54 protein-coding genes, 2 tRNA genes and 1 riboswitch (2 of these 57 cut by a window edge) are annotated in these 57,454 nt (G+C 33.7%); of the genes, 29 read left to right on the top strand and 27 right to left on the bottom strand.

Features of this window, described 5'->3' with window-relative positions:
• The 4 genes in view from AC1Q5Z_RS12805 to AC1Q5Z_RS12790 are tightly spaced (at most 34 nt apart) and all read right to left on the bottom strand, a layout consistent with a single transcriptional unit that may run on beyond the window.
• Positions 1 to 57, bottom strand: the start of a protein-coding gene (locus tag AC1Q5Z_RS12805; RefSeq protein WP_198854500.1) for a DUF3341 domain-containing protein. It extends 468 nt beyond the left edge of the window; only the first 57 of its 525 coding nucleotides appear in the window; the start codon lies at positions 55 to 57; its stop codon lies beyond the left edge, outside the window.
• A complete protein-coding gene (nrfD, locus tag AC1Q5Z_RS12800; protein WP_008466839.1) occupies positions 50 to 1,453 on the bottom strand; it encodes an NrfD/PsrC family molybdoenzyme membrane anchor subunit in 1,404 nt (467 codons plus the stop codon). The genes AC1Q5Z_RS12805 and nrfD overlap by 8 nt, the downstream gene beginning before the upstream one ends.
• Before the next feature lie 34 nt (positions 1,454 to 1,487).
• Positions 1,488 to 4,538, bottom strand: coding sequence for a TAT-variant-translocated molybdopterin oxidoreductase (locus AC1Q5Z_RS12795; protein WP_492445116.1), 3,051 nt, complete (start codon positions 4,536 to 4,538; stop codon positions 1,488 to 1,490).
• A 32-nt stretch (positions 4,539 to 4,570) separates the two neighbouring features.
• A complete protein-coding gene (locus tag AC1Q5Z_RS12790) occupies positions 4,571 to 5,905 on the bottom strand; it encodes a c-type cytochrome (RefSeq protein ID WP_345157257.1) in 1,335 nt (444 codons plus the stop codon).
• Positions 5,906 to 6,125: 220 nt separating this feature from the next.
• On the opposite strand from AC1Q5Z_RS12790, the gene AC1Q5Z_RS12785 reads away from it, so the two are divergent.
• Positions 6,126 to 6,515 (top strand): SPOR domain-containing protein, encoded by a 390-nt coding sequence (locus tag AC1Q5Z_RS12785; RefSeq protein ID WP_492445114.1) that lies wholly within the window; start codon positions 6,126 to 6,128, stop codon positions 6,513 to 6,515.
• A gap of 144 nt (positions 6,516 to 6,659) precedes the next feature.
• On the opposite strand, the gene AC1Q5Z_RS12780 is transcribed toward AC1Q5Z_RS12785, so the two are convergent.
• From AC1Q5Z_RS12780 to rimP, 4 genes are all read right to left on the bottom strand, one after another.
• Positions 6,660 to 7,169, bottom strand: coding sequence for a DUF4920 domain-containing protein (locus tag AC1Q5Z_RS12780; RefSeq protein ID WP_492445112.1), 510 nt, complete (start codon positions 7,167 to 7,169; stop codon positions 6,660 to 6,662).
• Between the two features lie 150 nt (positions 7,170 to 7,319).
• Positions 7,320 to 10,199 carry a translation initiation factor IF-2 gene (gene infB, locus AC1Q5Z_RS12775; protein WP_492445111.1) on the bottom strand — a complete coding sequence of 960 codons (2,880 nt, stop codon included), beginning with the start codon at positions 10,197 to 10,199 and terminating at the stop codon, positions 7,320 to 7,322.
• A 61-nt stretch (positions 10,200 to 10,260) separates the two neighbouring features.
• Positions 10,261 to 11,514: a transcription termination factor NusA gene (nusA, locus tag AC1Q5Z_RS12770; RefSeq protein WP_125722262.1), complete on the bottom strand. Its 1,254-nt coding sequence runs from the start codon at positions 11,512 to 11,514 to the stop codon at positions 10,261 to 10,263.
• A 19-nt stretch (positions 11,515 to 11,533) separates the two neighbouring features.
• Positions 11,534 to 11,998, bottom strand: coding sequence for a ribosome assembly cofactor RimP (rimP, locus tag AC1Q5Z_RS12765; RefSeq protein WP_198854506.1), 465 nt, complete (start codon positions 11,996 to 11,998; stop codon positions 11,534 to 11,536).
• Positions 11,999 to 12,172: 174 nt separating this feature from the next.
• Here rimP and AC1Q5Z_RS12760 point away from each other — a divergent pair, with 174 nt between their 5' ends.
• The 3 genes from AC1Q5Z_RS12760 to AC1Q5Z_RS12750 all read left to right on the top strand — a co-directional run bounded on the left by AC1Q5Z_RS12760 (position 12,173) and on the right by AC1Q5Z_RS12750 (position 15,459).
• Positions 12,173 to 12,997: a universal stress protein gene (locus tag AC1Q5Z_RS12760; protein ID WP_198854507.1), complete on the top strand. Its 825-nt coding sequence runs from the start codon at positions 12,173 to 12,175 to the stop codon at positions 12,995 to 12,997.
• A 170-nt stretch (positions 12,998 to 13,167) separates the two neighbouring features.
• A complete protein-coding gene (locus tag AC1Q5Z_RS12755) occupies positions 13,168 to 14,589 on the top strand; it encodes an aldehyde dehydrogenase family protein (protein WP_492445108.1) in 1,422 nt (473 codons plus the stop codon).
• A gap of 63 nt (positions 14,590 to 14,652) precedes the next feature.
• The gene (locus AC1Q5Z_RS12750; protein WP_198854509.1) at positions 14,653 to 15,459 is read left to right on the top strand and encodes a helix-turn-helix domain-containing protein; all 807 of its coding nucleotides are present in this window, start codon (positions 14,653 to 14,655) and stop codon (positions 15,457 to 15,459) included.
• A gap of 97 nt (positions 15,460 to 15,556) precedes the next feature.
• Here AC1Q5Z_RS12750 and AC1Q5Z_RS12745 read toward each other — a convergent pair.
• Positions 15,557 to 15,627 (bottom strand) — tRNA-Gln (locus AC1Q5Z_RS12745).
• A 108-nt stretch (positions 15,628 to 15,735) separates the two neighbouring features.
• Positions 15,736 to 15,806 (bottom strand) — tRNA-Gln (locus AC1Q5Z_RS12740).
• Positions 15,807 to 16,051: 245 nt separating this feature from the next.
• Between AC1Q5Z_RS12740 and AC1Q5Z_RS12735 the strand changes: the two genes are divergently transcribed.
• Together AC1Q5Z_RS12735 and AC1Q5Z_RS12730 are read left to right on the top strand one after the other, a co-directional pair.
• Positions 16,052 to 19,333, top strand: a complete 3,282-nt coding sequence (locus AC1Q5Z_RS12735) for a glycosyltransferase family 117 protein (RefSeq protein WP_492445107.1) — start codon at positions 16,052 to 16,054, stop codon at positions 19,331 to 19,333.
• Positions 19,334 to 19,433: 100 nt separating this feature from the next.
• Positions 19,434 to 20,075, top strand: a complete 642-nt coding sequence (locus AC1Q5Z_RS12730) for a polysaccharide deacetylase family protein (protein WP_198854511.1) — start codon at positions 19,434 to 19,436, stop codon at positions 20,073 to 20,075.
• Between the two features lie 24 nt (positions 20,076 to 20,099).
• On the opposite strand, the gene AC1Q5Z_RS12725 is transcribed toward AC1Q5Z_RS12730, so the two are convergent.
• The 6 genes from AC1Q5Z_RS12725 to AC1Q5Z_RS12700 all read right to left on the bottom strand — a co-directional run bounded on the left by AC1Q5Z_RS12725 (position 20,100) and on the right by AC1Q5Z_RS12700 (position 24,573).
• Positions 20,100 to 20,402 carry a thioredoxin family protein gene (locus tag AC1Q5Z_RS12725; protein WP_008466807.1) on the bottom strand — a complete coding sequence of 101 codons (303 nt, stop codon included), beginning with the start codon at positions 20,400 to 20,402 and terminating at the stop codon, positions 20,100 to 20,102.
• A 73-nt stretch (positions 20,403 to 20,475) separates the two neighbouring features.
• On the bottom strand, positions 20,476 to 21,711 hold the full coding sequence (locus AC1Q5Z_RS12720) for a metallophosphoesterase (protein ID WP_198854512.1): 1,236 nt from the start codon (positions 21,709 to 21,711) through the stop codon (positions 20,476 to 20,478).
• A 161-nt stretch (positions 21,712 to 21,872) separates the two neighbouring features.
• Complete coding sequence (locus AC1Q5Z_RS12715) at positions 21,873 to 22,058, bottom strand: hypothetical protein (RefSeq protein WP_198854513.1); 186 nt, start codon at positions 22,056 to 22,058, stop codon at positions 21,873 to 21,875.
• A gap of 104 nt (positions 22,059 to 22,162) precedes the next feature.
• Positions 22,163 to 23,491, bottom strand: a complete 1,329-nt coding sequence (locus AC1Q5Z_RS12710) for a sensor histidine kinase (RefSeq protein ID WP_286969682.1) — start codon at positions 23,489 to 23,491, stop codon at positions 22,163 to 22,165.
• Between the two features lie 10 nt (positions 23,492 to 23,501).
• Positions 23,502 to 24,176 (bottom strand): response regulator transcription factor, encoded by a 675-nt coding sequence (locus AC1Q5Z_RS12705; protein ID WP_286969681.1) that lies wholly within the window; start codon positions 24,174 to 24,176, stop codon positions 23,502 to 23,504.
• Positions 24,177 to 24,363: 187 nt separating this feature from the next.
• Entirely contained in the window at positions 24,364 to 24,573 is a 210-nt protein-coding gene (locus tag AC1Q5Z_RS12700) for a hypothetical protein (RefSeq protein ID WP_343589648.1), read from the bottom strand.
• Positions 24,574 to 24,886: 313 nt separating this feature from the next.
• On the opposite strand from AC1Q5Z_RS12700, the gene polA reads away from it, so the two are divergent.
• Positions 24,887 to 27,727, top strand: a complete 2,841-nt coding sequence (gene polA / locus AC1Q5Z_RS12695) for a DNA polymerase I (protein ID WP_286969677.1) — start codon at positions 24,887 to 24,889, stop codon at positions 27,725 to 27,727.
• Positions 27,728 to 27,809: 82 nt separating this feature from the next.
• On the opposite strand, the gene AC1Q5Z_RS12690 is transcribed toward polA, so the two are convergent.
• Positions 27,810 to 28,886 carry a hypothetical protein gene (locus AC1Q5Z_RS12690; protein WP_343589644.1) on the bottom strand — a complete coding sequence of 359 codons (1,077 nt, stop codon included), beginning with the start codon at positions 28,884 to 28,886 and terminating at the stop codon, positions 27,810 to 27,812.
• 73 nt (positions 28,887 to 28,959) lie between these two features.
• Entirely contained in the window at positions 28,960 to 30,813 is a 1,854-nt protein-coding gene (locus AC1Q5Z_RS12685) for an alpha-amylase family glycosyl hydrolase (RefSeq protein ID WP_492445103.1), read from the bottom strand.
• 208 nt (positions 30,814 to 31,021) lie between these two features.
• On the opposite strand from AC1Q5Z_RS12685, the gene AC1Q5Z_RS12680 reads away from it, so the two are divergent.
• The 3 genes from AC1Q5Z_RS12680 to AC1Q5Z_RS12670 all read left to right on the top strand — a co-directional run bounded on the left by AC1Q5Z_RS12680 (position 31,022) and on the right by AC1Q5Z_RS12670 (position 34,002).
• Positions 31,022 to 32,092 carry a sensor histidine kinase gene (locus AC1Q5Z_RS12680; RefSeq protein ID WP_286969671.1) on the top strand — a complete coding sequence of 357 codons (1,071 nt, stop codon included), beginning with the start codon at positions 31,022 to 31,024 and terminating at the stop codon, positions 32,090 to 32,092.
• Positions 32,079 to 32,807, top strand: coding sequence for a LytR/AlgR family response regulator transcription factor (locus tag AC1Q5Z_RS12675; protein WP_343589639.1), 729 nt, complete (start codon positions 32,079 to 32,081; stop codon positions 32,805 to 32,807). Before AC1Q5Z_RS12680 ends, AC1Q5Z_RS12675 begins: the two co-directional genes overlap by 14 nt.
• A gap of 82 nt (positions 32,808 to 32,889) precedes the next feature.
• On the top strand, positions 32,890 to 34,002 hold the full coding sequence (locus AC1Q5Z_RS12670; RefSeq protein WP_343589637.1) for a hypothetical protein: 1,113 nt from the start codon (positions 32,890 to 32,892) through the stop codon (positions 34,000 to 34,002).
• A gap of 37 nt (positions 34,003 to 34,039) precedes the next feature.
• Here AC1Q5Z_RS12670 and AC1Q5Z_RS12665 read toward each other — a convergent pair whose 3' ends face one another.
• Entirely contained in the window at positions 34,040 to 35,065 is a 1,026-nt protein-coding gene (locus tag AC1Q5Z_RS12665) for a LacI family DNA-binding transcriptional regulator (RefSeq protein ID WP_198854522.1), read from the bottom strand.
• Positions 35,066 to 35,273: 208 nt separating this feature from the next.
• On the opposite strand from AC1Q5Z_RS12665, the gene AC1Q5Z_RS12660 reads away from it, so the two are divergent.
• The 6 genes from AC1Q5Z_RS12660 to tsf all read left to right on the top strand — a co-directional run bounded on the left by AC1Q5Z_RS12660 (position 35,274) and on the right by tsf (position 39,942).
• On the top strand, positions 35,274 to 36,020 hold the full coding sequence (locus AC1Q5Z_RS12660) for a ferritin-like domain-containing protein (protein WP_343589635.1): 747 nt from the start codon (positions 35,274 to 35,276) through the stop codon (positions 36,018 to 36,020).
• 25 nt (positions 36,021 to 36,045) lie between these two features.
• Positions 36,046 to 36,858, top strand: coding sequence for a ferritin-like domain-containing protein (locus AC1Q5Z_RS12655; protein ID WP_286969666.1), 813 nt, complete (start codon positions 36,046 to 36,048; stop codon positions 36,856 to 36,858).
• 192 nt (positions 36,859 to 37,050) lie between these two features.
• Positions 37,051 to 37,506, top strand: a complete 456-nt coding sequence (gene rplM, locus AC1Q5Z_RS12650; RefSeq protein WP_095927953.1) for a 50S ribosomal protein L13 — start codon at positions 37,051 to 37,053, stop codon at positions 37,504 to 37,506.
• Positions 37,506 to 37,892: a 30S ribosomal protein S9 gene (gene rpsI, locus AC1Q5Z_RS12645; protein ID WP_035645327.1), complete on the top strand. Its 387-nt coding sequence runs from the start codon at positions 37,506 to 37,508 to the stop codon at positions 37,890 to 37,892. Before rplM ends, rpsI begins: the two co-directional genes overlap by 1 nt.
• A gap of 176 nt (positions 37,893 to 38,068) precedes the next feature.
• Positions 38,069 to 38,836 carry a 30S ribosomal protein S2 gene (gene rpsB / locus AC1Q5Z_RS12640; protein ID WP_111367996.1) on the top strand — a complete coding sequence of 256 codons (768 nt, stop codon included), beginning with the start codon at positions 38,069 to 38,071 and terminating at the stop codon, positions 38,834 to 38,836.
• Positions 38,837 to 38,979: 143 nt separating this feature from the next.
• Positions 38,980 to 39,942: a translation elongation factor Ts gene (gene tsf / locus AC1Q5Z_RS12635; protein ID WP_111426206.1), complete on the top strand. Its 963-nt coding sequence runs from the start codon at positions 38,980 to 38,982 to the stop codon at positions 39,940 to 39,942.
• 64 nt (positions 39,943 to 40,006) lie between these two features.
• Here the strand turns inward: tsf and AC1Q5Z_RS12630 are convergent, their stop codons facing one another.
• A complete protein-coding gene (locus tag AC1Q5Z_RS12630; protein WP_492445100.1) occupies positions 40,007 to 42,070 on the bottom strand; it encodes a M3 family metallopeptidase in 2,064 nt (687 codons plus the stop codon).
• A gap of 169 nt (positions 42,071 to 42,239) precedes the next feature.
• Between AC1Q5Z_RS12630 and AC1Q5Z_RS12625 the strand changes: the two genes are divergently transcribed.
• The 11 genes from AC1Q5Z_RS12625 (at position 42,240) to AC1Q5Z_RS12575 (ending at position 51,410) form a co-directional block, all read left to right on the top strand.
• On the top strand, positions 42,240 to 42,902 hold the full coding sequence (locus AC1Q5Z_RS12625) for a queuosine precursor transporter (RefSeq protein WP_198854529.1): 663 nt from the start codon (positions 42,240 to 42,242) through the stop codon (positions 42,900 to 42,902).
• A gap of 16 nt (positions 42,903 to 42,918) precedes the next feature.
• Positions 42,919 to 43,599: a hypothetical protein gene (locus AC1Q5Z_RS12620; RefSeq protein ID WP_492445098.1), complete on the top strand. Its 681-nt coding sequence runs from the start codon at positions 42,919 to 42,921 to the stop codon at positions 43,597 to 43,599.
• A 32-nt stretch (positions 43,600 to 43,631) separates the two neighbouring features.
• On the top strand, positions 43,632 to 44,192 hold the full coding sequence (locus AC1Q5Z_RS12615) for a DNA-3-methyladenine glycosylase I (RefSeq protein WP_286969657.1): 561 nt from the start codon (positions 43,632 to 43,634) through the stop codon (positions 44,190 to 44,192).
• Positions 44,193 to 44,279: 87 nt separating this feature from the next.
• A riboswitch (TPP riboswitch) is annotated at positions 44,280 to 44,377 on the top strand.
• 66 nt (positions 44,378 to 44,443) lie between these two features.
• Positions 44,444 to 44,650 carry a sulfur carrier protein ThiS gene (thiS, locus tag AC1Q5Z_RS12610; protein ID WP_111426250.1) on the top strand — a complete coding sequence of 69 codons (207 nt, stop codon included), beginning with the start codon at positions 44,444 to 44,446 and terminating at the stop codon, positions 44,648 to 44,650.
• A 145-nt stretch (positions 44,651 to 44,795) separates the two neighbouring features.
• Positions 44,796 to 46,616 carry a phosphomethylpyrimidine synthase ThiC gene (gene thiC, locus AC1Q5Z_RS12605; RefSeq protein WP_343588720.1) on the top strand — a complete coding sequence of 607 codons (1,821 nt, stop codon included), beginning with the start codon at positions 44,796 to 44,798 and terminating at the stop codon, positions 46,614 to 46,616.
• A 31-nt stretch (positions 46,617 to 46,647) separates the two neighbouring features.
• Positions 46,648 to 47,259, top strand: a complete 612-nt coding sequence (locus AC1Q5Z_RS12600) for a thiamine phosphate synthase (protein WP_492445095.1) — start codon at positions 46,648 to 46,650, stop codon at positions 47,257 to 47,259.
• On the top strand, positions 47,217 to 47,957 hold the full coding sequence (locus tag AC1Q5Z_RS12595; protein ID WP_488754955.1) for a hydroxymethylpyrimidine/phosphomethylpyrimidine kinase: 741 nt from the start codon (positions 47,217 to 47,219) through the stop codon (positions 47,955 to 47,957). Before AC1Q5Z_RS12600 ends, AC1Q5Z_RS12595 begins: the two co-directional genes overlap by 43 nt.
• Positions 47,950 to 48,588, top strand: a complete 639-nt coding sequence (locus tag AC1Q5Z_RS12590) for a thiamine phosphate synthase (RefSeq protein ID WP_343588723.1) — start codon at positions 47,950 to 47,952, stop codon at positions 48,586 to 48,588. Before AC1Q5Z_RS12595 ends, AC1Q5Z_RS12590 begins: the two co-directional genes overlap by 8 nt.
• Positions 48,569 to 49,345, top strand: a complete 777-nt coding sequence (locus AC1Q5Z_RS12585; RefSeq protein ID WP_492445094.1) for a thiazole synthase — start codon at positions 48,569 to 48,571, stop codon at positions 49,343 to 49,345. Before AC1Q5Z_RS12590 ends, AC1Q5Z_RS12585 begins: the two co-directional genes overlap by 20 nt.
• A 147-nt stretch (positions 49,346 to 49,492) precedes the next feature.
• Complete coding sequence (gene thiH, locus AC1Q5Z_RS12580; protein WP_492445092.1) at positions 49,493 to 50,644, top strand: 2-iminoacetate synthase ThiH; 1,152 nt, start codon at positions 49,493 to 49,495, stop codon at positions 50,642 to 50,644.
• A 55-nt stretch (positions 50,645 to 50,699) separates the two neighbouring features.
• Positions 50,700 to 51,410, top strand: a complete 711-nt coding sequence (locus AC1Q5Z_RS12575; RefSeq protein WP_343588725.1) for a HesA/MoeB/ThiF family protein — start codon at positions 50,700 to 50,702, stop codon at positions 51,408 to 51,410.
• On the opposite strand, the gene AC1Q5Z_RS12570 is transcribed toward AC1Q5Z_RS12575, so the two are convergent.
• The 4 genes from AC1Q5Z_RS12570 to AC1Q5Z_RS12555 form a co-directional block, all read right to left on the bottom strand.
• The gene (locus AC1Q5Z_RS12570) at positions 51,407 to 52,201 is read right to left on the bottom strand and encodes an MOSC domain-containing protein (RefSeq protein ID WP_492445090.1); all 795 of its coding nucleotides are present in this window, start codon (positions 52,199 to 52,201) and stop codon (positions 51,407 to 51,409) included. The genes AC1Q5Z_RS12575 and AC1Q5Z_RS12570 overlap by 4 nt on opposite strands.
• A 2-nt stretch (positions 52,202 to 52,203) precedes the next feature.
• Positions 52,204 to 52,842, bottom strand: a complete 639-nt coding sequence (aat, locus tag AC1Q5Z_RS12565; protein WP_343588726.1) for a leucyl/phenylalanyl-tRNA--protein transferase — start codon at positions 52,840 to 52,842, stop codon at positions 52,204 to 52,206.
• A 121-nt stretch (positions 52,843 to 52,963) separates the two neighbouring features.
• Positions 52,964 to 53,335 (bottom strand): DUF3127 domain-containing protein, encoded by a 372-nt coding sequence (locus tag AC1Q5Z_RS12560; protein ID WP_095927972.1) that lies wholly within the window; start codon positions 53,333 to 53,335, stop codon positions 52,964 to 52,966.
• A 32-nt stretch (positions 53,336 to 53,367) separates the two neighbouring features.
• Positions 53,368 to 54,243 carry a flavin reductase family protein gene (locus AC1Q5Z_RS12555; RefSeq protein ID WP_492445087.1) on the bottom strand — a complete coding sequence of 292 codons (876 nt, stop codon included), beginning with the start codon at positions 54,241 to 54,243 and terminating at the stop codon, positions 53,368 to 53,370.
• Between the two features lie 160 nt (positions 54,244 to 54,403).
• On the opposite strand from AC1Q5Z_RS12555, the gene AC1Q5Z_RS12550 reads away from it, so the two are divergent.
• On the top strand, positions 54,404 to 55,555 hold the full coding sequence (locus tag AC1Q5Z_RS12550) for a sensor histidine kinase (protein WP_198854542.1): 1,152 nt from the start codon (positions 54,404 to 54,406) through the stop codon (positions 55,553 to 55,555).
• Positions 55,556 to 55,606: 51 nt separating this feature from the next.
• On the opposite strand, the gene AC1Q5Z_RS12545 is transcribed toward AC1Q5Z_RS12550, so the two are convergent.
• On the bottom strand, positions 55,607 to 55,996 hold the full coding sequence (locus tag AC1Q5Z_RS12545) for an HIT family protein (protein ID WP_343588728.1): 390 nt from the start codon (positions 55,994 to 55,996) through the stop codon (positions 55,607 to 55,609).
• Between the two features lie 62 nt (positions 55,997 to 56,058).
• On the bottom strand, positions 56,059 to 56,535 hold the full coding sequence (gene greA, locus AC1Q5Z_RS12540; RefSeq protein WP_111288069.1) for a transcription elongation factor GreA: 477 nt from the start codon (positions 56,533 to 56,535) through the stop codon (positions 56,059 to 56,061).
• A 157-nt stretch (positions 56,536 to 56,692) separates the two neighbouring features.
• Between greA and AC1Q5Z_RS12535 the strand changes: the two genes are divergently transcribed.
• The gene (locus AC1Q5Z_RS12535) at positions 56,693 to 57,109 is read left to right on the top strand and encodes a Rieske (2Fe-2S) protein (protein ID WP_343588729.1); all 417 of its coding nucleotides are present in this window, start codon (positions 56,693 to 56,695) and stop codon (positions 57,107 to 57,109) included.
• 51 nt (positions 57,110 to 57,160) lie between these two features.
• Here AC1Q5Z_RS12535 and AC1Q5Z_RS12530 read toward each other — a convergent pair whose 3' ends face one another.
• On the bottom strand, positions 57,161 to 57,454 hold the 3' portion of the coding sequence (locus AC1Q5Z_RS12530; RefSeq protein WP_198854545.1) for a TonB-dependent receptor. 1,899 nt of this gene lie beyond the right edge of the window; 294 of the gene's 2,193 nt are visible here — the last part of the coding sequence; its start codon lies beyond the right edge, outside the window — the gene reads right to left on this strand; it ends in the stop codon at positions 57,161 to 57,163.

Raw genomic sequence — 57,454 nt, 5'->3', positions numbered from 1 at the left:
TGCATTCATCAAAACGTCATCGTCATTATAAATGGCGTATATAACTTTATTACTCATGATGTGAATCTTTACTGTTTGCTCTTTCTCTAATATAATTATCTCCTGTTCCTTTCAAAATTGTTTTAACCTCTGCCTGAGCAATTACAGGGAATGTTCTAGAGTATAATAAAAACAATACAAAGAAGAAACCAATTGTTCCAATGAAAATTCCAATATCAACAAATGTTGGTGAGAACATTGTCCAAGAAGATGGAAGGTAATCTCTATGTAAAGAAGTAACAATAATTACAAATCTTTCAAACCACATACCGATGTTTACAACAATCGAGATGATGAATGAGAACATGATACTTGTTCTTAATTTTTTAAACCACATGAATTGAGGAGAGAACACGTTACATGTCATCATTGACCAATATGCCCACCAGTAAGGTCCAGTAGCTCTGTTTAAGAATGCATATTGCTCATACTCTACACCTGAATACCAAGCTACAAATAACTCAGTGATATAAGCCACACCTACAATAGATCCCGTAATCATGATAATGATGTTCATTAACTCGATATGCTGTAATGTGATGTATGCTTCAAGGTTAGATACTTTTCTCATAACAATCAACAATGTATTTACCATCGCGAATCCAGAGAAAACTGCTCCAGCAACGAAGTATGGAGGGAAAATTGTTGTATGCCATCCTGGAATTACAGAAGTAGCAAAGTCCATAGATACGATCGTGTGTACAGAAAGTACAAGAGGAGTAGCTAAACCAGCTAATACCAAAGATACTTCTTCGAAACGTTGCCAATCTTTTGCTCTACCGCTCCATCCAAAACTTAAAATAGAATAAACTCTTTTGTTAAATGGAGTAATAGCTCTATCACGTAGCATTGCAAAGTCAGGCAATAAACCAGTCCACCAGAAAACTAATGATACTGAAAGATACGTTGAAATTGCGAATACGTCCCAAAGTAATGGCGAGTTAAAGTTTACCCATAAAGATCCAAATTGGTTTGGAATAGGTAATACCCAGTATGCTAACCATGGACGTCCCATGTGAATAATTGGAAATAGACCTGCTTGAACTACCGAGAAGATAGTCATTGCTTCCGCAGAACGGTTAATAGCCATTCTCCAACGTTGACGGAAAAGTAATAATACCGCAGAAATTAATGTTCCAGCGTGACCAATACCAACCCACCAAACGAAGTTAGTAATATCCCAAGCCCAGCCAACTGTTTTATTTAATCCCCATGTTCCGATACCGGTAGATACGGTGTAAATTATACAACCTAGCCCCCAAAGGAAGGCTATTAATGCGATTGAAAATACAATCCACCATTGCTTGTTTGCAGGTCCCTCAACAGGTGCTGCTACATCTACAGTTACATCGTGATAAGATTTATCACCAATAACTAAAGGTTTTCTAATGGGTGCTTCGTAGTGAGACGACATAATCCTTTATATTGTTTCTTAATTAATAATTTTACTAAGTATTTCTAACTTTAACATGGTAAACCACATTAGGTTTTGTACCTACATGCTCTAATAAGTGGTATGATCTTTCGTCAGCCGCTAATTTAGCAACTTTACTTTCTTTATCATTTACATCACCAAATATCATCGCTCCTGAAGAACAAGCACTAGAACAAGCTGTTTGGAATTCACCATCTCTAACTGGACGGCCTTCGTTTTTAGCTTTTAATTTAGTAGCTTGTGTCATTTGGATACACATAGAACATTTCTCCATTACACCACGAGAACGTACGTTAACGTCAGGATTTAATACCATACGTCCTAAATCATCGTTCATATGATAATCGAACTCGCTGTTTTTGTTGTATAAGAACCAGTTAAAACGACGTACTTTATATGGACAGTTGTTTGCACAGTAACGAGTACCAACACATCTGTTGTAAGCCATATGGTTTTGACCTTCACGACCGTGAGAAGTTGCTGCAACAGGACAAACTGTTTCACAAGGTGCGTGGTTACAGTGTTGACACATTACAGGTTGGAATGCTACTTGTGGATTATCTCCTGCTTTTTCCATTTCATTAAATGTAGATAATGAACTAGATAAACCTGCAATTCCTTCTTTTCTTTCGTTATCACCTTCAAAAGTGCTTTCAGAAGAGTAGTATCTATCGATACGTAACCAATGCATATCACGGCTTCTTCTTACCTCTGCTTTACCAACAACTGGAACGTTGTTTTCAGCGTGACAAGCAATAACACAAGCCCCACATCCAGTACAAGCATTTAAATCAATTGAAAGATTGAAGTGGTGCCCTGTTGTACGATCAAATGATTCCCAAAGATCTACAGTAGTAGCCTCTACTTCTTGGTGATCTAAAGATACCATCGGTTTTTCGTTCCAATGTTCAGCATCTTTAGTATTGAATATTTCTAAAGTAGTTTCTTTAATAATATCCCCTCTACCCATTAAAGTTTTCTGACCTTGAACACAAGCAAACTCATGTACTCCTCCAGCTTTAGCGATAGAAACAGATTGAACATTATTAAAACCTTTATATAAAGCGTAAGCGTTTAAACCTACTTGCATTTCTTCTTTAAGAGAAGCTTTTCGTCCGTATCCAAGAGCTAGACCTACAGTTCCAACTGCTTGTCCTGGCTGAACGATAACCGGAACATTCTCTAATTTAACTCCATCAACAGTAATTGTAGCATAACTACCGTTTAAACCACCGTTTGCAACAATTTCGTTTGATAAACCAAGTTTTTTAGCATCTGCATTAGAAACTGTAACGTAGTTATCCCAAGAAACTCTTGTAATTGGATCTGGGAACTCTTGCAACCAAGGGTTGTTAGCGTGCTGTCCATCTCCTAATCCTGTTTTAGTATATAATACTAATTCAAAATCACCAGCAGCTTTAGATTTTGCAACAGCGTTTGCAGCTGCAGCAGCATCAATAGCACCTCCAGATAATGCCGTAGTCCCAAGAACAGCTACACCATCATGTAATACTTTATTCCAAGAAGCACCTGCAGTATAAGCTCCAGAATTTGCTTTTAAGTAGTCATAATAAGTACCAGCAGTACCGTTTACTGACAATAAAATATCTTGAAATTGTTTTGTATTGAAGATAGGACGGATTGTTGGCTGAGTTAAGCTATAAGTTCCGCTTGTAAGTTCAAGATCTCCCCATGATTCTAAGTAGTGAGGAGCTGGCGCAGCAATTGAAACAATTGATGCAGTTTCGTCTTCTTTTAATGAAAAAGCAACAGACGTTTTAACTTTTTTCAATCCAGATACAAAAGAAGCTGAATCAGCTAAAGTGTAAACAGGATTAACTCCACTCATAATTAAAGTATGAACACTTCCAGCATTCAAATCTTTAATTAATTGCGCAACTGCAGCATTAGAACCTTTTCTAATTTGTCTAGCTCCAGCAGTACTAAAAGCTTCACTAGCCAATACTTGATTGATAGCTAAAACTAATAATTGAGCATTTTTATCTTCAATTCCAGATACTAAAACTCCTTTTGAACCAGCAGCCTTAAGCTGTTGTGCAGCTTTTACTACTTCAGCTTTAAAGTTTCCTTCTAAAGCTACAGGAACAGAAGCACCTACAACAATATTATAAATTTGAACTAAAGCTTGCTTTTGAGCAGCTACAGTCATAGGAACACGCTTATCAGCAGCTGCTCCAGATAATGTCATATTTGATTCGAACTGGAAGTGACGAGACATTTTTCCATTTTGAGGAATACGTCCTTGCGCATAACCAGTATCATATCCTCCACCTTGCCAGTCTCCTAAGAAATCAGCACCAACAGACACGATTAATGAAGATTTTGAAAAATCATAATCAACCAAAGCTCTTTGACCATAAACAGTTTCAAAAGCATCTAAAGCTTCAGATGATGAAACTGCATCGTATACAACGTGCTTAGCGTTTGGATTTTTCGCAATAAACTCAGCGATTAATTTATCTGTAGAAGGACTCGCTAAAGTATTAGTCAATAATACTACTTGACCGCCTTTAGTTTTTGCATCTGCTAAACTTGATTTAATTTTTAAATCAACAGCCGACCAAGAAGAGTCTTTACCGTCTACTTTTGGCTCTTTCAAACGAGTGCTATCATACAATCCTAAGATAGATGCGTGAATTCTAGCATTCGCAGAAAATTTAGCTCCTGCAATTGTATTGTTTTCAATTTTAATTGGACGACCCTCACGAGTTTTTACCAAAAGATTAGCAAAATCAAACCCATCAAAAACTGTAGTTGCATAATAATCTGCAACACCAGGAATGATCTGTTCTGGTTGTAATACATAAGGTATAGACTTGTGAACAGGACCTTCGCAAGCAGCTAATGTTACAGCCGCTGTACTAAACCCTACGTACTTTAAAAAGTCACGACGTGAAGTCCCAGATGTAGATAAAGCGTCAGCGTTACCTAAAAACTCATCAGTAGGAATCTCTTCAACAAACTCGTTATTTCTAAGCGCCTCAACAATAGAGCTATTTTCTAGCTCTTCAACACTTTTCCAGTATTTTTTGTTTGATGACATTGTATATATATATTAAAATCTTAATAAATCGATTAATAGTGGCATTTACCACACTCTAAACCTCCCATTTGCGCTGCAGTTAATTTCTCTACACCGTATTTTTTAGAAAGTTCAGCATGAATTTTATCATAGTAAGCGTTACCTTCCATCTTAACATCAGTTTTTCTATGGCAATCAACACACCATCCCATTGTTAATTTAGAGTATTGCTTCATGATTTCAAATTCTTGTACTGGTCCGTGACAAGTTTGACATTCAATACCAGCAACAGAAACGTGTTGAGAGTGGTTGAAGTAAACAAAATCAGGTAAGTTGTGAATACGAACCCATTTTACAGGCATTGTTTTTCCAGTATAAGCTTGTTTAGTCTTATCCCATCCAACAGCATCATATAATTTTTGAATTTGAGCATCGTAAAACGCTTTGCTGTACTCAGGAGTAGCAGTAGTTTCAGCAACCTCTGAAATGTTTTTATGACAGTTCATACAAACATTTAAAGAAGGGATACCAGCTGTTTTACTTACACGAGCAGCAGAGTGGCAATATTTACAATTGATTTCGTTATCACCAGCGTGAATTTTGTGAGAGTAGTGAATTGGCTGAATCGGCTCATAATTCTGATCTACACCTACTTGCATTAAGTATCCGTAAACAAAATAACCACTAGCCAAAAGCAAGAAGATTGCAGTTACCAAAACCAAGAATTGGTTTTTAGCGAAAGCTTTCCAGATTGGAAGTCTTTCTTCTTTTGGAGCGATTTCAATACCATTTTTGTTTGCAACTTTAGTCAAAACCTTGTTTACCATAAACAACATCACAACTAAAATAGCCATTACAAGAGCAAGAGCTCCAAGAATAATGTTATTTGAAATAGCACCATCTTGAACATTTGTACCAGGAGGAGTTGCAGCACCTCCCGCAGCTGCAGCTGGTTCAGCTTTAGGCTGAGAAGTATAAGCTATAATATTATCAATATCACCTTCAGACAATTGAGGAAACGAAGTCATTACAGCTTTGTTATTTTCCTCAAAAAGTTTAACAGCAACAGCATCACCTGACTTAATCATGTCAGAACTGTTATGCACCCACTTGTAAATCCAAGCCATATCATGCTTAGCAGCAACTCCCCTTAAAGCAGGACCAGTTGATTTAGCATCTAATTTGTGACATGCAGCGCAATTTGCATTAAAAAGTTCTTTCCCTTTTGCTGGATCACCGCCACCTGCAGCTGGAGCAGCCGCCGCAGCCTCAGGCGCCGCCGGAGCAGCAGCATCTTGAGCAAATGAAGTTAGGGAGAAAATTAACGTTAGCGATAAGCCAAGCAGCAATTTTCTTGAGATCGAATTATGGTTACCCACCTTTTTCATATAGTATAAATAATTGTCTACTAATTTTTGGTATGATTTTTTCTGTACTAAATGCAGTAAAAATCTATACCCTCTTTTAAAACTTGCACAAAAATACGACTTATGAACTATTCTCAAAACCTTAAAATAGTCTTAATTATCAATTTATATCAATTCTAAATAATATTAAAATTTTACACTCAAACTTTAAATAGTATTTTTGCATAAAAACCATCACATTATGAGAATTTTAAGTCCATCGAAAAACCTTTTCTTAACAATTACAACGATTGCTTTCGCATACAACATTAATGCTCAAGACCAAAATTTAACATTAAATCAAGACCCTAAATTTGAGCAGTTACTCAATGAGAAGCGCAAAATTAACACGTCAATAAATACAAACGATACTTATAGAATCCAAATCTTTAGTGGCAAAAGCGACGAAGCAAAAAAAACGTTATCGGATTTTAAAAGAGAAAATTCAAATATCGACGGAACCATTATTTTCAGCACTCCTAATTACAAAGTAATTGTTGGAAATTTTAAAACCAGAATTGAAGCCGAACGAAATTTGACCGAAATTAAAAAAAGATACAAAAGCGTTTTCTTACTTAAGCCCGGAAAGTAAAACATAGAAAAAATAAAAAAGCGAGATTTACTTCTCGCTTTTTTATTGTCTTTAAAATACCGCACCCCTAACATAATCAAATAAAGATCAATCCGTTTTATTGATGTCAAAAATTCTAGAACCTTTAGAATACAATCTCCTGATCTAATTTACAACTTTAATTCCGCTTGCTAAAAAACGTATTTCGTCTTTAGGAGCTTTAATAGCGTCTATTTCTGCTTTACTTTTTTTAGCATCTTTGGCATAATGCTTCAACTCTTCAACAGATGTTACTTTTCGCTCTGCATCACCCTCTAAAACCACATTTTTATCCTTTAATGCCGTAGGAACAAAAAACGCATAATCTTTCATTTTAACAAAGAAAGACGCTCCATCTTCTGTCCTTATACTTATCCAACATCCTCTTTTAGGACAAACACCTGTTACCTCTCCTCTAACAGCAACTTTTTCTATTTTATTTGTAGTTTTTAAATCTTTTTCCAATTCTGCTACTGTAATCGCAGTATTACTAAAAGTACTTGAAACCTCTTCTCCGTAATAATCCCCTACAAAAGCATTACCATCAGGCGGAGCTACTTTATCTACAGCTTCTTGAGCAAAAGACAAAGCAGAAAAGCACATAAACACAATTATCGAGTAAAGTCCATTTTTCATATTTCGTTAATTTTTATTCAACTTACTAAAATTTAAATGAGTTAAAAACACACATTTACCTCAAATCATTCTACACCATCACATCTCAAATTTATAAACACAAAAAAAGCCTCAATTTACATTGAGGCTTTTAATTATATTAATTGAATTTTATTTCAATTTCTTTTTGATTGCTACTTCATGGTACGCTTCAATAACATCATTAATTTCGATATCATTAAATCCTTTTATTTGGATACCACAATCATAACCTTTAGTTACTTCTTTCACATCGTCTTTGAAACGTTTTAAAGCAACTAGCTCACCTGTATGAACCACAACTCCATCTCTAATAACTCTAATTTTAGAAGTCCTTAAGATTTTACCATCTGTCACCATACATCCAGCAATTGAACCCACTTTAGAAATTTTGAAAATCTCGCGAATTTCAGCATTACCTAAAATTTCTTCTTTCATTTCTGGCGCTAACATTCCTTCCATAGCATCTTTCAAGTCATCGATCGCAGCGTAAATGATAGAGTAGTAACGGATATCAATTTCTTCTTTATCCGCAAGCTGTCTAGCATTTCCAGCAGGACGAACATTAAATCCAATGATGATCGCATCTGATGCAGAAGCTAAGTTAACATCGGTTTCTGTAATTGCACCAACTCCTTTATGGATAATATTAATTTGAACTTCTTCTGTAGAAAGTTTAGAGAACGAATCTGATAACGCCTCAACAGAACCATCCACGTCTCCTTTAAGGATTACATTTAATTCTTTAAACTGACCAAGAGCGATACGACGTCCAATTTCATCAAGTGTAATATGTCTTTGTGTACGTACAGACTGTTCGCGCATTAATTGAGAACGTTTTGATGCAATTTGTTTTGCTTCTTTTTCGTCTTCAAATACATTAAACTTATCACCCGCTGTTGGAGCTCCATCTAAACCTAAAACAGATACCGGAGTCGAAGGACCAGCACTTAAAATAGTATGTCCTCTTTCATCATGCATTGCTTTAACTTTACCATGGTGTTTTCCAGCCAACATATAATCTCCAATTTTCAAAGTACCTTGTTGTACTAAAATCGTAGACACATATCCTTTTCCTTTATCTAAGTAAGCTTCAACAACAGTTCCTTGAGCTGCTTTATTTGGATTTGCTTTTAGATCTAAAATCTCAGCTTCTAATAAAACTTTTTCTAATAATTCTTTAACACCTGTTCCAACTTTTGCAGAAATATCATGTGACTGAATTTTTCCACCCCAATCTTCAACAAGTAAATTCATACCAGCCAAACGCTCTTTAATCTTATCAACATTAGCATTTGGTTTATCAATTTTATTGATTGCAAATATAATTGGCACTCCTGCAGCCTGTGCGTGAGAAATTGCCTCTTTTGTTTGTGGCATGATATCATCATCCGCTGCAACCACAATAATCGCAATATCTGTAACTTGAGCTCCACGTGCACGCATCGCGGTAAACGCCTCGTGACCTGGAGTATCTAAGAATGCGATTTTTTGTCCATTATCTAAAGTAACTCCATATGCTCCAATGTGCTGTGTAATACCTCCTGACTCACCAGCAATTACATTTTCTTTACGAATATAATCCAGTAAAGATGTTTTACCGTGGTCAACGTGACCCATTACTGTCACAATTGGTGCTCTTGTTACTAAATCTTCTTCTTTATCTTCTACAACTTCTATTGCTTCTTCAATATCCACTGTAATGAATTCAACATCGTAGCCGAATTCATCTGCAACAATAGTTAATGTTTCAGCATCTAGACGTTGGTTCATGGTAACCATGATACCAAGAGACATACAAGTTCCAATTACTTTAGTAATCGGCACATCCATCATGATTGCAATTTCACCAACCGTAACGAACTCTGTAACTTTAATTGTTTTACTTCCTTCGTCAAGTGCTCTTTGCTCATCATCAGATTTCTGACGGTGCGTTTCTCTTTTATCTCTTCTATATTTAGCCGCTTTAGATTTTCCTCCTTTACCTTGAAGTTTTTCAAGAGTTTCTCTAATTTGGTTTTTTACTTCTTCTTCAGTTGGCTCAACTTTAGCAATAATTGCAGGACGGTTTCCTTTTACAAAACCAGGTCTTTGGCTTCTATTAGCATTATAACCTCCACCATTATTGTTTTGAGTTGGTTTATTTGAATTTGGTGTTCCAGGCACATTTCCTGTAGCAGGTTTTGGCGCACCAGGAGTACCCGGTTTTGGACCAATTCTTTTACGCTTATTTTTATTATTTGCGTTATTGTTATTATTACCAACTCCAGGAGTTCCAGGTTTATTCTGAGCCGCTTTAGGATCTTCTTTCTTTTTCTTAGGCTTATTAAATTGAGATAAATCAATTGTCTGACCTGTAAGAGTTGTTCCTGTAAGCTTTTGGTATTGAGTAGTAATAGTTTCCTCTGAAGTTGTTGGATCAGTAGACACTATTGGCTCCTGCGCAACTTTAGATTCTGCTTTAACTTCTTTTTTCTCAGTAATAATAGGTTCTTCTTTTTTTGTTTCAGAAACAGGACTAGAAACAACTGGTTCAGATTTAACTGTTTCGTTTTGAACAGGTTTCTCTGGTTGCACAGGCGCAACAACAGCTTTTGGCTCTTCAACCTTAGCTGGTTCCTCAGAAGGAGTAACGGCAGGTTTTTTAGGATTCAAGTCAATTTTACCGACTTGTACAGGCCCCGAAACAACGGCTCTTGCTTTAATTATTTCTTGCTGTTTTTGACGCTCTTCTTCTTGTCTGCGTTTGTCTTCAATTTCTTTCTCACGTTCTACACGTAACGCTTCTTTTTCCTTTCTTTTTTCTTCTCCAACCTCTTTAGAAGCCTCCTTATTCCCCTTATCGCCCGCAAATTGGCTTTGAAGGATATTAAATTCACTATCAGAAATTTTTGCATTAGGATTTGCATCAATAGCAATTCCCTTATCTTTTAGATAATCTACAGCTCTTTCTAACGAAATATTTAATTCCCTTAAAACCTTATTTATTCTTATTACTCTCTCTTCAGACATATAACCTTTTTATTATTACCTTTTTCGTTGTGTGTTGTTAGAGCAGATGGTCAGCTATTGCTTAGCTATCAAACTCTTCTTTTAGTATCTTCATAACATCTAGAATTGTTTCCTCTTCTAGGTCTGTTCTTCTTACTAAATCTTCTACGTCATGTTTCAAGATACTTTTTGCAGTATCCAAACCTATTTTTGCAAACTCTTCAATTACCCACTCTTCAATTTCATCTGAAAACTCTGTCAATTCAACATCATCTTCATCTGCAACAGTTCCAGCCACATCGCCTTCACGAATAACATCCAATTCATAACCTGTCAATTGACCAGCTAATTTGATATTGTGACCGCCTCTACCAATTGCTTTAGAAACCTCTTCTAATTTCAAGAAAACTTCAGCTCTTTTGCTTTCTTCATCAATTTTAATAGAAGAAACTTTTGCAGGGCTTAATGCTCTTGTAATAAATAATTGAATATTGTTTGTATAGTTAATTACGTCAATATTTTCATTTCCAAGCTCACGAACAATTCCGTGAATACGAGAACCTTTCATTCCCACACAAGCTCCAACTGGATCAATTCTATCATCATAAGAATCAACTGCTACTTTTGCTTTTTCACCAGGAATACGAACTACATTTTTCACAGTAATCAATCCGTCGAAAACCTCTGGAATTTCTTGCTCAAATAATTTCTCTAAGAACTTTTCTGAAGTTCTAGACATAATAATTTGAGGTTTGTTTCCTTTCAATTCAACGCTTTCAATAATTCCGCGAACATTATCTCCTTTACGGAAAAAGTCAGATGGAATTTGCTTTTCTTTTGGAAGCACAATTTCATTTCCTTCATCATCAACTAAGATAACTACTCTTGGACGCACATGGTGCACTTCAGCTGTATAAATATCACCAATAATATCTTTAAATTGCTTATAAAGATTTGTATTATCGTGTTCGTGAATTTTAGATATTAGATTCTGACGAAGCGCTAAGATAGCTCTTCTTCCTAAATCAATCAACTTTACTTCTTCAGAAACTTCTTCACCTATTTCAAAATCCGCTTCAATTTTTCTTGCTTCAGTCAATGTAATTTCTTCATTTTCAAAATCAAGGTCTTCATCGGCAACAATTACTCTTCTTCTCCAGATTTCCATATCTCCTTTATCAGGATTTATAATGATATCGAAATTTTCATCTGAACCGTATTTTTTCTTTAATGCATTTCTAAATACGTCCTCTAAAATTGCCATAAGCGTTACACGATCAATAAGTTTATTATCTTTAAACTCTGAGAATGAATCGATTAATGCTAAATTTTCCATGCGAATTTTTTAATTAAAATTAAAATGTTACCGTAACAACTGCCTCTTTAATTTCTGTATAAGGTATTTGTTGCTCTTTTTGAACTGTTTCTTTTCCTTTTCCTACTTTTTTCGGTTCTCTTGCTTTCCAAGACAAAATTATGAAAACATCATTAGCTTCAACCAATTCTGCTTCAATTTTTTCTGTATTTGTGGTAACAATCAACGTTCTACCAACATTTTTTTTGTATTGTCTTACCATTTTCAGAGGTGTTCCTACTCCAACTGATGCTACTTCAAGCGAAAAATCCTGTTCTTCACGATCCAGATTATTTTCGATTGCACGACTGATATCAATACAGTCCTGAAGCGCCACTCCATTATCTCCGTCTAAACCGACACTAATTTTAAAAGAATCCGAAACAGCCAAATCAACCAAAAAGATTGATGGTTTTTCCAGAAGAGCTTCCGCAATTAATCCGTTTACTTTTTCTTTAAATGTCATAATTTTATAAAAAGAGGGGACACTTAGTCCCCTCATTATTTAGATTTTAATAAATAACAGTGCAAATATAGTGTTTTTTTTATAAATCAAATAAATTGATTGCTCTAAAATAATTCCTTATCTTTATAATAGCATTAAAACACAGAATTATTCATAATTTTTAACCCTCAAATCATGAAACGAATTTTAGTACCTACCGACTTCTCAGAACATGCAGAAGACGCTTTAAAAGTTGCCGCTCAAATCGCAAAAAAGAACAATTCTGAACTTATTCTTCTTCATATGCTTGAATTGCCACAGCAATCAAACGATGCCATAGTTGGCGGAACTAGCATCCCCGAAACTATGCTTTTTATGAAAAAAGCAAACGAAACACTTGATGAAATCGCCTCTAGAGAATACCTAGAAGGAATTCCGGTAACTGAAATTGTAAAAATGGACAAACCAATACACGGAATCACGCAAATAAGCAAAGATTACAATATTGATCTAATTATCATGGGATCTCACGGCTCTTCTGGCGTCGAAGAACTATTAATAGGCTCTAACACCGAAAAAGTAGTTAGAAATTCAGAAATCCCTGTTTTGGTCATCAAGAAAAATATTCCAAATTTTAATGCCTCTACTATTGTTTTCGCATCTGATTTTTCAGAAGAAGCAAAAAAACCTTTCGAAAAACTTTTAAATTTCACCAAACTATTTGATTCAAAAATACATTTAGTCACTATTTGCACTCCAAACAGTTTCAAACCAACTCATGTTAGCGAAAAAGCAATGGCCGATTTTGTTGCCGAATTCAACATTAACAACTATACGACTCAAATTTACAATGACACCAATATCGAAAAAGGAATCATTAATTTCTCTAACAGAATAAACGCCGATGTTATCGGAATGTGCACACATGGAAGAACTGGTTTCGCACATTTTTTCAATGGAAGCATCAGCGAAGGCTTGGTTAATCATGCCGTAAAACCTGTTATCACCTTAAAAATCTAACATTAATTTTAAAATACTCTCTTCAAAGCTTCTCATACGAGAAGCTTTTTTTTTGCAAAAACAATAAAAAATTGAGCTTCTCAACAAAGTTTAACTGAGCTTTACAACAAAACAGCCAGCTTACATAATGCAGAAATTTGTCAAATAGAAAATCATTAAAAAACAACAACATGAAAACAATAGACAAAATTTACATTAATGGCGAATTTACAACTCCTAAAGGAACAGAATATTTTGATCTTATTAGCCCGACTACAAATAAAACACTCGGAAAAGTTCTTTTAGGAAACACCGAAGACACACAAAAAGCAATTGAAGCAGCCAAAAATGCTTTCAAAACTTTTTCAAAAACCACAACTTCGGAAAGAATCCAATATTTAAAAAACATTAAATCTTCTATCGAAAAAAGAAAAGACGATTTTATCAATGTTATGACGGAAGAATATGGCGGAACATATCAATTTGCAAGCGTAAGCTACGATTATATGCTAAAAAGTTTTGATTCAGCCATCAACCTTCTTAACAACTACAGCTTCATCAAAACAATGGGAGAATCCGAAGTTCAGATGACCCCTATTGGCGTTGTTGGAATTATCATTCCTTGGAATTCAAGCAATGGTTTTATATGCAGCAAACTTTCCACAGCAATTGCTGCTGGATGCACAACTGTAATCAAACCAAGTGAAATGAGTGCCCAGCAAACACAATTAATTACCGAATGCCTTCATGAAGCCAATCTTCCTAAAGGCGTATTTAACATTGTAAATGGTTTAGGAGAAATCGTTGGTGCCGAAATTAGCCGAAATCCAGATATCGCCAAAATCTCTTTTACAGGATCAACTAATGTTGGAAAAATCATAGCAAAAGAAGCTATCAACACTATGAAACGAGTTACTCTTGAACTTGGCGGAAAATCTCCAAATATTATTTTAGACGATGCCGATTTCTCAAAAGCAATTCCACTTGCAATGGGCGCAGCGTTCATGAACAACGGACAAGCTTGCATTGCCGGAACTAGACTATTGATTCCAGAAAACAAATTAGAAGAAACAAAGCTTTTAATCAAAGAAACTGTTTCACACCTTATTGTTGGCGATCCTAAAAATCAAAATACTGCGATCGGACCAATGGTTAGCATAAAACAATACAATCGCGTTCAAGAATACATTCAGGCTGGAATTAACGAAGGAGCAGAAATATTGACTGGCGGACTAGGAAAACCCGAAGGGTTAGAAAATGGAAATTTTATCAAGCCAACTGTTTTTATCAACGTAAACAATCAGATGCGTATTGCAAGAGAAGAAATATTCGGCCCTGTTTTATCTGTTATTACATACAAAACGGAAGAAGAAGCAATTGAAATCGCCAATGACACTACTTACGGATTACAAGCTTACATAAACTCTTCGGATTCTGAAAGAGCACACAAAGTAGCTTCGCAAATCAATGCCGGGCGTGTACAAATAAACGGAATTAGTCACGACCCAATGGCTCCTTTTGGCGGATTTAAACAATCTGGAATTGGACGTGAATTTGGAACACTTGGACTAGAGGCTTATTTAGAACCCAGAGCATTAATTCAGCAAAAATAATCTCCACCAATCTGGAAATCTTTAATCACAAAGATTTCCAGATCTTTTAGTATTTTTACAATTATGAGCACCAAACCAAATACAAAGTCTAAAATTCTCTACTCGTGTTATTACTCACGCAGTCGCGAAGGCGAACATTTTATACCCGAACATGTTTTTAGCTATCAAATTTCTGGCGAAATGATTGCTTCCGATAGCAAAAACACTTTCCATACCAAACCAGGAGATTTTCGTTTTAGCAGAAGAAATCATTTAGCAAAGTTTACTAAAATTCCGCCCGAAGGAGGAGAATTCAAAACTATATCTCTTTTTCTTGATCAGGAAATTTTAAGAGAAATCAGCAAAGAATACAATTTAAAATCAGATAAAAAATCCGATTCAGAAGCTATGTTTTCATTAGCACCTCACCCACTTTACAAATCTTTTATGGAGTCGTTGATTTCTTACCTTGAAGTAGAACAAGAAAACAACGAGGCTTTATTCAATTTAAAAATTAAAGAAGCTATTCATCTTTTATTAAAAGTAAATCCAGAATTAAAAGATATTTTATTTGATTTTAACGAACCTGGCAAAATCGACCTGGAAGCTTTTATGAACAAAAACTTCCACTTTAATGTTCAAATGCATCGATTTGCTTATCTAACCGGAAGAAGTCTTGCCACATTCAAAAGAGATTTTCAAAAAGTATTTCAGCAAACGCCGGGAAAATGGCTTTTAAACAAAAGACTTCAAGAAGCTTATTATTTAATTAGCCAAGGAAATCTGCCATCAGACGTATATATTGGAGTTGGTTTTGAAGATCTCTCGCATTTTTCTTTTTCATTTAAAAAGAAATTTGGAATTGTCCCGTCGTCCTTAAACCACAAATAAAAACCAAAACAGCTAAGAATCAACACCCTAACAAAACAAGCATTTATTTTAAATGTACACAATAAAAAAAGCCTCTCATTTCTGAGAGGCTTTTCTGTTGGTCTACTAGGACTCGAACCTAGAAAGACGGCACCAAAAACCGTAGTGTTACCATTACACCATAGACCAGCAGTGCGGTTAAGCGGGTGCAAAATTAAAACTTTATTTAATTTATGCAAATTTTAAATGAAACTTTTTTAAATAAAAAAAGTCTCTCATTTCTGAGAGACTTTTCTGTTGGTCTACTAGGACTCGAACCTAGAAAGACGGCACCAAAAACCGTAGTGTTACCATTACACCATAGACCAGCAGTGCGGTTAAGCGAGTGCAAATTTAAGTCTTTATTTAGTTTGTGCAAACTTTTTGAGCAAAAAAAATCATTTTTTTTGTTTTTTTTCTCGACAAAATCTGATCGCGCACCAAAAACATCTCATAAACAACACGTTACTTTTAACTTATAGTTTTATAGAATTTTTTGTTAATGCTCGTTTCTTTACATAAAAAAACATTTTCTTTGTAGGATATAAAACGTTCAAATTTTTAACACCTAAATATGGCACAATTCAATTTCAATAAATGGAATACAATTATTGGTTGGTTTGCATTTGCAATCGCTTTAATAACTTATACATTAACAGTAGAACCTACAATGAGCTTTTGGGATTGCGGAGAATATATTGCTACCGCAGCCAAACTTGAAGTAGGTCACCCACCGGGAGCTCCGCTTTTCCAGATGATGGGTGCATTTTTTGCAATGTTTGCAATAGATGCTCAACATGTAGCTGTAATGGTTAATATGATGTCTGTCTTCTCTAGCGCATTTACCATATTATTTATGTTTTGGTCATCGTCTATGATTTTGAAGAAAATTGTAGCTCGTTTTGCAGAAATTAATCAAAACAATTCGATAGTAATTTTAGGAAGCTCTTTTGTTGGAGCTTTAGCTTATACATTTTCTGATAGTTTTTGGTTTAACGCAGTAGAAGCCGAAGTTTATGCAATGGCTTCTTTATTAATTGCATTGCTTTTTTGGCTTGGACTACGCTGGGAGCAAGACATGGACAAACCAAAAGGAAACAAATGGCTTTTAATTATTTCTTTGGTTGTTGGTCTTTCGTTTGGAGTTCACTTTATGGCTCTTTTAACTATCCCATCAATTGGATTTTTATACTATTTCAAACACTACGAAAAAGTTACGATCAAAAATTTCATTGTTGCTAATATTGTAGTTATTGGAATTTTATTATTTATCTTCAAATTACTTCTTCCTCTTACAATGGCATTTTTCGGAAAAACCGAAATCTTCATGGTAAACAGCATGGGACTTCCATTCAACTCGGGAACTATCTTTGTAGCATTATTATTTATTGCGTTTTTCTATTTTGGATTAAAATACACTAGACAAAAAGGCTTAATATTCTATAACACGATCATATTGTGTATTTTATTCATCTTGATTGGTTTCTCTACTTGGTTAATGCTTCCTGTTCGTGCAAATGCCAACACAGTTATTAACGAAAACAAACCGTCAGATGCTACAGAGGTTTTGGCTTATTACAATCGTGAGCAATATGGTGTAAATCCTTTATTTTATGGACCTCAATACACTGAACTTTTTGCTGGTCTTGATGCTAAAACACCTTATTTAGACAAAAAACCAAACTACGAGAGAGATTATAAAACTGGTAAATACATTATTACCAACAATTATAAGAATGCAGAACAAAATTCTGATGACAACCAGAAAGCAGTTCTACCAAGAATGTGGAGTACAGAAACAGCTCATATTCAAAACTATATCAACTTTACCAATCCTCCGAAGTTCCGAATCAATCCTAATTATGATTACGATGAAGAACTAGCAAAATACGGAATTGATGCTAGTCAATTAAGTGAAGATGAATACAATAAAGCTACTGCCCAATTGCGTAATGAAGTTGAGAAAACAGTTTCTGAATTCAGAAAAGCTTATGCTCAAAAACAAATTGACAATGAAGGTTATGTTAAATTCTTAAACAGTTACAAAGATTATCTGATCATTGAAAAACCATCTACAGTAGACAACTTCAGTTTTATGTTTGAATATCAATTCGGATACATGTACTGGAGATATTTAATGTGGAATTTTGTTGGACGCCAAAATGATGTTCAAGGTAAATATGATAATTTGGATGGAAACTGGATTAGTGGCATCAAAGCTTTAGACTCTATTCATTTAGGTTCTCAAGATAATTTACCTTCTGATGTGTTAAACAACAAAGGGCGTAATGCTTATTATTTCCTTCCTTTTATTTTAGGTTTAATTGGTATAATGTACCACGCCAACAAGGATTTAAAGAGCTTTTATGTTCTCTTGGCTTTATTTTTATTCACAGGAATTGCATTAAAAATATACTTAAACGAAAGACCTTTTGAGCCTCGTGAAAGAGATTATGCTCTGGTTGGTTCCTTCTATGTCTTTGCCATCTGGATTGGATTCGGCGTTTATTCACTCTATGAAAGCTTGCAAAAATATATTGCTCCAAAAATTGCAGGACCAGTAATTATTGCCGGAAGTTTATTGGCAGCACCTGTTTTAATGGCTTCTCAAAACTGGGACGATCACGACAGATCTGGAAGATATACTGCAGTGGCAATGGCAAAAGCTTATTTAAGTTCTTGCGACAAAAATGCCATCTTATTCACCATTGGAGATAATGACACGTTCCCTCTTTGGTATGCACAAGAGATTGAGCATTTCAGAACCGATGTAAAAATTGTAAATACAAGTTTATTTATGACAGATTGGTACATCGATCAAATGAAAGCGAAGTCTTATGAATCTAATCCGTTGCCTATTTCATTCGAACATAGCCAGTATGTAGGAGATAATTTGGACTATACAGCTTACATTCAAAAAATTGATACTCGTTGGAATATTAAAGATTTTATCGATTTCATCAAAAACCCTAAATCGACTGTTGGTTTACAAAATGGACAAACCATTCATTTCTATCCAACAAACAAGATTAGAGTAAATGTGGACAAAAATACAATTATTCAAAATAAAGTAGTTAATCCTAAATATTACGATTCTATTGTTCCTTATTTGGATATTGACATCAAAGGAAGCGCATTATACAAAAACCGTTTAATGATGCTTGATATCCTAGCAAATAACAACTGGAAAAGACCAATTTACTTTAGTGGTGGTGCTTTTGATGATGAAGATTATCTATGGTTAAAAGATTATTTGCAATTAGACGGAATGGTTTACAAATTGGTTCCAGTAAAAAATGCTCGTTCTAAAGATGGAGGACCATTAGACATGGGACAAATCGATGCTGATAAAATGTATGATATTGTAATGAAATGGGATTGGGGAAATAGTGAAAGTGAAAAAATCTATCACGATCCTGAAACTAGAAGAAACAGTATTACATACCGTACAAATCTTTCAAGATTAATGAATCAGCTTATTGCAGAAGGTAAAATTGACAAAGCTAAGAATATCATCAATTTAGCGATGACCAAAATGCCTTTAGATAAATATGGCTATTATTCTTTAGTTGAAGCTTTTGCTGATGGTTATTATAAAGTAGGCGAAAAAGCTAAAGCGCAAGATCTTTTAAACAAATTAGTTCAGAAATACAAAGAGAACTTAAACTATTATAGTACATTGCCTCCTTCTGATCAAACTACTTTAGCAGTAGATATTATTACAGATATTGAACGCTACAGAAGCTTGCTACATGTAATGGATGACAATAAAGACAATGCTTTTTACAACCAGCACAAGACTACATTTAATACTTACGTAAATGTTTTTGAACGTTTTGGACGTGAAAAAGAATAAATAATATACGTAAATTTTACTTATTAAAAAAATGCAGCGCTATTTGATAAATAGCGCTGCATTTTTTAATTTTATAGATATAATACAACTTTAATTCAAAATGAGTTTCTATTGGGTCAAAACTAACGCATTTATCAAAAAGGTGTTTTCTAAATATTGCTGGGACATTCCTAACAACGAAAAGAAAATATACCTCACCTTTGATGATGGCCCTACTCCAGAAATTACAGACTGGGTATTGTCTGAATTAAAAAAATTTGATGCAAAAGCTACTTTTTTCTGCATCGGAAAGAATATTAAAGCAAACCTGACTTTATTTGAAAAGTTAATTACTGATGGGCATTCTATTGGCAATCATACAATGAATCACGTGAATGGATGGAAAAGCCACACAAATGAATATATCGAAAACGTAAAAAACTGTGCTGCTATTTTGGATGAGCAAGAAAAAGCGCCTCACCATTTATTATTTCGTCCTCCTTACGGAAAAATCAAAAAAGCGCAATCTAAAATCCTTAGAAGTTTAGGCTATAAAATTGTAATGTGGGATGTTTTAAGTGCTGATTTTGATCAAAGCATTACGCCCGAAAAATGTCTTGAAAACGTAACAAAAAATGTAAAATCAGGTAGTGTGATTGTTTTTCATGACAGTATTAAGGCTTCTCCAAATTTAAGATTTGCCTTGCCTAGAACACTGCATTTTTTAAAAGAAAACGGATATAAGTTTGATATTATTCACTAAATAACATCAATAAAAAGTAGTTGTTTAGACGTTAAATTGTTCCTGAACAATTCCGATTATAGTATTCGCATCAAGCTCTCCAGATTGTCTCCAGATCATTTGTCCCTCTTTATAAATCATTAAAGTCGGAAGTCCTTTAATACGAAGTGCTTCTGCAAGTTCCTGATTTTTATCTACGTCTATTTTGATTACTTTGGCTTTATCACCAAGCGCAGCAGCTACATCCTTAATAACAGGATGCATAGAAACTGAAGATTCATTCCAATCTGTGTAAAAATCAATTAACACTGGAACTTGAGCATTTATTAGTTCTCCAAATTTTGACATAAAACCAAAAAATTAAGTTTTTTAAATCTTTAAAAAGAAATAAATATAATACAAATTTAGCATTTTTAACGAATTAAGCGACATTACGGCCCTTTTTTAGTTCAATGACTGTTATTTCAGGCATAATACCAACTCGTCCTGGATAGGCATGAAAACCAAAGCCACGGTTAACATAAACGTATCTTCCGACGTTTTCGTACAATCCTGCCCACTGTTTATAAATATACTGCGCTAAACTCCATTTAAAGTACCCTGGAATTTCAATTCCGAACTGCATACCATGTGTATGGCCTGCAAATGTAAGATGGAAATTCTTTGGATGATCTTTAATTTCAGCTTCCCAATGACTTGGATCATGGCTCATTAAAATTTTAAAATCGTCTTGGTGCACATTTTCAGATGCTTTGTTCAAATCGCCTGCTTTCTTAAAATTCACTCCCCAATTTTCAACACCAATTAAAGCGATTTTATCATCTCCTTTTTGAATGTAAGTATGCTCATTCAGCATAAGATTAAAGCCAATTTGACCGTATAAATTTTTAATTTGATGAAAGTTCTCATCTTTTTCCTTCTCAGACGGCCACGTTACATATTCGCCATAATCGTGATTCCCTAAAACTGCAAACTTTCCATATTTATAATCTTTAATACGATTAAAAGTTTCCAACCAAGGATGCATTTCTTTAGCATGTGTATTTACAATATCTCCCGTAAACAAAATCAAATCTGCTTCCTGTGCATTAATTAAATCAATTGCGTAGTTAATCTTTTCAGGATTATCAAAACTGCCACTATGGACATCTGAAATCTGTGTGATTTTAAACCCATCAAAAGCATCTGGAAGATCTGGAAAGAATACAGTTTGCTTGATTACTTTGAAATTATATTTTCCCTCAAAAATTCCATAAATAATAGAAAGAAACGGAATTGCAGCCAACCCTAAAGCTATCTGGCTAACAAATTTCCTTCTATCGGGCATCATTTCTTTTCGAGGAGTATTGTAAACAAAATAATTTAAGATGCTTGCTCCTATCCTAAAAATATCTTCACCAAACATGATCAGCGTAAGCACAATTTTAGGTACATATACCGTCAGCATTAAGCCTGTAGTAAACATAAATTGTCTAGTCTGACCAACTGATCGGTCTACTTGCGAAAAAGAATATATAATAAAGATTAAAATCAGTAAGCTTATAGCTTGGTAACTAATCAAAACCCAACGTGTTTTGATTAATGTTCGAAAAGCCTGATATGAATAGAACTCAATAAATAATAAGAGAGCGCATAGAATTATAAAACGAAAGATCATTTAATTTATAGTTTTAAACAAAGTAACAAAGAATGAGAATTCTATTTCTTTTTATTATAAAAAATTTAACGCTGTAAAAATAAAAAAGCTGAAAGATGGCTCTTTCAGCTTTAACCTACCAACCTTTAAAACTATTTAATCTTAAGACTTAAAATCTCGTTTTATTTTGCTTTTGGAGCTTCTGGTTTTGCAGCTTCTGCTTTTTTCTCACCTTTAGCTTTTTTGTCTGCTTTTTTATCGTGTTTTTCAGTTTTTGCTTCTTTTTTTGCTGGTGCTGGCGTTGTTTGTGCGTTTGCCATTGCAAATGTTCCTAAAACTGCTACTGCTAAAATTGCTAATTTTTTCATGTTTTTAAATTTTTATTGATTGTTAATTCATTATTTATAAGCCAAAGATATAATCGTAAAATGAAGACAAAATGAAGATAAACTCTTACAATAAATTTTAACTTTTATTTGGCTTTTTCGAACAACAATGTAAAAGTAGTTCCTTGGTTTAAAACCGATTTTACTTTGATTTGAATATGATGAAAAGTAGCAATACTCTGTGCAATTGCAAGTCCTAACCCCTGCCCTTCCTGATCTGAACTGATTCTGGCAAAACGGCTGAATATTTTTTCAAGCTGCGATTCATCCATTCCTATTCCAGAGTCTTTTACTGAGATAAAGTAATGTTCATCGGCAAAACCGTCCTCTATAATTATTCCTCCTTTAGGCTTATTATATTTGATGGCATTAGTTACGAGATTATATATAAGAATATGAACCAAGGTTTTATTTCCTGTAAAAACAAAATCGTTTTCTATTTCGTTCATGAACTGAATATCTTTATCCTCAATTCGATCTTGAAGATCTTCCTGCAAATCAGAAACAATTTCTCTCAGATTGATTTCTTCATCTGCTATATATTGATTGTTATCTATTCTCGAAATCAGCAGGAGATTATTAATGATTTTTTTCAGCATATCTAATGTTTTCAACGAACCTGCAATTTTATCAACTGCATTATCGTCTAAAGATTGATTCTGCAACAAATTTTCAAGTTTGTTTTTGAGCAGTGCAATTGGCGTAAGAAGTTCATGCGAAACATTCGAAATAAATTGTTTCTCCTTTTTAAAAACTTCAGTAATTCGATCCATCATTTGGTTTAAAACAAAATCCAATTCTCTAAAATCTCTTGAAGTTGCTTTTATTGGAGTATGGTCAAATGTTTCCGGTTCGTTTACACGCCTGATTTTGGTATCAATAATTTTATAAAATGGCTTTAAAAGATATTCGATGTAAAAAGTATCTGCTAAAAAAGTAATAAATAGAATTATCACAAAAACAATTATAATAAAAAGCTTGATTACAAAAGTTAAATCGTTAACCTCGCTCAAACTGCTTCCTATTTCAAGTTGATAATCTTCGCCATCATATGTAAAATGATGCTGCAAGATTCTATACTCACTTTCCTCTCCTTCTATTTTTCGGTATTCATTACTGAAAGTTGTTTTTTTCTGGTGTGGTTTTATCGAAACTCGGGATAGCACCAAAAACTCACTATGAAGTGTCGAAAACTCAGAAAAAGTATCAGTTGAATCCTCTGGATTTTCAATAAATTCATTAATCTCTTCTTTATTTAAGTGCTGAATAAATTTTTTCTTCTTTTCAACTAGCGTATTATTAATATGATGATACACTACATTTTTTACTAAAATAGGAAGCATCAGCCATAAAATCAAAATGACCAGCAATCTGCTCAATGCATTAAAAATAGCTAATTGGTGTTTTATTTTCACAAGAATCGATTTATTCGTTTATGCGATAACCTACATTTCGAACAGTTTCGAACCAATCAATAGAAGTGTGTTTGTCCAATTTTTTTCGGAGATTACGAACGTGCACATCTATAAAATTAGAGTCTGAGTTAACCTCCAAAATATCGCCCCAAATATGCTCTGTTAATTGCAATCGTGTAATAACACGGTTTTTGTTTAGAACCAAATACTGAAAAATATCAAATTCTTTTTTAGTCAGATTAATTGGCTGGTCGTTAAAACTCACTCTATAATCCTGAAGTTGCAATAAAAAACCATGAATGCTTAAATTATTAAGAGTAAATCCATGAATTCTGCGAACTACGGCAAATATTCTCGCTGCCAATTCTGTTAGAGCAAAAGGCTTTGTCAAATAATCATCAGCTCCAAGATGAAGTCCATTTATTCTATCATCCAATTCTCCGCGAGCAGTAAGTACAATGACCGCAATTTTTGATTTTGTTTTTCTGATTGCCTGCAAAACCTCAAAACCATCTCCATCAGGCAGTCCAAGATCCAAAAGCATAACATCGTAATCATTGCTTCCGAATTCTTCAAGAGCCTCGGCACAATTATTGGCAATTTTACAGATATATCCTGAGTTGCATAAAAAATCGTAGACCTCTACAGCAAGTTCTTTATTATCTTCTACAATTAAAACATTCATAAGCCCACTATTTAAGCGAAATTAAAATTAATCAATTATCAAAAATGGAGTAGTGTATTATTAAAAAAATTAACGAACGAAAAAAGCTGACAAATTTCTTCATCAGCTTCTTCAATCGCATTTCTCATAATCATTATTCCTGTTTTGCCTTCCTTACAACGCTTCGAAAACAAAACGAGAGCAATTTTTATTTAGCTTTTGCAGGTTCTGGCTTAGCAGCTTCTGTTTTTGGCGCTTCAGTTTTTGCTGATTTTGCTTTTTTATCAGATTTGTGTTTAGGATGTTTGGTTGCTTTTACTTCTTTAGCCGGAGCTTCTTTTCCATCTTTTGCAGGAAATGCATGAACCATTGCACTTGTTCCTAAAACTGCTACTAATAACATTAAAAAATTTCTCATGATTTCTAATATTTATGAATTAATAATTTTTATTTTACAGATCAAAATTACCCTCAGAAAATGAAGCCAAAATGAAGAAATCACTGAATAAAAAATTTTAACTTGATATTAACTCTTTGCTTATTTTCTGGCTAATAAGTTGCATAAATTCATTTAATTGCCTACTATTCTTTACAACATTGAGAAGATGCAATGTATTGCATTTCTACTAAAATGAACTTATACGACTTATATGGTTTAAAAAATTAATTTTCGAAAACCAAATCGTTTTTTAAAACCCAATTGTTTATTTTTACAGACTAATATTTTTAATATGTCAACTCAAAAACGCCTTTTTCTTCTAGATGCTTACGCATTAATTTTTCGTGGTTATTATGCCTTCATAAAAAACCCGAGAATCAACTCAAAAGGAATGGATACATCTGCAATTATGGGTTTTATGAACTCACTTTTGGATGTTATTAAAAGAGAAAAACCAGACCACTTGGCCGTTGCTTTCGATAAAGGCGGAAGCCATGTAAGAACAGAAATGTTTGTTGAATACAAAGCCAATCGTGATGCTACACCAGAAGCAATTAAAATTGCTGTTCCTTATATTCAAGAATTATTAAAAGCAATGCATATTCCGATTATCGAAATCGAAGGCTGTGAAGCCGATGACTTAATTGGAACAATCGCTAAACAAGCAGAAAAACAAAATTACAAAGTCTTCATGGTAACGCCTGATAAGGATTTTGCGCAACTAGTTTCTGAAAATATTTTTATGTATAAACCTGCCCGAATGGGTAACGGAATCGAAATATGGGGTGTTCCTGAGGTTTTAGCAAAATTTGAAATCGAAAGACCAGAACAAGTAATTGATTTTCTTGGAATGATGGGCGACGCTGTAGATAATATTCCTGGATTGCCAGGTGTTGGTGAAGTTACAGCTAAAAAGTTCCTGAAAGAATTTGGAACCATGGAAAACCTTTTAGAAAACACGCATTTACTAAAAGGCAAAATGAAAGAGAACATCGAAGCTAATAAAGAAAAAGGGATTCTTTCTAAAAAATTAGCAGCAATTATTACCGATTGTGATGTTACTTTTAATGAAGAAGACTACGAGCTTTCTCGCCCAGATATCGAAAAAACTGATGCTATTTTTCAAGAATTAGAATTTAGAAGAATGGCAGAACAGTTTGACAATTTATTTAAAACCGATGGCACGCAAACTGCTGCTCCAGCTCCTGATGCCAAATTATACAAAAAAGCACAACCTAAAAATGAAGACCAATTTGATCTTTTTGGAGGCGGAAATACGAATGGAGAAAACGCTGAAATCGAAAGAACTTCGTTTTATAACACTTTAGAAAACACAGAGCATTTTTACCAAACCATTCAAGGCGATTTAGGCATTAAAATGCTTTTGCAGAATTTACAAAAACAGACTTCGGTTTGTTTTGATACTGAAACCACAGGAATCGATGCTTTGCATGCAGAATTGGTCGGAATGTCTTTCTCTTACGAAAAAGGAAAAGCATTTTATGTGCCGTTTCCAGAAAGCCAGGAAGAAGCAAAAGCTTTAGTAGACAAATTTGTTCCGTTTTTTGAAAATGAAAACATTGAGAAAATCGGACAGAATTTAAAATACGATCTAAAAATTCTTTCTAATTATGGCGTAACCGTAAAAGGAAAACTTTTTGATACGATGATTGCGCATTATCTGATTAATCCAGATATGCGTCATAATATGGATATTTTGGCTGAAACGTACTTGAAATATTCTCCAAAATCTATTGAAAGTTTAATTGGTAAAAAAGGAAAAAATCAGCTTAATATGCGCGATGTTCCTTTGGAAGATATTAAAGAATATGCTGCTGAAGATGCCGATATTACTTTACAATTAAAAGAAATATTCACAACCGAGTTAGACAAAACAGAAACTAAAAAGTTGTTCGACGAAATCGAAATTCCGTTAGTAAGCGTATTGGCAGACATGGAAACCGAAGGAATTCGTTTGGATGTAGATTTCTTAAAAGCAATGTCTTCTGAAATGGAAGTTGAAATCAAAGCTTTAGAAGAAAAAATATATGAAACTGCTGGCGAAAAATTCAACTTGGCTTCTCCAAAACAATTAGGAGATATTTTGTTTGATAAACTAAAAATTGGCGGCGCAAAGCAAAAGAAAACCAAAACGGGACAATATGCAACTGGCGAAGAAGTTTTGACTTATTTGGCCAATGACAACCCAATTGTAAAACAGATTTTAGATTGGCGCCAGATGGTAAAACTGCAAAGCACTTATATTTTGGCTTTACCAGAACAAGTTGATAAAAAAACGTTACGCGTTCATACCGATTATATGCAGACTGTTGCGGCAACTGGACGTTTGAGCTCTAATAATCCGAACTTGCAAAATATTCCGATTCGTACCGAAAGAGGCCGTCAGATTCGTAAAGCTTTCGTGGCACGCGATGAAAATTACACTTTAATCTCTGCCGATTACTCGCAAATTGAATTAAGAATTATCGCTGCTTTGAGTGGTGAAGAAAATATGATTGCAGCTTTCCAAAATGGAGAAGACATTCACAAAGCAACCGCAGCAAAAGTTTTTGATGTTCCTTTAGAAGAAGTTTCCCGCGAACAAAGAAGTAATGCAAAAACAGTAAACTTTGGAATTATATATGGTGTTTCTGCTTTTGGTTTGAGCAACCAAACCTCACTTTCTAGAAGCGAAAGTGCTGCATTGATTGATGCTTATTATAAAACATACCCTCGCCTAAAATCTTACATTTCAGAACAAATTGAATTTGCACGCGAAAAAGGTTACGTACAAACTATTTTAGGCCGTCGCAGATATTTAAAAGATATTAATTCTGCTAATGCTGTTGTAAGAAGTGCGGCAGAACGAAATGCTGTAAACGCCCCAATTCAAGGAAGCGCTGCCGATGTGATTAAAATTGCAATGATCAATATTCATAAAAAACTTCGTGACGAAAACTGGAAATCTAAAATGTTACTGCAAGTACATGATGAGCTTGTGTTCGATGTTCACAACGACGAACTCGAAAAAATCCAGCCAATGATTAAACACGAAATGGAAAATGCTTTTAAAATGTCGGTTCCTTTAGAAGTTGAACTCGGAATGGGTAAAGACTGGTTAGAGGCACATTAATATTTCAGTAAAATTTCGGTAAAAAATAAATCCGCCAAAAGTGAATGCTTTTAGCGGATTTTTAATTTATAGAAGTTTAAGGCTAGTATTTATCTGCTTCTGCATATTTTTTTGGAATATCTCCATAGTCTTTAATTTGTTTCCAATAATCTTTTAAGTTCTTTGGTCGAGGTCTCCAGTCTGGATCTGCCATGTTTTTTTGAGCTTCATTCCAATTATTAGCCGTTAAAAAATTTGGATCAATATCGCATCCTGAAAGCTCTTTAATTGGTTTTAGAAATACATAACCATCATAAAAATTTTCTAATGTAAAATTACTACGACCGAAAGAATAGTAACTATCATCTCGTAATTTTCCAAGAGGCGTATTAATCAAATCGAATCCGATTGGTTTATTTTGCAGTTTTTGCATTATAATTTCTATTTTTCCATTTGCTGGCGAAACCAAATTTGGTCTAATTTCAGGTCGATTAGCAAAAGGTTTATGCAATAAAATAGAATATACTAACTGCGGATATTTTGCATACAACTGATTTCCAAAATAACCATCCTCCAACCTCACAAAATCCTGTCCCAGAAAATCATACACAGGAAATTTATATTTTGTAAATGCATGGATATCTCCTGTAATAATCAAAATTTTCTCTTGCTTGGCAATAATTTCTTTCTCTGTAATTCCAAATCGAAATGTTTCTGTATTTCCTCTATAAAATACCTTTTTCATTTTCTCAGGAGTTCGCTGTCCTAAAAACGAGGACCAATCGTAACGATAACTTAAATTTAAGATTCTGAATTTCTTTGCAGATTTAGGCAGTGATTTATTTAACTCCCAAGCAGCCTTGTACAAATCAGTATATCCTTTAAAAACCCAGCCTGAATTATAGTTAAACATTAATTTTCTAGCTAGATCTTCATTATACTCAGGAGCAGAGACTAAAGAATCTAATTTTATCTGATCCTCACTTGCCCCAAATTCCATTCCCAAATTATAGACGTTGTTTTTATACAGAACAGGAATCAAATTCTTTACTAATAAGAGGTTTTCTTTAACTCGATGTTCCTCGGCCAGTAGGATTATATCTTTTTCTGCAAACTTTGAAACAATATATTCTTCAGGGCTTTTGTAATTATTTGACAAATATTGAACTGAATTCTCCATTTCATCAGACTGACAAAAGATACAGAGAGGAAAAAGAATCGAAAGAAAAACTATACTTTTTTTAAACATCTTTTTATTTATTTAATTCTAAAACCCACATTTTTGTTGATGGAATAATTGTCTTTTTGGAAGTTGAAAAACTTTCTTCGGTAATCACATTTTTAGCAGAAGTAAAACCAGCAGTTCTTTCATCATATTTTTGAAAGTCAATTTCTTTTTCAGAACTACTTGTATTCATCACACACATTATTGTTTGGTTGTCGTCATATCTAAAGTAAATATATAAGCCTTCAACAGGTGTATAATGCATCATTTTTCCCGTTTTTATTGCTGATGCATTTTTTCTAAAATTAGCCAGTTTACGAACCAACTCTTGTGTCGATTTTTCGTCATCCGTCATTCCTTTTCCTGTAAAAGCATTTTTTTCATCTTCTTTCCATCCTCCTGGAAAATCAGCCCTTAGTAAGCCATCTGGATTTTTAAATCCCTTCATCAAAACTTCAGAACCATAATATAGCTGTGGAATTCCTCTGCAAGTTAGCAACCACTGAAAGCCCATTTTTTGCTTTTCTACATTTTCTCCCATTAATGAAAAAAATCGAGCCTCGTCATGATTGTCCAAAAGCAATACTTTCTGCATTGGATTTTTACTCAAAAAATCACTACTCAAAGTATAATACAATTGATTAACTCCGCCTTTCCACCCAAAAGGTTCTGTCAAAGCTGGAATGATTCCGTAATACAAACTCTGAAAATCTACAACTGAAGGCAAATTGCTTTTGAACGGTGTATCTATATTATTTTCCTCAAAATAAGCCTGATTTGCTACGCCGTGCACCATGATTTCGCCAAAAATGGAAATCTTAGGAAACTCATCCATAATTGCTTTGTTGCAGCGATTGGCAAAATTAAGATCATTATAAGTATAAGTATCAAGACGCACGCCATCAATACCAAACTTTTCAATATGCCAAATGCAATTTTGGATAATGAAATTGGCCATAAACGGATTATCTTGATTAATGTCTGGCATTATTTTATCAAACCATCCATCGCTCATTTTCTTTTTATCTGATTTTGTTCCATAAGGATCAAAAAGCGGGATTTCTCTATAATTGGTTTGAGTATATTCTGGCCAGCGATGAACCCAATCATTTGCTGGAGGATCTAGTTCTAGAAAATGAAATGATCCAATATGATTATAAACAGCATCAAAAATAAGCTTCATTCCCCTTGAGTGAAGCTGATTACTCAATTTTTCATACATCGCATCTCCACCATATCTTTGATCAATTTTGTAATGATTTGTAATTGCGTAACCATGCTCTGTTCTTTTCTCCATATCATTTTCCATAACTGGAGTAAACCACAATGCTGTAACTCCAAGCCCCTGAATATAGTCCAGATTATTAATCACACCTTGTAAATCTCCGCCATGGCGATCATACATTTCTTTTCGGTCAAGAGATTGGTCTCTCATTCCTTTTACTTTGTCATTTGCAATATCTCCATTACTAAAACGGTCCACCATAATTAATTCTATAAAATCACTTGAAGTAACTCCTTGCGCATACTGTGTTCCATTACCCGATTTTCGATTATAAAGAGGCCATTTGATTTTCTGTTTTCCTGACTTTTGATTCAATTCAATAATTACATCACCAGCAACAGTTTCTGGCGCAATAGTTATATCAATAGCAATATATTTTGCATTTGGAAAAGAATATGTTTTGTTAATCGTTATTCCGGGATAATTAATGCCTACTTTATCTGTTGTAAAAGAATCATCAATACTTCGAATTAATAACTGTATAGAATTGGTTTTCATTCCTACCCACCAATTTGTCGGGTAAACTTTAGTATTCTTGGCATTTATTACCCAAGAAAAACAAAATAGCAACATTAAAGTTAAAGCGGTTTTCTTCATGATAGTTTTTTTAAATTACATTAGTCAGCGAAAGATATCATGCTTTTCTACCATCAAAAAGACACTTATTTAAACAACATGCTTTGTGTTGCAAACAACAATACAAAAACCGCTATGTTATTTAAACAAGAAAACTGTTTTCTACCACATTACGATTTTATTCTAAAGCAAAACCACTAGCTTTACAATTAAAGAAACAAACTCGATAATGAACGAACTGGCTATTTATCCTGAAAATACATTTCAAAAAATAAGACTTTATATCAGCTACTGGTTGGGATATATTTTATTATTCAGCTTAGTGCAAGGTTTGCCAACAAATGATTTTTGGAGGGCTTTTTATAATGAATGTTATAGTGTTTTCCCTAAAATTATATTTGTTCTACTGATTGTAGAAGTAGCAATGCCAAAATTGTTTTTCAGAAAAAAAAAGACGCTATTTATTTTTGTTTATTTGATTTCGATCCTCTTCTTTGCATTCCTTCAGCGGTTAATTGACAATTATATCATTATTGCATTCTATTTGACTGAGTGGAAATCGGAACCGCTTTTTTCTGCTCCTGTATATTTATATAATGTAATTAAACTGCAATTTGTTGTCACGGTTCCTTTAATCATTAAACTTGTTTATTACATTGCCGAAGCTAAAAACAAAGTGCAGCTGATTATTTCCGAAAAACTCCAAGCCGAATTGTTTTCTCTTCGAAATCAGTTTCATCCCCACTTTTTATTTAATGTTCTCAATAGTCTGTATTCAAAAATTTTAAGTAAATCTGACGATTCTGCAGATATAGTCCTTAAAATCTCAGATTTTCTCCGATATTCTGTTTATGAGGTAAATACCAAACATATTCCTTTGGAGAAAGAAATTGAATATCTACAAAATTATATTTCACTTCAACAGTTAAGATTTGATAACAGACTCGAACTAAGTTTCAGTACAAACGGAATTACAGAAAATCAAGTTATTGAGCCTTTCTTAATTCTTCCTTTTATAGAAAACAGTTTTAAATATTGTCTGGATGATGTCAGTCTAAAAGCATGGATTACAATTTCAATTACATTTTCTGAAGAATGGCTAATAATTAAAATTGAGAATAGTCTCCCGCAAGATTTTTTCGAAAACAAAAAAACTAAAAATCCATATAGCGGTATCGGAATTTCTAATGTTAAAAGGCGTTTAGAACTTCTTTATCCTCAAAATCATATTTTAAATATCAAAAATGAAGTTGAATCTTTTTTTGTCTCTTTAAAAATTAAAATTAATGACACCAACTAGAATAAGCTGTATTATTATAGAAGATGAACTTCCTGCATCTATATTGCTTGAAATGCATATTGCCAAATTTGATTTTTTAGATTTGAAAGGAAAATTCATGAGCACCAATAATGCCTTGGGATATTTGAAAACCAACAATATAGACTTGCTTTTTTTAGATATTAATCTGCCAGGCAAATCAGGGATTGAATTTGCTAAATCACTGCCAAAAGATATCGGAATTATTTTTACAACTGCCAATTCACAATATGCTGTCGAAGGATTTGACCTAGAAGCTATTGATTATTTATTAAAACCTATTTCTTTGGAACGATTTTCAAAAGCAATACAAAAATATAGTAAAATCCAAAAAACGAATCAGCAGTTTGAAAAGCTTGCACAAGCTGAAATTGAACAGCCTTTTATATTTGTCAAGTGCGAAAGAAAAACATTAAAAATATATCTGAACGAAATAGATTATTTTGAGTCACAAGGCAATTATTTAATTATTCATACAGAAAAAGATTCTTTTAAAACTCATCAGTCTATTACCGAAATGATTGAAAAATTACCCGAAGGTTTTTTTTTCAGAATACATCGTTCCTTTTTGATTCCGTTAAAAAAGGTTTCTCAATTTAATAGTCGCTCTGTAACTATTAAAAACAAGATTCTGCCAATTGGAAGACTATATAGTAATGCAACAATAAATTCTTTACAATTGTTTAATTCTAACTAGTTTGAAATGGATATTTACTAAAAAACATATTTTTTTTATATTGTAAATATTTTCTTTCTTTATAAAATCTTATAATCAAAAAATGAAAAAGCTTTATATTCTATTTTTTTTACTTTATTCAACAATTTCATTTTGTCAGAACAAGATTTATTATCTAGAAGGAACTTTAGGCAAAAGTACAATCTTTATGACGCTTCAGGTTTATAAATCTGACAATGAAACTAACCTAACTGCAGTTTATTTCTATAAGAATTCGCTAAAAGACATTAAACTCGAAGCAAAATTAAAAGACAATAATTACTCATTTTATTTTAAACCTAGCGATGTTATTACCGAGAAGTTTTACCTGAAAAAATCGGGTAATAATTTTGACGGATTTTGGTATGATGCTAAAGAGAAACAATTGGCTGTTCATCTTGAACCTGTAAATTTTGACAACTACAAATCAAATCTCAAAATTAGATTTGATGACGAACGTTTAAATCTAGTGAAATACAAATTCCTTGAATTCAAAAAACAGAAAACCACACTGTATAACAATAAAGAATTTGTTTGGTATTCTGAAAAACATTGCGATTCTGATTTTTTTAGATTAGGAAACAATTTTACAGCAAAAAACAAGGCTCTGATTAATCCAATCTTAGAAAGCATACATATTGAAAATACATTATCTCAGCTTAATTGCGCTTCTAGTTTTGAATACAGCCAAGGAAAAGGCATTGAAGGAAATACGACAATTAACTTTCTGAATAATGATTTATTAGGTTTTCAAGTTTCGATGTTTTGGGACTGCGGAGCCGCTCATCCCGATTTTGGAAGTAGCGGTTACCTTATTGATTTAAACAACAGAAAACAATATGGAATTGATGACATTCTAGCTTTTGACAAAAGCGTAACTGGCGACAGTGAAAACAATTTTGATGCTTTTTCAAAATATCGAAATGATTATTTTGCACCGAAATTACTTGCTGTAATTAATTCTCAGGAACATTTTGAAAAACCAAAAAATGAAGACGACTATTGTGATTACACCAATGCAGAATACTGGCGTTATGCAGCTTGGAATTATACAGAAAAAGGAATAGAATTTACTCCAAGTTTCTACAGAGCAGCCAGAAATTGCGAAGAATCTTTTTTAGTTCCTTTTGAGAGATTAAGAAAGTACAAAAATCCTAAATTCCCATATTCATTATAAAATAAAAAACCCATCAGTTTTTGCTGATGGGTTTTCTTTATACTTTTCTAGTAGATTCTCTTTCTTTTAATTTTGTCTTAATGACGATCGTTTCATATTCAGAGACTGTTCCTTCAGGTTCTTCCAATCTTTCAATTAATCTTTTTGCTGCAACTTCTCCAATCTCAACACCATGCTGACTTACTGTTGTCAAACTTGGCGATAAACGTCTTGAAGCCAAAATACCATCTGCAAAACCAATAATCGAAATATCTTCTGGAACTCTGTAGCCTTTTTTCAAACTTACTCTTAAAGCTGCAACCGAATCATTTTCGTCCAAAGCAAAAATTCCATCGATTTTATGATCAAAAATAGAATCAATTTTAGCTTTCATATCATCTTCAGAATCGGTACGAAGAATAATTTTTTCGTTAACTGGAATATTATTGTCTTTTAATGCTTTTAAATATCCGTCAGCTCTTAATTTTCCAACACTTAAATTGTCTACAGAAGAAATTAAAGCAATGTTTTTACATCCTAAATTTATTAAATGCTGTGTTGAGTTTAATGCCGAATCAAAATCGTCTACCACAACTTTATCGCAGTCTACTTCATCTGCAATACGATCAAACATTACGATTGGCGTTCCGTCGTTAATTATTTCAGAAAAATGATTGTAATCTTGAAGTTTTTGGGCTTCTTGAGAAACCGAAAGGATAAATCCGTCAATAGTTCCGTTACTCAACATTTCAAGCGTATGAATTTCCTTTTCTAAAGACTCATTAGAGATACAGGTAATTACATTATATCCTTTTTTATCGGCAACTTTCTCAATACCACTAAAAACTTTCGCAAAGAAAGAATTTAAAATATTAGGAATAATTACTCCAATCGTTTTTGTCTTACGATTCTTAAGATTCAAACCAATAACATTCGGCTTATAATTTTTGAGTTTGGCATACTCCTTAATCTTAACCTTCGTTTGTTCACTAATTTCAGGACTGTCATTCAATGCTTTAGATACAGTCGAAACAGAAACACCTAGTTCCTTGGCAATTTGTTTTAGAGTTGCTTTAGCTTTCATCCTATTGAATTTTATGTAATTAATACAAATATAGTAGAATTACCGAAAATAAAACAAAAAGAAGCTATTAGTATTTAAAAACATAAGTCTTTTCGAAATAATAATTAAATAAAGCTATTTCTCAAAACCGCACTTACAAAAATTTCGTTAATAATTAAATACCAGATAACTAGAGACCAACTGTTGTTAACTATTAAAAAACTTGATTATGAAAAACGAAGTTAAAATTCATGAAGTAGATCCTTCATTGAATAGTAGAAGGAGCTTTCTTAAGCTCAGTGGATTAACCTTGGCTACCACAGGTTTAATTCTAGCTGGCTGCAGCGATAATGACAACGACAATGATATGCCAGACACTTCTTTGCCAGGAATAAGAAATGGTGTTTTCGATTTAGGCTCTGGAGATTTTGGAGTACTAACCTATGCGTATGCTCTAGAACAATTAGAAGCCGACTTTTATACTAAAGTAGTTAATGGAAGTGGTTTTAATTCTGTTTTCAGCAGCGTTGAACGCGAAGTACTAACAGACTTATATCACCACGAAGTAGTCCATAGAGATTTTTTTAAAGCTACTTTAAACGCATTACTACCAAATCCGAGTACTCAATTACTTCCAACTTTGGCGTTTAATTATGGATCCTTAAATTTTAATAGCCGTACCGAAGTTTTGGCGACTGCAAAAGCATTAGAAGACACAGGAGTAGCCGCCTATAATGGAGCAGGAAAATTAATTAAAACTGCGGACTACTTATTATTAGCTGGAAAAATTGTTTCTGTAGAAGCGAGACATGCCTCAGCAATAAGAAGTTTGATTAATCCGAATTCTAAAGATTTTGCCGGAGATGATATTGTAAATATGTCTACAGGTTTAGATGATGCCAAAGATCCTTCTAAAATTCTGCCGATTGCTGCTGGTTTTATCACTACGAAATTTACAGCTAAATACTTGCCTTAATCTTAACCGTTAAAACTTAGAAATTATGAACATTTTAAAATTTATAGAATCCTTTACTGATGACAATTTAATGAATAGTACAGGTTCAAGAAGAGACAGTTTTACACATTTTGGAAATATTGGTAAAAATTTAGCTTTAGCCTCAATTCCTTTCGGATTATCAGCTCTAACCAATAAAGTTTTTGCACAAGACATTACAGCAACGCCTGCAACTCCAATCGGAGCTTTACAATTTGCTTTAACCTTAGAATATCTTGAAAACGAATTTTATGCTATGGCATTAGATTCTGGAGTAATACCAGCTTCTGAAAATGGCGGGCGCGATTTAAAAGTATTTCAGCAAATAGCGGCGCACGAATCTGATCATGTGAAATTTTTAATTGCTGGATTGGGTGGCACAGCCAGTGCTAACTTCGTTCCAAAGCCTACTTTTGACTTCACTGTTGGAGGCGCTTTTGACCCTTTTCATGATTATCCAACCTTTTTAGCTTTGGCACAAGCTTTTGAAGATACTGGAGTTAGAGCTTATAAAGGACAAGCAGCAAATTTAATTACAACACCAGATTTATTGACTGCAGCATTACAAATTCATTCTGTTGAAGCGCGCCATGCTTCTGAAGTTAGAAGATTACGAGGTTTAAAAGGATGGATATCAAATGCCGAACGAGGTGCCGGAATGCCAGCTGCAACGCAAGCTGTATATGATGGCGAAGGTGTAACTATGCAGGCAGGATTTAATACAGCAACAGCATTTGGAGCTGCAGCGGGCTCAGAAGCTTATGATGAGCCACTTACAACCCAACAAGTGGTTGATATTGCCAACATATTTATTGTATAATCTTTTTTTTCAAAATATTTAACCGTCTTTACTTTATTGTGGAGACGGTTTTTTTATTCACTAAATAATCAAAAAACTGAAGCCCTGATTTTCAGTAGATAAAATATTCTTTCAGGTATTTGGTTTTAAAATAATTAATTGTACTTTTGCATCCCCTTTATTGGGGATGGAATGTTTAATTAAAATAATATTATGGACGCATTAAGCTACAAAACAGTTTCAGCAAGTAAAGCCACTGTAACTAAAGAGTGGATTGTTGTTGACGCTGAAGGTCATAACTTAGGACGTCTTGCTTCAAAGGTTGCAATGATCTTAAGAGGTAAGTACAAACCAAGTTATACACCACACGTTGACTGTGGAGATAACGTAATTGTTATCAACTCAGAAAAAATTAACCTTACAGGTACAAAATTGAATGACAAAATTTACATGCGTCATACAGGTTACCCAGGAGGACAAAGAACTTTAACTGCTAAAGTATTGCAAGCTAAAAACCCTGCATTATTAGTAGAAAAAGCTGTAAAAGGTATGTTACCTAAAAACAAATTAGGAGCTGAACTTTTTAGAAATCTAAATGTTGTTGTAGGATCTGAGCACACTCACGGAGCTCAAAAACCTAGAACTGTTAACCTAAATGATCTTAAGTAATGGGAGTTATTCACAAAATCGGTAGAAGAAAAACCGCTGTTGCACGTGTTTACGTTTCTGAAGGAACTGGAAACATCACTGTAAACAAAAAAGAATTCGCAACTTACTTTCCAACTGCAACTTTACAGTACAAAGTTTTACAACCGCTTTCTATGACAGAAAACGCTGGTAACTTTGACGTAAAAGTAAACGTTTACGGAGGTGGTACAACTGGTCAAGCAGAAGCTGTAAGAATGGCATTAGCACGCGTAATGTGTGAAGTTAACGCTGAAAACAGAGGAATCCTTAAACCAGAAGGTTTATTAACAAGAGACCCAAGAATGGTTGAACGTAAGAAATTCGGTCAGAAGAAAGCTCGTAAGAGATTCCAATTCTCTAAACGTTAATATTACCTGTCTTGTTCAAATGGGACAAGACATTATCAATTATTTATTGAAATTAAAAAACACAGTTATTGTTGCTCTCCTATCGAGGTAGGATATAGTTTAGCATCTAAATGTATAAAGCCAGAGAAATCGCCATTTATACATTGCTAATCAACAGAACGTAAACTAGTACAAAAATGGCAAACAAAATAGAAGTAAAAGAATTACTAGAAGCAGGTGTTCACTTCGGACACATGACTAGAAAATGGGATCCAAATATGGCTCCTTACATTTATATGGAGCGTAATGGTATTCACATTATCAATCTATATAAAACTGCAGCTAAAATTGAAGAAGCTAACGAAGCTTTGAAAAAAATCGCTGCATCAGGTAGAAAAATCTTATTCGTAGCTACCAAAAAACAAGCTAAAGACATCGTTGCTGATAAAGCAAAAGCTGCAAATATGCCTTACATCACTGAAAGATGGCCAGGTGGAATGTTAACTAACTTCGTAACTATCAGAAAGGCAGTTAAAAAAATGTCTTCTATCGATAAAATGAAGAAAGATGGTACATTCAACACTCTATCTAAAAAAGAGCGTTTGCAAGTTGATCGTCTACGTGCTAAATTGGAGAAAAACTTAGGTTCAATTGCTGATATGTCTAGACTACCTGCAGCATTGTTCGTAGTAGATATCAAAGCTGAACACATCGCAATAAAAGAAGCTCAAAAATTAAACATTCCAGTTTTCGCAATGGTTGATACGAATTCTGACCCAAGAGAGGTTGATTACGTAATTCCTGCAAATGATGATGCTTCTAAATCAATTGACAAAATTTTATCTTTAGTGACTACTGCAGTAATCGAAGGTCTTTCAGACAGAGGTGCTGAGAAAGAAGTTGAAGCTGCTGAAGAAGCTCCTGCTGTTGAAGCTGAAGCTCCTGCAACTGAAACTGAAGAATAAATCAAAATTTAAATTCCAAATTTTAAATTCCAAAATCCAAGACAAAATTAAAAACGTTATGTTGATAATTTATTAAAATTGGAGTTTGGGATTTAAAAGCTGGAATTTTTTACTTTTAAAAACATATTAAAACTTAAAATATTATGGCAACAATTACTGCTGCAGACGTAAATAAATTAAGACAATCTACAGGTGCCGGAATGATGGACTGTAAAAAGGCTTTAGTTGAAGCTGAAGGAGATTTCGATAAAGCTATCCAAATCCTTAGAGAAAAAGGACAAAAAGTTGCTGCTAACCGTTCTGACCGTGAGTCTTCTGAAGGAGCTGCTGTTTCTTTTATCAATGCTGACCACACTAAAGGAGCTATCATCACTTTAAACTGCGAAACTGACTTCGTAGGTAAAAATGAAGCTTTCGTAACTTTAGCTAAAGATTTAGTTGAAAGAGCTATCAACTTCTCTAATAAAGAAGAATTTTTAGCTTCTGATTTCAACGGAATCACTGTTGCTGAAAAATTAATCGAGCAAACTGGTGTTATCGGTGAGAAAATCGAAATCGGTGGTTTTGAAATTTTAGAAGGTGCTTACGTTGGATCTTATGTTCACGTTAATAAAATTGCTGCTTTAACTGCAATTTCTGCTCCAGTTGCTAACGCTGAAGCTTTAACAAAAGACGTTTCTATGCAAGTTGCTTCTATGGGAGCTGATACATTATCTTACAAAGATTTTGATCCTGCTTTCGTTGAATCTGAACTTGCTGCTCGTATTGCTGTAATCGAAAAGGACAATGAAGAAGCTGCACGTTTAGGAAAAACTTTAAAAAATGTTCCTAAATATATCTCTTTCTCTCAATTAACTCCTGAGGTTATCAAACAAGCTGAAGAAGATGCAAAAGCGGAATTAAAAGCTGAAGGTAAACCAGAACAAATCTGGGACAAAATTCTTCCAGGAAAAGTACAACGTTTCATCTCTGACAACACTACTTTAGATCAAGAAAAAGCTTTATTAGATCAAAACTTCATCAAAGATGATAGTAAAAAAGTTGGTGATTACGTTAAAGGATTCAACGTTGAAATTACAGGTTTCAAAAGAGTTACTTTAGGTTAATATATTATTTTTTCAATATTAAAAAGCCCGAATATTTAGTTATTCGGGCTTTTTTTATTTCATTTTAGCTTTCAATTGGAAAGTTTCTAGCTCGCATCAACGCATCTGATTGCGGAGCATGTCCTCTGAAATTCTCGTACATTTCTTCATTATCAATCGTATTTCCAACACTCAAAACTGTTTTATAAAGACGTTCAGAAACCTTCTTGTCAAATGGTCCTCCAGCTTCTAAAAAAGCTTCATAAGCATCTGCATTGATTACATCTGCCCATAAATAACTGTAATATCCCGCTGCATACCCATCGCTCGAAAAAATATGAGCAAACTGCGGAATTCTGTGCCTCATTACAATTTCTGACGGCATATTTATTTCATTCAAAACTTTCTTTTCAAAAGCATGAGGATCAATTAATTCGGTTGTCAAATGCAATTTCATATCGACAAATGAACTTGAAATCGTTTCTACTGTTGCAAAACCTTCATTAAAATTAGCAGCTTTTCCGATTCTCTCCACCAGCGATTGAGACAAAGGCTCGTTTGTTTTATAATGAAGCGCGAACTTGTTTAAAACCTCTGGAGTTGCTAACCAATGTTCTAATAACTGCGACGGAAACTCTACATAATCTCTTGCAACCGAAGTTCCCGAAAGACTTGGATAAGTGACATTTGAACACAGCCCATGTAGAGCATGCCCAAATTCATGAAACAAAGTTGTTGCATCATCCCATGAAATTAAAACAGGTTCATCACTATTTCCTTTAATAAAATTGCAGTTATTTGACACAATAGGAAGCACATTTCCTTTTATCTTCTGCTGATCTCTATGCGAATTCATCCATGCGCCTGAACGCTTACCAACGCGCGCATACGGATCAAAATACCATAATCCAATTGGTTCTCCAGTATTTTTGTTATTCACTTCCCAAACACGAACGTCAGAATGATAAACGGGAACATCAAATAATTGCTTGAAACCTAAATCGAATAATTTGCCCGCCGTCCAAAACATTCCTTCTCGCAAATTTTCTAACTGCAAATATTGCTTAATTTCATTCTGGTCTAGATCGTATTTAGCTTTTCGCACTTTCTCAGCATAATAGCGATAATCCCAAGGCTGAATTTTAAAATTATCCCCATCATTATCTACCATTTCCTGCATTGCAGAAACATCATTTTTTACTTTGTCTACAGCGGGTTTCCATACCGAATTCATTAAATCGAGTGTCTTCTGCGGATCTTTGGCCATTTTATTAGACAAACTCCATTCAGCAAAATTAGCAAAGCCTAAAATCTTAGCTTTTTCAGCCCTCAATTTCAAAATAGAAACAAGTGTTTCATTAGTGTCATTTTCGTTTTTATTATCGCCTCTCTTTACAAAAACATCAAAAGCTTGTTCTCTCAAACTTCTTTTGTTGGAAAACGTAAGAAACGGTTCGATTGAAGATCTTGTATTTCCAATGCATCCTAAAACATTTAGATTTCTTTCTTTAGCTTCAGCAATAGCGGCATTTTTAAATTCTTCAGGCAGACCATCAAAATCAAGTTCTGTTTTTAATTCTACATACTGATCATTTTCTTCTGCTAGTAATTTTTGACTAAAAGCAGTAAAAAGTCCTGCCAATTCCTGATTTATTTTAGCAACTTTATCTTTGTCTTGTTGGTTCAACTCTGCTCCTTCTCTAACAAAATCGGTATAATATAACCAAAGTAAACGCTGCTGTTCTTTAGTTAAATTCTGTTTTTCATCCGATTTGTATAGGGCTTCAATTCTAGAAAACAATTTCTCATTTTGATACAATCTATCACTAATCTCAGCCAATTTCGGCGACATTTCAGTGTCAACAATATTAAATTCAGGAGTACTCAGATTAGATCTATAAATGCCGTAAACTGCATGAATTCGATCTAATTTATCACCAGAAAGCTCTAAAGCCTTGATTGTATTTTCAAATGTTGGCTTCTCTGGATTATTTGTGATGGTATCAATTTCTTCCAACTTTTCTTTTATAGCAAATTCTATTGCTGGCCTAAAATCCGAAACTTTATAAGCTGTAAAATCTGGAACGCCTCCATAAGGCCCTGACCAATCTCTTAACAACGAATTATCTAATTCTTCTGGTGTTTTCATAAACAAATACATTAATTAATTCTGTGCAAAATCTAACTCATAAAAAATGCAACAGCATCTCAAAATTAATCAATCGAAAGCAAACTTCATATTTTAAAGGATTATAAAAATAGGTTTCAAAGATTTAAAAGAAATAGTTTATTTTTGAAATATCAATATCAAAAATCAAATGTTTAAGACCAGAAGAGAAATTGTTTTTGTAATTTTAGCAGGAATATTTATAACCAATGCCGTTGTGGCTGAGTTAATTGGAGGAAAGCTAATTCAAATTGGCCCCTTTGTTATGAGTATAGGAATCTTGCCTTGGCCAGTTGTATTTCTAACTACCGATTTGATTAATGATTATTTTGGAGAAAAAGGCGTAAAAAAACTTTCGTTCATAACTGCTTGCCTAATTGCTTACGCCTTCTTGATACTTTTTATGGCAATCACTATTCCAGCAGCAAAAGGAATCAGTCCCGTAAATGATGATCAGTTTCAGGCAGTATTTGGACAGAGTATGTGGATTATTGTTGGAAGTTTAATTGCTTTTATGGCTTCTCAGCTCATTGACGTTTGGATATTTTGGTTTTTCAAAAATAGAACTGGCGAAAAGAAAATATGGCTCCGAGCAACAGGCTCTACCGTAATTTCGCAATTATTTGATTCGTTTATTGTATTAGGGATTGCTTTTTGGCTTCCCGGAAAGATCGATTTTGACACCTTTATATCTTCCGGATTAATAGGTTATACTTTTAAACTTGCAATAGCTATTTTATTAACGCCTGCAATTTATCTAGGCCACCATCTAATTAAAAAATATCTAGATGGAGACCCTGCTCATAAAAAATAAAAAAAACATTTAGGTCATGAAAAAAAATTATCTACTTATTTTATTCTCTGTTACCTATCTATTTTTAAGCTGTGGCAATGGCGAAAAAAAACAACCTAAAAAAGTCATTCAAGCTGTCAATAAATTGACACCAGTTGGCACAAAAGTGAGTCCTAAAGTTGCTCCAAAAAGTACTACTGCACCAAAAGAATTTGACTCAAAAAAAACTATTGTCCAAAAAAATCCTTTTACAATCAAAAATCCGATAGAAATTAAAACGGTAAGTTCTCAAACGGAAAATAATATTGCGAATCCACCAGTTTCTATAAAAAAAGAAGCCAATGAGGAATTATTAAATTTTGTTAATGTTCGCAAAATCTTAGCGAAATGCAAAATGGGCCAGACTATAACTCAAAAACAGCTAACAGAGCATTTTGAAATTCCCGAAGAAGCTGTCAAATTAGTAAAAAGTGTAACCAAAACAGCCGAAAATGAGTTGGCGGTAAAATGGCAATCTACTTGGCTTGTTGAAAGAGTTTCTGATGCCGAACTTGAAGATGGCAAAATGAAAGTGGTTTTTAAAGCCAATAAAATGTATACTTCTGGAAATGCAATTGGCATTAAATACAATAGAAAAATTTATACTAATTTGGTAATTGTTGGACGTTCTGCTTACATTCCGAGTGTAAAAGGATATAGTTGGCAAATTGGCAGATAATAATTTTATAAAATTGCACAATATCAAATCAAATGGAACCAATAAGATGCAGCTGGTGTTCTGCCAGCGATTTATATAAAAAATATCATGACGAAGAATGGGGCGTTCCCGTTTATGACGACCCTACTTTATTCGAATTTTTAATTTTAGAAACTTTCCAAGCTGGTTTGAGCTGGATTACAATTTTAAACAAAAGAGAAAATTTTAGAGCTGCATTTGATTATTTCGATTATAAAAAAATGGCCAATTATTCTGAAGATAAAATCGAAGAGTTAATGCAGAATACTGGAATTATTCGAAACAAATTAAAAATTAAAGCTGCTGTTTCTAACGCTCAAGCTTTTATGAAAGTCCAGGAAGAATTTGGAACTTTCTCTGATTATATTTGGAAATATACTGGCGGAAAACCAATCGTCAACAATTTGAAAAATTCAAAAGATGCTCCCGCGACTACTCCACTTTCAGATGAAATTAGTAAAGATTTAAAAAAAAGAGGCTTTAAATTTGTGGGTTCGACCGTTATTTATGCTCACATGCAAGCCACCGGAATGGTCAATGATCATGTGGAAGATTGCTTTACGAGAAAAAAATAATTTTCAGTCACAGTCGCAGTTTTCAGTTTTTTTTTGAACTTGAAATCTGAAACTTTAAACTTTCAAACAAAATTTTATTACATTTGCTTCACACTTTAGGGGTGTCTACAAAATTGTAGGCTGAGATTTTACCCTCTGAACCTGATCTAGTTCATACTAGCGTAGGGAAAAGTAAGATGACTTCTGCGCGCATTTTTATGCGTTCTTGTAGCCATTCCTAAGGTGTATCTATACACTAAACTCAAAAAGGAATGGAACTTAAAATCAATCAACAAACTAAAAAATTCAATGCTGAATCGCTAAGCGTTCAATCATTGCTCGATCTCGAAATTCCGCACAAACAAAACGGAATCGCTGTTGCTGTCAACAATACTGTTGTTCCAAAACTCAAATGGAACGAATTCTTCGTACAAGAAACCGACGAAATTTTAATTATTTCTGCGACCCAAGGCGGTTAATTTTTGAAATTCCAATTCAGAAAAAACAAATTCCAATTATATACTGGACATAGACGCACTGCAGTGCGTCTCTACAAATAACATTACGAAATAAACACAATCAGAATCAACTTTAAACCTGAAACCTGAAACAAAATCAACAAAAATGAAAGAAGAACAAATATCCAGAACCCCATTTCCGAATTCTAAAAAAGTATATATCGACGGTGAAATTCACCCTATAAAAGTAGCAATGCGTGAAATTACTTTGAGCGACACCAAACTTTCAAATGGCGGAATTGAGAAAAACCCTCCAGTAACGGTTTACGACACTTCGGGAGCTTACACAGATCCGAATATTGAAATTGACATTAGAAAAGGATTGCCACGCTTACGCGAAAGTTGGATTCTAGACCGAAATGATGTTGAAATTCTAGAAGAAATAACCTCAGATTATGGCTTAAGCCGATTGAAAGATGAAAGTTTAAATCATCTTCGTTTTGAATATTTACATCAGCCAAAACGAGCTAAAAAAGGTGCAAACGTAACACAATTGTATTACGCTAAACAAGGCATTATCACTCCAGAAATGGAATATATCGCGATTCGTGAAAATCAGCGAATAGAACTTTTAAACGAACAAACCAAAGCAATGCAATGCCAACATAGCGGTCATAGTTTTGGCGCTAATACTCCAAAAAACAAAATCACACCCGAATTTGTGCGCTCTGAAGTGGCCTGTGGTAGAGCAATTATTCCAAACAACATTAATCACCCAGAAAGTGAACCGATGATTGTAGGTCGTAATTTCTTGGTTAAAATTAATGCCAATATTGGAAACAGTGCTGTGACTTCGAGCATTGAAGAAGAAGTGGAAAAAGCCGTTTGGGCTTGTCGTTGGGGAGCTGACACGATTATGGATTTATCCACAGGAAAAAACATTCACGAAACCAGAGAATGGATTATTAGAAATTCTCCTGTTCCAATTGGAACTGTTCCTATTTATCAAGCTCTGGAAAAAGTAAAAGGAATCGCCGAAGATTTAACTTGGGAAATTTTCCGCGATACATTAATTGAACAAGCAGAACAAGGTGTTTCCTATTTCACGATTCATGCTGGAGTTTTGCTTCGTTACATTCATTTAACAGCAAATCGTGTTACAGGAATCGTTTCGCGAGGTGGATCAATAATGGCAAAATGGTGTTTATTTCATCATAAAGAAAACTTCCTATACACACATTTTGAAGAAATCTGCGAAATCATGAAACAATATGATGTTGCTTTTTCTCTTGGAGATGGTTTACGTCCAGGTTCCATTGCAGATGCGAATGATGCTGCTCAATTTGCGGAATTAGAAACTTTAGGCGAATTGACAAAAATTGCTTGGAAACATGATGTTCAGGTTTTTATTGAAGGCCCAGGACACGTACCAATGCACATGATTAAAGAAAACATGGACAAACAATTGGAACATTGTCATGAAGCGCCATTTTACACTTTAGGCCCTTTAACTACTGATATTGCGCCAGGTTACGATCATATTACTTCGGCAATTGGGGCAGCAATGATTGGCTGGTATGGCTGTGCAATGTTGTGTTATGTAACACCAAAAGAACATTTAGGTTTACCAAATAAAAAAGATGTAAAAGACGGCGTGATTACTTATAAAATTTCTGCTCATGCTGCCGATTTGGCAAAAGGTCATCCCGGAGCACAATATCGCGATAACGCATTAAGCAAAGCCCGTTTTGAATTTCGTTGGGAAGACCAATTTAATTTGGCCTTAGATCCAGATACTGCGAGAGAATTCCACGACGAAACACTCCCTGCGGATGGCGCAAAAGTGGCGCATTTTTGTTCAATGTGCGGGCCAAAATTCTGCTCTATGAAAATATCTCAAGAAATTAGAGATGTCGCTGCTGCGGAAAAAGGAATGAAGGAGAAATCAGAAGAGTTTATTGAACAGGGGAAAGAGATTTATATTTAAGTGAAAAGATAATAGAATCAAGAAGAAAGATATGATTGTAATTTCTAGTCCTTTTGTTGTTGCAAATGAAACGAAGATAGTTCAATCTTTATTTGAAGAAGGATTGTCTTTGTTTCATATTCGGAAACCTGATTTTTCTGAGTTAGAAATGGTGAAGTTTATTCTCCAAATAAAAACCGAATATAGAAATAAACTGGTTTTGCACAATCATCATCATTTAGCAGAAGATTTTGGTATTGAAAAACTCCATTTTTCTGAGAAAGAGAGAAAAAGCAATCTTAATGATCCTGCAAGGTTTTCAAAACCTTGTAGGTCTAAATCAACATCGACACATTCGGTCGAAGATTTTAATTCGTTAGAAAATGATTTTGATTACGCATTCTTAAGTCCTGTTTTTAAAAGTATATCTAAAGAAAATTACCATCCAAAAATCGATTTATTTGAAGCTTTAAAATCAAAAACAAACAGTAAAACAAAAGTCATTGCTTTAGGCGGAATTGATATTGAAAACATTCAAAAAACACTTGAAAATGGCTTTGATGATGTTGCTCTTTTAGGAAGTATTTGGAACCATAAGAATCCGTTAAAACAATTTAAATTATGTCAGAAAATCGCCCATTCGTACTCACAATCGCAGGTTTAGATCCTTCTGGAGGAGCTGGAATTTTGGCCGATATCAAAACATTTGAACAACATAAAGTGACTGGTTTTGCGATTTCTACAGCCAATACAATTCAGACTGAAAATCAATTTTATGAAATTCAGTGGACTGATTTGAGTTTTGTTATTCGTTCTATCGAAACGCTGTTTTTAAATTATAAAATCAGCGTTGTGAAAATTGGAATTGTGTCTTCTTTACCTGATTTAAACCGAATTGTTTCGACTATAAAAATGCTTTCTTCTTCAACAAAAATCGTTTGGGATCCCGTTTTAAAATCAACCACAAAATTTGAGTTTATGAATATTGAAGATCGTTTAGATTTAAATAAAATATTGTCAAAAATCGATTTGATTACGCCTAATTATCATGAAGCTGAGATTCTATTTCCAGATTTCCCTTCTAATGAAAATAGATTTTCAACAAACATTTTATTGAAAGGCGGACATAATGAAAAAGCCTTAGGAACAGATTTTTTATTTCTAAAAAAGGAAGCATTAGAATTGCTTCCATCAGAAAAAAAATGCTTTGAAAAACATGGTTCAGGCTGTGTACTTTCTTCTGCAATTGCTTCGAATTTAGCTTTAAATCAGACATTAAAAGAAGCCTGTGAAAGCGCTAAAATCTATATCGAAAATTACTTGAGTTCAACATCAACTTTAATCGGATATCATTATGTATAGCAAACTTCAATATATCTCGCAAGGCGAAACTATCGAAAAACAATTGTATAATATTCATCAAGCACTCGACGCTGGATGTAATTGGGTGCAAATGCGTTTTAAAAACCAAACACAAAAAGATGCTTTCACTTTAGCGGAAGCGGTAAAACCTTTATGCGAAAAGTACACAGCCAATTTTATTGTAAACGACGATTTACATCTTACTAAAGAAATTGACGCAGACGGTATTCACCTAGGTTTAACCGATACCAAAATTGACGAAGCAAGGGCTTTTTTAGGAACTTCAAAAGTAATTGGAGGTACTGCAAACACTTTTGAAGACATTGAAAATCACGTTAAAAATGGTTGTAATTATATTGGATTAGGCCCTTTTAGATTTACGAATACAAAAGAAAAACTGAGTCCGATTTTAGGATTATCGGGCTATTTTGATATTCTTCAAAAATTGAAAAAAAATAAAATCGAAATTCCGGTTTATGCTATCGGAGGTATTACATTAAGAGATGTGAATCCGTTAATGGAGACTGGGATTCATGGAATTGCCATTTCTGGAATCATTACCGAAAGTGATGAAAAAGAAAAATTGATTCAACAACTAAACGAAAAATTATATGCAAACATCATTGTTTAATATAGGAGATAAAGCCTTTAAATCTCGCTTGTTTCTTGGAACGGGAAAATTTGGTTCAAATGAAGAAATGGAGCAGGCAATTTTAGCTTCGGAAAGCGAATTAGTTACGGTTGCTTTAAAACGCATTGATCTAGAAACTGATACAGATGCCATTTTATCACATTTAAAACATCCAAATATTAATTTATTACCCAACACTTCAGGAGCAAGAAATGCCAAAGAAGCTGTTTTTGCCGCACAATTGTCTCGCGAAGCTTTAGAAACTAATTGGGTAAAACTGGAAATTCATCCTGATCCAAAATATTTAATGCCCGACCCGATTGAGACTTTAAAAGCGACAGAAGAATTGGCTAAACTCGGTTTTATTGTACTTCCGTACATTCACGCCGATCCTGTTTTGTGTAAACATTTAGAAAGCGTAGGGACATCGGCTGTCATGCCTTTAGGCTCACCTATTGGAAGCAATAAAGGTTTAAAAACGATCGATTTCCTAGAAATTATTATCGAGCAAAGTACTGTTCCCGTTATTGTAGATGCAGGAATTGGAGCGCCTTCTGATGCTGCAAAAGCAATGGAAATTGGTGCAGATGCCGTTTTGGTGAATACCGCCATTGCCGTTGCGGGAAATCCAAAATTAATGGCTGAAGCTTTTAAAGAAGCCGTAATTGCAGGTAGAAAAGCTTTTGAAGCTAAAGTTGCCAATCAGCAGAGTTATGCTTCGGCTTCTAGCCCGCTGACTTCTTTTCTTTATGAGTAATTTTAACGCAAAGTTCGCAAGGTGTTTTCGCAAAGTTCGCCAAGCTTTGCGGACTTTTTGTCAAAGACAAGAACTCAAAGCTTAGCGATCTTTGCGTATTCTTAGCGCACTTTGCGCTAAAAAACTTTTGCAGTAAAACTAAATCACATGAATACTTTTAAATCTATTTTTGAGCAATATAATTGGGATGAAATACAATCCAAGATATATAAAACCACATCAAAAGATGTCGAAAGAACTTTGGCTAAAACCAAATACAATCTCGATGATTTTTTGATTTTAATTTCTCCTATTGCTCAAAACTATTTAGAACAAATGGCACAAAAATGCCATGAAATCACAAAAAAACGCTTTGGAAAAACGATTCAAATGTATGCGCCACTTTATTTGAGTAACGAATGCCAAAACATTTGCACCTATTGTGGATTTAGTTTAGACAATAAAATCAAAAGAAAAACACTTTCCGATGCTGAAATAAAACTTGAAGTTGAAGCTTTAAAAAACACTGGTTTTGATCATGTTTTATTGGTTACCGGCGAAGCGAATTATACAGTAAACATCAATTATTTTCTAAATGCAATCAACTTAATTAAAGAAGATTTTTCGATTATTTCTGTTGAAGTTCAGCCACTTTCTACAGAAGATTATCAGCGTTTACATGAAGCTGGTGTTTATTCGGTTTTGGTTTATCAGGAAACATATCATCAGGAAGTTTACAAAAAATATCATACCAAAGGCAAGAAATCTAACTTCGAATATCGATTGGAAACTCCCGACCGAATTGGAACTGCAGGAATTCATAAAATTGGTTTGGGCGTTTTATTAGGTCTAGAAGATTGGCGAACTGATAGTTTTTTCAATGCTTTGCATTTAGATTATCTGCAGAAGAAATATTGGCAAACTAAATATTCCGTTTCTTTTCCGCGTCTTCGACCTGCTGAAGGTATTATCGAACCGAATTTCATTATGGACGATAAAGATTTGACACAATTAATTTGTGCCTACAGATTATGGAATGAAGATTTAGAAATTTCGATTTCGACGAGAGAAAATGAGAAATTTAGAAATAACATTATTCCAATTGGAGTTACAAGTATGAGCGCAGGTTCTAAGACAAATCCTGGTGGCTATGTAGTTGATCCGCAATCTTTGGAACAATTCGAAATTAGCGATGAACGTTCTGCCGAAGAAATTTCAAAAATCATAAAAAATGTAGGCTATGAACCAGTTTGGAAAGATTGGGACAGATCATTTAGTCATAAAGTTGGAAAGTCGAAAGTCATAAAGTCTTTTACTTAGACAAATACTTTTTTGACTTTTGACTTTCGACTTTAAAAACTTTAAGACTTAAAAAATGAGTATTATTCAAGAATTCCTTCGTTACAACAGACAAACTATTCTTCCTGAAATTGGTGACGAAGGTCAGGAAAAACTAAAAAAAGCACGAGTTTTAGTAATTGGAGCAGGCGGATTAGGCTGTCCAATTTTACAATATATTGCAACTGCCGGAGTTGGTTTTATTGGAATTATGGATTTTGATACTATTGAAATTCATAATCTTCACAGACAGATTTTATATACTGAAAATGAGATTGGCCGACAAAAAGCAATTGTTGCAAAAGAAGTGGTTTCTAAACTAAATCCGTTGATTCAAGCTGTGGCAATTAACGAAAAAATTACAGCAGAAAATGCATCAAAAATAATTGAACAATATGATATTGTTGTAGATGGGTCTGATAATTTTTCAACTCGTTATTTAGTCAATGATACTTGCATCGAATTGAAAAAGCCTTTGGTTTATGGAAGTATTTTAAAATTTGAAGGACAAATTGCTGTTTTCAACCATAACGGAAGTAAAAATCTTCGCGATTTGTTTCCAGAAATGCCAGATCCAAAAGATGTTCCAAATTGTAATTTAAATGGTGTTTTAGGAACATTGCCTGGAATTATAGGCAATATGATGGCACACGAAACATTGAAATTGATTCTAGAATTACCAACTTTAAATAACGAATTGATACTTTTTAATACTCTAAATTGGAATTTTATAAAGCTGAATTTCTAAAAAATGACCTCATCGCCTACACTGATAATCCCTGAATTCAGACTCACAAGATTAGTTCCGAATAAAACTGAATTATCTACATTTCTGTATTTGCTCAAGGTTTTTAGAGGTTCTTTTTTTACAATTCCTTTCTGCGGATCGTTGTTTACCATAATACATCTTCCGCAAGGTTTTATGTTTTTAAACTGAACTTCTCCAATTTTAAAATCCTTAAAACCATCTTCTTCATGAGCATTTTTCGTACTTACCACAATGTTTGGACGAAATCTTTTAATGGTGATTTTTTCTTCTAATTTTTCATTTAAAAAATCAAGACTTTCAGTTCCAATTAGCAGATAAGGATAACCATCAGCTAAACTTACATTATAGGTTTCGTTTGTTCTCGAACTTTCATGTTTACGATCTCCAATATTATTGATTTTTACCAATTTGCACTCAAATCCTAGTTTGTCGCTAAACCATTTTGAAGAGTTTTTATTTACTTCGAAAACTTCACTTTTATCGTCCCAAACTTGAGATTCTATTGCATTTTCTAAATGTTCATTAATAGAAAAATCATGCGTTTCTCCTTCAAAAGTAATTTGAATTTTGTCTCCCAAAATCTCAGGATAAAACTGACTCATTATTGGGTATTCTCTTTGCGTAACGTGAACATTTTCTGTATTAATCAGCATCCATCTTCGATCATTTTCAAAACCCATTTCTTCAGCATTGGCACTTTTTACACTAATGCCTGCCAAGCTTTTTATCGGATAAATATAAATTTCTTTTACACTATAGACTGCACTCATTTTTATTCACTTTTTAAAATAGCCATAAATTCCTCTCGATCAATTTCGCGACAACCCAAACTATCCAAATGCGGGTTATAAACTTGACAATCAAGCAATTTATAATTTTCTTCTTCTAAATGTTTTACTAGGGATATAAAAGCCACTTTTGAAGCATTTGATACTTTAGAAAACATACTTTCTCCGCAAAAAACATGTCCCAAATCGACGCCATACAAACCTCCAACTAAAACATCGTCTTGCCAAACCTCAACCGATTTTGCAATTCCTTGCCGATTAAGTTCGCAATACGATTCTACTATATCATCTGAAATCCAGGTTCCGTCCTGACCAATACGTTGTATTTTTTGGCAGTTCGAAATTACTTCTTTAAAGTTGGTATTAAAGGTAACTGTAAATTGTTTTCTGTTTAAAATATTCCGCATGCTTTTAGAAATAACTAATTCGTCTAAAAACAAAACCATACGAGGATCTGGCGCCCACCAAAGGATAGGCTCACCTTCATTAAACCAAGGAAAAATCCCTCTATTGTAAGCCAGTTTTAAGCGTTCAGGACTTAAATCACCACCAACAGCCAGAATACCTTCTTCATCGGCTTCTGAAACGGGCGGAAAATATAAATTATCAAATAAGAAATACATTATTTAAATTTCAATGATAAAATTCTACTTAGAAGTATTAATTCAAAAACAAAATTCCAAATCCCAAACTCACGCGAATGAATTGGAATTTGGAATTTAAAATATTGTAATTTCTAAACTCTTAGAACGGTAAATCGTCTGGTTCGTCTTCGTTTATACTTGTTGCTGGTGCAAAAGTTTCTGCAGCTGGCATTGGAGCTCCTTGCGCTGGTCCTTCTGGAGCTAATCTTTCGATTCTCCAACCTTGAATACTATTGAAGTATCTAGTTTCTCCTTGTGGGTTAACCCATTCTCTTCCTCTTAAATTGATAGAAACTTTTACTGCATCTCCTTGTTTATAGCTACTCAACAAATCGCATTTATCTTGTGTAAATTCGATTAAAATATGTTGTGGATACTGCTCCTCAGTAGTAACAACTAACTCTCTTTTTTTGAATGAGGCACTAACTTGCTGCTCTGGGTTAACCACTTTTACTTTTCCTGTAACTTCCATCTTCGTCTATTTAATTATTGTTTCTATTTCTTTTATTTCTTCGCTAAAAGCACTTTCCATGCCGACTCTACATCGCCATTATCCAGATATTTTTTGGCTTCTAAGTGCACTTTTTTCTGGTCGTCTGAGCTTAAAACTCCTTTGACTGCAAAATTTGCTTTCACAAATATAGTAACTTCTTCTGTTGTAGGCAAGGCTTCTATATTCCCTAATTTTCCTAAATCATTCCCATCAAAAACATCGCTTTCTTTTACAAAATTTGGTATTGCATCCACTCCTACTCCTAGTGTTGTTAAGGGTTTTGCAACTTCAAAAAGCCCTTGATTTGATCTTGAATACCAATTATTTCCAAGTCTTGAAACCAAGTCAATTTTATGCTGGTCTATTGCTCCGTTTTCATCTAAAATCGATTCGTCAATATGAATTTTAACAACTTCGCATAAAATCAAATTTCCTGCTCCACCTTCTGTTCCTAACGGAATAATCTGCGTAATCTTGCATTCAAACTGAACTGGAGATTCTTTTACGCGATATGGTTTTACTAAATCTGATGGAATTTGCGTTAATCCTGCTTTGACAAATTCATTTACGCCATCTCCGTATTCTGTGCTTGCTAAAGAAGTTTGCTGTACGATATCGTAATTTACAACATTTATTACTACTTCTTTAGTTGCTTCAGCATTAATTAAAGTATGTTTAATTGTATTATCTCGAACACGTCTTGAGGGCGAAAAAACCAAAATCGGAGGATTGGCACTAAACACATTAAAGAAACTAAACGGAGACAAATTGGGAATGCCTTTTTCGCTAATTGTACTCGCGAAAGCAATAGGTCGTGGACCAATTGAACTCTGTAAATAGCCTTGTAATTTGGCCGTTGGTATCTCTTTTGGGTTAATGCTGATCATACTTTAAAATTTAAACAGAATCTCATTTTAGCAGCTACAAAAGTATTGAAATGGTTTAATTAGAAGAAATAGTTTTGCAGATAAAAACGAAAAATCTTTAAGCATTGGCAAAATATAAAATGTGTATATTTCGTTATATTTATACCACAAAATAACTGATATGTCTTTTTCTGAAAGAACAAATACTACGCGCTGGATTATTATTTCGGTTTGCTTTATAATCATTTCTCTAATTCTTTGGAATACTTATACTTTCTTCCAGATTTTTAAAAATGAGGAGCGTTTAAAAATGAACCTTTTTGTAAATGCTCAAATTACATTGGTTAATGCTAATGAAAATACTGATGTTGAATTGCCTCTTCAGATTTTTAGCAATAATACTTCTATTCCGGGCATTATAATGCTTTATGACAATGTAGTGAGTTCTGTAAACGTTCCTGATGAAATACTTAATGACAAGAAAAAAAGAACGGCTTTCTTAAATAAGCTTAAAAATGAAAATGAACCAATCACTTTTGAATACGCCCCAGGAAAATACCAGACTTTATATTATGGCAATTCTGCGTTGCTAAACAAACTCAAATATTATCCAATTGCGTTGCTTCTTATTATTTTCCTTTGCATTGCATTAATTTATAATTTCTATAAAAGCACCAAAATGGCAACTCAAAATAAGCTTTGGGCAGGAATGGCAAAAGAAACGGCACACCAAATTGGCACTCCGCTTTCTTCATTAATTGGCTGGGTTGAAATTTTAAAAACAGAAGAAATTGATCCTTCTATAAGTATCGAAATTGAGAAAGATATAGAACGTCTTCAGACTATTACAGATCGTTTTTCTAAAATTGGTTCAGTGCCGGTTTTAGAACTTCACGATATTGTCGACGAAACCAAAACGGCTTATGAATATTTGCAATCTCGTTTTTCTAAACAAGTTACATTTTCTTTTCAGGCACCAAACGAACCCATTTTAGGAATGATAAACCCAACATTACACAGTTGGACTATAGAAAATTTAGTGAAAAATGCAATTGATGCCATGAAAGGAAAAGGAACTCTTGATCTTCAAATTGAACAAGATGCTCATCAGGTAAAAATCAATATTAAAGATTCTGGAACTGGAATTCCAAAAAAACAATTTAAAACCATTTTTGAAACTGGTTTTACAACCAAAAAACGCGGTTGGGGACTTGGACTTTCTTTAACTAAAAGAATTGTCGAGGAATATCACAACGGTAAAATCAAAGTTCTTCATTCTGAAATTGGGAAAGGAACTACTTTTCAGATTTCATTAAATAAAAAAGTGCAGTAATAAATTTTACTGCACTTTCACTTTATTGTCAGGTTGAGCGAAGTCGAAACCTTATAAATTTGATTGAATATCTTTTGCTAAAGCTTCAAATTCTTCTTTTGAAAGTGAAACTTTATCAATAAAACGCATTTCGTCCATGTGGTTTAACGGAATCAAATGTACGTGTGCATGAGGCACTTCAAGTCCTACAACCGCTACTCCGATTCTTTTGCATGGAACTGTTTTTTCTAAAGCTGCAGCGACTTTTTTAGAAAATTTCATTAAACCTAAATACAACTCTTCATCCATATCAAAAATCTTATCGATTTCTTGTTTCGGGATACAAAGCGTATGTCCTTTAGCGTTCGGATTTACATCTAAAAATGCTAGATAGTTTTCGTCTTCAGCAATTTTATAAGCTGGAATTTCTCCATTTACTATTTTAGTGAATATTGTACTCATTGTTTATTCGTTTATTTGGTTAATCGTTTAACCGATTTAACGATTAAACGGTTAAACTAAATTTAGTCTCTTGAGATTTCTAGAATTTCAAATTTAAGAACTCCATTTGGAACTGTAATTTCAGCTACTTCTCCAACAGATTTTCCTAGCAAACCTTTTCCTATAGGAGAAGTTACAGAGATTTTTCCTGTTTTTAAATCTGCTTCACTTTCAGCAACAAGCGTATATTTCATTTCCATTCCGTTGCTTTGGTTTTTGATTTTTACATTCGATAAAACCAAAACTTTAGAAACATCTAGTTGAGACTCGTCAATTAATCTTGCATTTGCATATACTTCTTCTAGTTTAGAAATTCTCATTTCTAACAAACCTTGTGCTTCTTTTGCTGCATCATATTCCGCATTTTCAGACAAATCACCTTTATCTCTTGCATCCGCAATATCTTGAGATGCCTTTGGGCGCATTACACTTTTTAAATGCTCCAATTCATCTTTTAATTTTTTTAATCCTTCTGCTGTATAATAAGATACTTTACTCATAACTTCATCGTTTATATAAATACAAAAAATCCCATCGCGACGGGATTTTCTTACCACAAATATACTATAATTTTTAATAGTACATAATTATATGTTAATCATATAGATTTCAAATCTAAATAAATTATTTTTGTTTTAACTAATTCTTATTCAAATAATGAAAAAAATCTGGTTTTTTATCGCTTTTACTGCTATTTTATTCTCTTGCAGCGACAACAACAGAAGTAGCAACAATCCTTACATTCCTAATTATTCTATAAACGCATATCTTGACACTAATTTACCAACGTATAACAAATTATTATATCCAAGTAATCCTGTTTTTGTTGCCAATTATGGAGCAAAAGGGATTATTGTAATGAAAACCGGCGAGGGAACTTATACTGCTTTTGATGCAGCTTGTCCAAACCAAGCCTTGACTTCTTGTACTCCAATGACAATCGATGGAATTTATGCTGTTTGCTCCTGCGATAAAACGCAATACAACTTATATACAGGACTTGGCGGAAAAGAATATCCGATGAAACAATATCGTGTCGAATCTTCTGGAACCGTAATTCACGTATACAATTAAAAACAAAAAAGCCTGAAAATAATTTCAGGCTTTTTTTGTGTCTTAACTTAATTAGAATTTCAAACTCAAACCAATTAAGAAGTTTGTTCCTGCTTGCGGATAATAGTATGGGTAAACGTCCCACATTGCTCCGTTTGAAACATATTTCTTGTCGAAAATATTATTCACCAAAGCTGTAATTGTTATCGATTGAAAAATTGTTTTTGGTTTTATTTCATATGATGCATTAAAATCGTTTACGAAGTAGTCTGCCAGTTTAGCTGCCGGAAGTTCAATATTGTTCATGTATTGTTCTCCCACATATTTTTGCAATAATGAAAGATACAATCTCTCCATAGGTTTATA

The organism is Flavobacterium sp. GW823-FHT06G12, from assembly GCF_058794775.1.
This window is presented reverse-complemented; position numbering and strand designations above follow the sequence as displayed.

What these genes read in the sequence shown, in the direction of transcription:
- nrfD (WP_008466839.1), bottom strand. Translation starts at nt 1,453, where the DNA reads ATGTCGTCTCACTACGAAGCACCCATTAGAAAACCTTTAGTTATTGGT.
- AC1Q5Z_RS12795 (WP_492445116.1), bottom strand. Translation starts at nt 4,538, where the DNA reads ATGTCATCAAACAAAAAATACTGGAAAAGTGTTGAAGAGCTAGAAAAT.
- AC1Q5Z_RS12790 (WP_345157257.1), bottom strand. Translation starts at nt 5,905, where the DNA reads ATGAAAAAGGTGGGTAACCATAATTCGATCTCAAGAAAATTGCTGCTT.
- AC1Q5Z_RS12785 (WP_492445114.1), top strand. Translation starts at nt 6,126, where the DNA reads ATGAGAATTTTAAGTCCATCGAAAAACCTTTTCTTAACAATTACAACG.
- AC1Q5Z_RS12780 (WP_492445112.1), bottom strand. Translation starts at nt 7,169, where the DNA reads ATGAAAAATGGACTTTACTCGATAATTGTGTTTATGTGCTTTTCTGCT.
- infB (WP_492445111.1), bottom strand. Translation starts at nt 10,199, where the DNA reads ATGTCTGAAGAGAGAGTAATAAGAATAAATAAGGTTTTAAGGGAATTA.
- nusA (WP_125722262.1), bottom strand. Translation starts at nt 11,514, where the DNA reads ATGGAAAATTTAGCATTAATCGATTCATTCTCAGAGTTTAAAGATAAT.
- rimP (WP_198854506.1), bottom strand. Translation starts at nt 11,998, where the DNA reads ATGACATTTAAAGAAAAAGTAAACGGATTAATTGCGGAAGCTCTTCTG.
- AC1Q5Z_RS12760 (WP_198854507.1), top strand. Translation starts at nt 12,173, where the DNA reads ATGAAACGAATTTTAGTACCTACCGACTTCTCAGAACATGCAGAAGAC.
- AC1Q5Z_RS12755 (WP_492445108.1), top strand. Translation starts at nt 13,168, where the DNA reads ATGAAAACAATAGACAAAATTTACATTAATGGCGAATTTACAACTCCT.
- AC1Q5Z_RS12750 (WP_198854509.1), top strand. Translation starts at nt 14,653, where the DNA reads ATGAGCACCAAACCAAATACAAAGTCTAAAATTCTCTACTCGTGTTAT.
- AC1Q5Z_RS12735 (WP_492445107.1), top strand. Translation starts at nt 16,052, where the DNA reads ATGGCACAATTCAATTTCAATAAATGGAATACAATTATTGGTTGGTTT.
- AC1Q5Z_RS12730 (WP_198854511.1), top strand. Translation starts at nt 19,434, where the DNA reads ATGAGTTTCTATTGGGTCAAAACTAACGCATTTATCAAAAAGGTGTTT.
- AC1Q5Z_RS12725 (WP_008466807.1), bottom strand. Translation starts at nt 20,402, where the DNA reads ATGTCAAAATTTGGAGAACTAATAAATGCTCAAGTTCCAGTGTTAATT.
- AC1Q5Z_RS12720 (WP_198854512.1), bottom strand. Translation starts at nt 21,711, where the DNA reads ATGATCTTTCGTTTTATAATTCTATGCGCTCTCTTATTATTTATTGAG.
- AC1Q5Z_RS12715 (WP_198854513.1), bottom strand. Translation starts at nt 22,058, where the DNA reads ATGAAAAAATTAGCAATTTTAGCAGTAGCAGTTTTAGGAACATTTGCA.
- AC1Q5Z_RS12705 (WP_286969681.1), bottom strand. Translation starts at nt 24,176, where the DNA reads ATGAATGTTTTAATTGTAGAAGATAATAAAGAACTTGCTGTAGAGGTC.
- AC1Q5Z_RS12700 (WP_343589648.1), bottom strand. Translation starts at nt 24,573, where the DNA reads ATGAGAAATTTTTTAATGTTATTAGTAGCAGTTTTAGGAACAAGTGCA.
- polA (WP_286969677.1), top strand. Translation starts at nt 24,887, where the DNA reads ATGTCAACTCAAAAACGCCTTTTTCTTCTAGATGCTTACGCATTAATT.
- AC1Q5Z_RS12690 (WP_343589644.1), bottom strand. Translation starts at nt 28,886, where the DNA reads ATGGAGAATTCAGTTCAATATTTGTCAAATAATTACAAAAGCCCTGAA.
- AC1Q5Z_RS12685 (WP_492445103.1), bottom strand. Translation starts at nt 30,813, where the DNA reads ATGAAGAAAACCGCTTTAACTTTAATGTTGCTATTTTGTTTTTCTTGG.
- AC1Q5Z_RS12680 (WP_286969671.1), top strand. Translation starts at nt 31,022, where the DNA reads ATGAACGAACTGGCTATTTATCCTGAAAATACATTTCAAAAAATAAGA.
- AC1Q5Z_RS12675 (WP_343589639.1), top strand. Translation starts at nt 32,079, where the DNA reads ATGACACCAACTAGAATAAGCTGTATTATTATAGAAGATGAACTTCCT.
- AC1Q5Z_RS12670 (WP_343589637.1), top strand. Translation starts at nt 32,890, where the DNA reads ATGAAAAAGCTTTATATTCTATTTTTTTTACTTTATTCAACAATTTCA.
- AC1Q5Z_RS12665 (WP_198854522.1), bottom strand. Translation starts at nt 35,065, where the DNA reads ATGAAAGCTAAAGCAACTCTAAAACAAATTGCCAAGGAACTAGGTGTT.
- AC1Q5Z_RS12660 (WP_343589635.1), top strand. Translation starts at nt 35,274, where the DNA reads ATGAAAAACGAAGTTAAAATTCATGAAGTAGATCCTTCATTGAATAGT.
- AC1Q5Z_RS12655 (WP_286969666.1), top strand. Translation starts at nt 36,046, where the DNA reads ATGAACATTTTAAAATTTATAGAATCCTTTACTGATGACAATTTAATG.
- rplM (WP_095927953.1), top strand. Translation starts at nt 37,051, where the DNA reads ATGGACGCATTAAGCTACAAAACAGTTTCAGCAAGTAAAGCCACTGTA.
- rpsI (WP_035645327.1), top strand. Translation starts at nt 37,506, where the DNA reads ATGGGAGTTATTCACAAAATCGGTAGAAGAAAAACCGCTGTTGCACGT.
- rpsB (WP_111367996.1), top strand. Translation starts at nt 38,069, where the DNA reads ATGGCAAACAAAATAGAAGTAAAAGAATTACTAGAAGCAGGTGTTCAC.
- tsf (WP_111426206.1), top strand. Translation starts at nt 38,980, where the DNA reads ATGGCAACAATTACTGCTGCAGACGTAAATAAATTAAGACAATCTACA.
- AC1Q5Z_RS12630 (WP_492445100.1), bottom strand. Translation starts at nt 42,070, where the DNA reads ATGAAAACACCAGAAGAATTAGATAATTCGTTGTTAAGAGATTGGTCA.
- AC1Q5Z_RS12625 (WP_198854529.1), top strand. Translation starts at nt 42,240, where the DNA reads ATGTTTAAGACCAGAAGAGAAATTGTTTTTGTAATTTTAGCAGGAATA.
- AC1Q5Z_RS12620 (WP_492445098.1), top strand. Translation starts at nt 42,919, where the DNA reads ATGAAAAAAAATTATCTACTTATTTTATTCTCTGTTACCTATCTATTT.
- AC1Q5Z_RS12615 (WP_286969657.1), top strand. Translation starts at nt 43,632, where the DNA reads ATGGAACCAATAAGATGCAGCTGGTGTTCTGCCAGCGATTTATATAAA.
- thiS (WP_111426250.1), top strand. Translation starts at nt 44,444, where the DNA reads ATGGAACTTAAAATCAATCAACAAACTAAAAAATTCAATGCTGAATCG.
- thiC (WP_343588720.1), top strand. Translation starts at nt 44,796, where the DNA reads ATGAAAGAAGAACAAATATCCAGAACCCCATTTCCGAATTCTAAAAAA.
- AC1Q5Z_RS12600 (WP_492445095.1), top strand. Translation starts at nt 46,648, where the DNA reads ATGATTGTAATTTCTAGTCCTTTTGTTGTTGCAAATGAAACGAAGATA.
- AC1Q5Z_RS12595 (WP_488754955.1), top strand. Translation starts at nt 47,217, where the DNA reads ATGTCAGAAAATCGCCCATTCGTACTCACAATCGCAGGTTTAGATCCT.
- AC1Q5Z_RS12590 (WP_343588723.1), top strand. Translation starts at nt 47,950, where the DNA reads ATGTATAGCAAACTTCAATATATCTCGCAAGGCGAAACTATCGAAAAA.
- AC1Q5Z_RS12585 (WP_492445094.1), top strand. Translation starts at nt 48,569, where the DNA reads ATGCAAACATCATTGTTTAATATAGGAGATAAAGCCTTTAAATCTCGC.
- thiH (WP_492445092.1), top strand. Translation starts at nt 49,493, where the DNA reads ATGAATACTTTTAAATCTATTTTTGAGCAATATAATTGGGATGAAATA.
- AC1Q5Z_RS12575 (WP_343588725.1), top strand. Translation starts at nt 50,700, where the DNA reads ATGAGTATTATTCAAGAATTCCTTCGTTACAACAGACAAACTATTCTT.
- AC1Q5Z_RS12570 (WP_492445090.1), bottom strand. Translation starts at nt 52,201, where the DNA reads ATGAGTGCAGTCTATAGTGTAAAAGAAATTTATATTTATCCGATAAAA.
- aat (WP_343588726.1), bottom strand. Translation starts at nt 52,842, where the DNA reads ATGTATTTCTTATTTGATAATTTATATTTTCCGCCCGTTTCAGAAGCC.
- AC1Q5Z_RS12560 (WP_095927972.1), bottom strand. Translation starts at nt 53,335, where the DNA reads ATGGAAGTTACAGGAAAAGTAAAAGTGGTTAACCCAGAGCAGCAAGTT.
- AC1Q5Z_RS12555 (WP_492445087.1), bottom strand. Translation starts at nt 54,243, where the DNA reads ATGATCAGCATTAACCCAAAAGAGATACCAACGGCCAAATTACAAGGC.
- AC1Q5Z_RS12550 (WP_198854542.1), top strand. Translation starts at nt 54,404, where the DNA reads ATGTCTTTTTCTGAAAGAACAAATACTACGCGCTGGATTATTATTTCG.
- AC1Q5Z_RS12545 (WP_343588728.1), bottom strand. Translation starts at nt 55,996, where the DNA reads ATGAGTACAATATTCACTAAAATAGTAAATGGAGAAATTCCAGCTTAT.
- greA (WP_111288069.1), bottom strand. Translation starts at nt 56,535, where the DNA reads ATGAGTAAAGTATCTTATTATACAGCAGAAGGATTAAAAAAATTAAAA.
- AC1Q5Z_RS12535 (WP_343588729.1), top strand. Translation starts at nt 56,693, where the DNA reads ATGAAAAAAATCTGGTTTTTTATCGCTTTTACTGCTATTTTATTCTCT.